Origin of the sequence: Corynebacterium phoceense (genome assembly GCF_900092335.1) — a bacterium.
Taxonomy (GTDB): domain Bacteria; phylum Actinomycetota; class Actinomycetes; order Mycobacteriales; family Mycobacteriaceae; genus Corynebacterium; species Corynebacterium phoceense.
In genome coordinates, this window is the sequence record NZ_LT596208.1 from 950,725 (window position 1) to 991,233 (window position 40,509).

Genomic DNA, 40,509 nt, shown 5'->3' on the forward strand with positions numbered 1-40,509 from the left:
GCTTCGCCGCGAGGCGCGCGAGCTGCTCGCGGTCGGCCGCTGGCCACGCGTGCACGGGGTGCTGGCGGATGGCGTCGCGCAACTCCCCCACCTTTTTGCTGGGCCGGTTGCGCGTTGTCATTTTCATTTTGCGCGGCCGATCGTAGTGGTTGCGGCGGAACTGGTCTTGGAAGAACTTTGTGTGGCGGCGCGGGTTCTTATTCATGCCGCGCGGAATGCGCATGTGGCCCACGACGATGGGCGGATTGCCAATGCCAGAGGCATCGATGCGCCCCGACCAGCCCTGCTCCGTCGTCACCCACGGGCGCGGGTCCTGCGCCTGGTTCGCTGGCGTGTTGACCACGGCGAGGATGGGGTGCTTGCGCCCAGCCATCGCAATGACGTCGCCGAGCTGCAGGCGCGCGAGCACCTTGACTACCTCGACGTTGCGCTGCGCCGTGGAATCCTTGGCGGCCTTGCGCTCCTCGCCTGTAAGTTTATGGCGCAGGTCCGTGTATTCGCCCAGTAATTCCGCGGGGTCCTCGTCGTCGCGGGTGGGCGGGGCGAGGGCGGAGACGGCACTGGCAAGCTCCGTACGGAGTTCGCGCACGCGCTGCTCGGCGCGCTCGATTTCTGCGGCCTCCTCGACGACGGAACCATCTGCCTGGAACTGGGCGAAGGAGCGCTCGATAAGGCGCAGCGAGTCGTCGAAGCCCATGAGCCCCAGCAGATTGATGGCCATGTTGTAGCCGGGCGTGAACGTCGAGTCGAGCGGGTACGTGCGCGTGGAGGCCAGGCCGGCGACGGCNGGCCGCTGCTTGTGCCTCGGCGAGGATGGCGTAGGCGTCGCGGAAGGGGGCATCGGCAAGCTCGGGCCCACCCACGACGTAGGTGCGGGTGCAGTCCGAGTGGTAGCCCGCGCCGAACGTGCCTCCGATGTCGACGACGACCGGCTCGCCCTCGGCCAGCACGCGGTCCGAGAAGCTGTGGTGCGGATTCGCGCCGTTGGGCCCAGAGCCGACGATGATGAAGTCGACGGAGACGTGCTCAGCGAGGATGCGCTCCTCGATATCCGCGGCGACCTCGCGCTCCGTGCGGCCAGCGCGCAGCAACTCCGGAACGGCTTCATGGACGCGGTCGATGGCGGCCGCCGCCCCGCGCAGCTGCTTGAGCTCCGCGTCATCCTTGCGCATGAATAGTTCTGAAAGCGCCGTCGACGCCAGTGAGAGCTTCGCGTCCGGCGCGTGTTCCTGGAGCTTAAAGAGGTGGTCCGCGGTGAGCGACGCCGAGACCGCGAGCCGCGCGTAGCCGGCCTCGCCCAGCGCGAGCCCGTACGGGTCCTCGCCATCGGCCCACCCGGAAAGCTCCACGCCCATCTCAGGCACGGCCGTGGACTGCAGCTCGAGCACATCCGTCTGCGGCGCGACGAGACGCGGCGTCCCCTCGGCCGGGATGACCAGCGCGGTGAGGCGCTCATTGGAGGTCATCCACGAGCCAGTGAGGTACGCGAAATCCGGGCCCGTCGCAGCAAGTAGCGCGTCGAGCCCCTGCGCGCGCAGGACCTCCTGGGCACGTGCCACGCGCGCGGCGTAGACGGACGGGGCAAAAGGTTTAATCTCATGCGACATGCTGGTTAGTTTAATCGCGGTACTGTCGTGGGAATGAACACCTCTCCCCTGCCCGTCGTGCGGCTCACGCGCGCCGGGAGCTACTGCTCGGGCACCCTGGTTGCCCCGGACCTGCAGCCGCACGCGTACGTGGCGCCGCGGCTTGTGCTCACGTGCGCACACTTCTTCCGGGAACCAGGGCCGTACCGCGTCACACGCGCCGGGGTCTCTGCCCGCGTTTCCGCCGTGCGCGTCATCAACGGCACGGATCTGGCGCTCGCCCTCCTTGACCGTCCCGCCGGTCCGCGCGCGGTGCCGGGCCTGCTGCGAGACCGGGTGCAGCTGGGCCAGACCACGTGTACACGCGGCTTTGGCGGGCGCGCACTCGACGTGCACGACTACCGCGGCCTGCTCGTCGCGACGCTGCCTTGGGCCGTGTCCCGGGACGGGCTCACACGCGTGCGCCACGGCGCGCTCGTGGCGCATGGCGCGGTCAAAGGCGATAGCGGCGGCCCCGTCCTCCTCGGCGACACAGTGGCGGGCGTGCAGTCGCTCGTCCTCGATCCGTTCGGCACGAACCTCGGCCTGGCGACCGTGAGTCTTGTCGCACCCCATCTTCCGTCGCTGCGCCGCGCAGCCCGGGCACTCCTCCTTATGAAAGGCGCCCATGCCTGACGCCGATCATTACTCCCACCTTCTGGATGAACCGCACCGTCGACGAGGCCGCCGCAGCGCTCGACTATTACCTGGAGACCTTCCCCGACTCTCGCGTGGTGACCCGTTCCTTTGCACAGCCCGGCCGGGTGCCTCGTTCTTCGCCACGGCTGCCGATGCCGCCCAAGCGGCCGCGTCGTGGCACGAGTGCCTCAGCGCCGACCCAGCGCGCGGCCAGCATGGCTGGATGGTCGACCCCTTCGGCGTGACGTGCCAGATTGGCATCGCCGGCGAGGACGCCTAAGAAATCCGTTCAGACCGTGGTCGAGCGCTGCGAGGGGCTTATCCGTGTGGGAGGGATTTCCGGCGGCTTAGGCGCCGATGGCGACGACGCCGCGCTGGATGGCGTCGATGGCGCGCCGGGCGTTGGCGCGGATTTCGTCCTCGTAGCCAGTCTTGGCGATCTGCTGGAGAAGATCAACGACCTGGCGGCACCAGCGCACGAAGTCGCCCGGCGTGAGTTCGGCGCCGGACTCGTTGGCCGCGGCCATGCAGTAGCCCAGCGGGGCGCCCGCGGTCCACTGGTGGATGGCGAGCGAGAAACCCGCGTCCGGCTGGCGCGTGAGCGGCAGGCGGTGGCGCTCCTCGTCGGCGATGAGCTCGGTGTAGATGCGCACAGTGGCGTTCATGGCGTCGGCCATGGGCTCCGTGGCGGCCTCGGGCTCGCCGGAGGTGGCCTTGCGGTTTTCAAAGATGCACATCGAGGCCACGCCAGCGAGTTCCGCAGGGTCCAGGTCGTTCCAGATGCCGCGCTTGAGACACTGCGCGACGAGGAGGTCGGCGTCGGAGTGGATGTGTGCCAGGCGGTCGCCCTCGTCCGTGACGAGCGGGCGGCGGTCGTCGCCGAAGCCTTCGAACTCGACGTAGTCCATCTCTGCAAGCAGCTCCACGATGCGCGTAAACGTCGTGCCTAGGGTGTCGCGCGCCGTGGAGACAACGCCCTTGAGCTTGGCGAGCTCGGACTCGCGGCGGGTGAGCTTCGCCGCGAGGCGCGCGAGCTGCTCGCGGTCGGCCGCTGGCCACGCGTGCACGGGGTGCTGGCGGATGGCGTCGCGCAACTCCCCCACCTTTTTGCTGGGCCGGTTGCGCGTTGTCATTTTCATTTTGCGCGGCCGATCGTAGTGGTTGCGGCGGAACTGGTCTTGGAAGAACTTTGTGTGGCGGCGCGGGTTCTTATTCATGCCGCGCGGAATGCGCATGTGGCCCACGACGATGGGCGGATTGCCAATGCCAGAGGCATCGATGCGCCCCGACCAGCCCTGCTCCGTCGTCACCCACGGGCGCGGGTCCTGCGCCTGGTTCGCTGGCGTGTTGACCACGGCGAGGATGGGGTGCTTGCGCCCAGCCATCGCAATGACGTCGCCGAGCTGCAGGCGCGCGAGCACCTTGACTACCTCGACGTTGCGCTGCGCCGTGGAATCCTTGGCGGCCTTGCGCTCCTCGCCTGTAAGTTTATGGCGCAGGTCCGTGTATTCGCCCAGTAATTCCGCGGGGTCCTCGTCGTCGCGGGTGGGCGGGGCGAGGGCGGAGACGGCACTGGCAAGCTCCGTACGGAGTTCGCGCACGCGCTGCTCGGCGCGCTCGATTTCTGCGGCCTCCTCGACGACGGAACCATCTGCCTGGAACTGGGCGAAGGAGCGCTCGATAAGGCGCAGCGAGTCGTCGAAGCCCATGAGCCCCAGCAGATTGATGGCCATGTTGTAGCCGGGCGTGAACGTCGAGTCGAGCGGGTACGTGCGCGTGGAGGCCAGGCCGGCGACGGCGTGCGGGTCCATGGCTGGGGTCCACTGGACGACGGCGTTGCCCAGTGTGTCGATGCCGCGGCGGCCCGCGCGTCCTGTGAGCTGCGTGTACTGGCCTGGCGTAAGGTCGACGTGAGCCTCGCCGTTGTACTTAATGAGTTTCTCCAGCACGACCGTGCGCGCCGGCATATTGATGCCCAGTGCAAGCGTTTCCGTAGCGAAGACGGCGCGGACGAGCCCCTTGACGAAGAGCTCTTCCACGATGTGGCGGAACGCCGGGAGCATGCCGGCGTGGTGGGCGGCGAAGCCGCGCGAGAGGGCCTCCCGCCAGCGCTTGAAGTCGAGGACCTGGAGGTCTTCTTCCGGGATGCCTTCGACGCCCGCGTTGACGATGGCCTTGATTTCCTCAGTCTCCTCCGGGCTGGTGAGCACCATGCGCGAGCGTAGGCACTGATATAGCGCACCGTCGCAGCCCGCGCGGGAGAAGATGAACGTAATCGCCGGCAGCATGTTCTGTGCTTGGAGTACCTTGAGGACTTCCGGGCGTCCTAGCGGGCGATAACGGTCCTGCTGGCGGGAGGCTCCGGAGCGCCGCGGCGCATGGTCCTCGCCGTGCTTGGAGCGTGAACGGAAGGACGCGCCGGAGCGATAATCTGCGCGGCCGTCATCCGTGTCGCCCGCCTCAAGGCGCTGGATGCGGTGTGCGAGCTCGCGGTTGACCTGGCCGCCGGACTCGGGCTCGAAGAGCGGGTAGATCTTGCGGCCCACGAGCATCCACTGATCCAACGGAACGGGACGGTGCTCGGAGACGATGACCTTCGTGTCTCCACGGACGGCGGAGAGCCACTCACCGAATTCCTCAGAGTTGGACACGGTAGCGGACAAGCCCACGACGTTGACCGCGGGGTGCAGGTTGAGGATGACCTCCTCCCACACGACGCCGCGTGAAGCGTCTGCGAGGAAGTGGATTTCGTCCATGACCACGTGCGTGAGTCGATCGAGCGCCGGTGACTCCGCGTAAATCATATTGCGCAAAACCTCGGTGGTCATGACGACGATCTCCGCGCTGCCGTTGATGGAGACATCGCCGGTGAGCAGGCCCACGGCGTCCTCGCCGTGCTCCGCGACGAGGTCGTGATACTTCTGATTGCTCAGCGCCTTAATCGGCGTGGTGTAGAAGCACTTCGTGCCCTGCGAGAGCGCCAACGAGACGGCGAACTCGCCGACGATGGTCTTGCCAGCGCCGGTAGGCGCACAGACGAGGACGCCATGGCCCTCCTCGATGGCGCGGCAGCCCTCCACCTGGAACGGATCGAGCGGATGGGAAAGTCCAGCGGCGAAAGCCTCAAGGTGGGTGGTAGTCATATCTGCTCACCCTACACGGCAGCCCCGCGCCGCGCGGGCTTAGAGTACGTCGTCAAAGATGCTCGGGCCTGCCGATGCGCCCCCGTCCGGCGTTTGCCTCCCCTGCGGCGTCTGCTGGTGGGGAGCCTGTTGGTTCGGCGCTTGCTGCTGCGGTGCCGGCGGCATCATGCCGGGCTGCGGGCGTCGCTGGGTGCTGGCTTGGCGCGCGGGTACCGGCGGTTGCTGCATTTGCTGAGGAGACTGGGGCGGCAGGCCCTGCTCGCGGCGGACCTGGGCGCGGGAGTAGCCGGAGCTGGAGGGAGCGACAGGCGCGGGGGCATCGACGGGCTGGGGTGCTTCAAGTCCCGCGGAGCCAATGGGGCCCGATGCGCTGATGGGGCCGGAAGCCTGCTCGTCGTCGAGGTCCATCCACTCGGGGCGCTCGCGGTTGCGGCGCTTGTCGTTGATGCGGCAGAGCTGGAAGGCGATTTCGACGAGGAGGCACACGGCGGTGCCCATGGTGACCATCGCGATGGGTTCGCCGCCCGGGGTGAGTACCGCCGCGAAGATCATGACGATGACGATGATGAGGCGACGCTTGCCCTGGATGGCGGTGTACGCGAGGATGCCCAGGATGTTGAGCATGACGATGACGAGCGGTACTTCGAAGCTGATGCCAAAGATGACCAGCATCGCAAGGAAGTAGTTGTAGTAGTCGCCGCCGGAGAGCGCGGTGGTCTGGAATTCGTCGCCGACGGAGAGGAGGAACTCGAGGCCCTGGCTCATGACGAAATAGGACAAGAAGGCGCCGGCGAGGAAGAGCAGGACGGCGAAGAAGACGAAGATATAGGTCCAGCGGCGTTCGTTCTTGTGCAGGCCGGGCACGACGAAGGCCCAAACCTGGTAGAGCCAGAACGGCGAGGAGATGACGAGGCCCGCGAGCGCGCCGACCTTGAGACGCAGCATGAACATCTCAAAGGGCTTGGTGGCCAGCAGGCGGCACTCGTTGTCGTTGGTAAACGAGGCGCGAAGGTTCGCCGGCAGGTCGCAGTAGGGTCCGCGCAGGAAGTCGCCGAGGCTTGGCCAGCCGAACGGGGCCTGGGCATACCAGTAGAAGCCCACGATGGTGCCGATGCCGATGAAGAGCACGGCGAAGAAGAGGCGGCGCCGCAGTTCCTGGAGATGCTCGACGAGCGTCATGTCCCCCGTCGGGTTCTTCGGCTTACGCGCCGCGCGCAGACGCGCGAGGGCACCCGCGCGTTTCGCGCCACGGGGGCTCTGCGGACGCTGCGGGTCGGAACCGGGGTTCGGGGCTGTGGTCATGGAGGGCAACCTTTATCTTCAACACAGGAGGCGCCCACGGTCACCGGGAGTCGCGGTGACGATGAGCGCCGTTAAGCATGCCTAGGCCTGAAGCTCTAGGCGAGAGAACTGGAGCACGCCTGCCTTAGGCGTTCGGGTTCTGCTGTTGCTGCGGCGCCTGGCCGTAGTCGCCGCCCTGGTAATTGCCAGTAGAGCCGTAGTTGGGCTGCTGCGGCGGCAGTGGTTGCTGGGCCTGGGGCTGCTGCGTGAAGTTCTGCTGCGCGGTCTGCTGGAACTGCTGTTGGCCCTGCGGGAGCTGGTTCTGCTCGAGGTCGCTCGAGGGACGATCATTGTCGTTGTTCATCTCGTTGACCTCAGACTTGATGATGCGCATGGAGCGACCCAGCGAGCGGGCCAAGTCCGGCAGCTTCTTCGCACCGAAGAGCAAAACGATGATGAGGACGATGATGATAATCTCGGGAGCGCCAATCCTGCCCATTGCAAGACCTCTTTCAGTGGTAGTTAATCCGGCGGCGTCATGACGGTGTCGACGACCGGGGTGAAACGTTTATTGAGTATAACGGGCGCGGGCCGCAGACGCGGCGCGAGCAACAGCATCAACCAACTTTTGGGGGCCAATTACCCGCAATCTGTCAGCTTGCCCCAAGCAAAAACGCACCATCCATTCCTCGGAGGCGACGGGCATCGTGGCGCGCACCCAGCCGTCGGAGGCGGTAGCCAGCTGCGGCAGCGGGTCATCGATGGGCGCGTCATCCGGATCGTCCGGGTCGTAACCGTCATCGTCAGCGCCGGAGAGCTCGGCATCGAGGGCAGCCGAATCCACGACGCGTGCGAACTCACCCTCGACAACGCGGTCATCCGAGTCGACGATGTGGAACTCAATGTCATAGTGTTCGGCCAGCCACGTGGCATCCGGGTGGATGTCGAGGACAGCCTCTTCGTAGCGGTCATAGCCGAAAGGATCCTCGGCATCGAACTTGAGCTCGTCCTTGTGCGGCGTGGCGGGCGTGTCGAGCACCTGCAGGTCGCGCATGCGGTCGAGACGGAACGTGCGGTGAGCGCCGCGGTCCTCTTGCCACGCGATGAGGTAGCTCTCCCCCTCCCGGACATAGATTTGGGCGGGCGAGACGGTGCGGTGCGAAGTGGTATCGCTCGAGGCGGCCCAGTACGTGAAGGCAACTTGGACGCCGTCGCGGAGGGCATCGGCAAGCTGGGCTTGCAGGGGCGACTCGACAGGGTCGGGCTCCGCGGCGGAGTCGTAGATGCCCACGCCGCGCTCGTCGAGGACGGCACGCAGCTTGGCCGCGGCGGAGCGCACGGCGTCGGCGTCGACGAGGCCCGGGATGGCCTCGAGGGCCTCGAGGCTAAGGAGGAACGTACCGGCCTCCGTGGGGGTCAAGCGCAGCGGCTTGTCCAGACCCTGATCATTGAGGATATTGACGCCGCGGTAGTCGACGATGAGGTCGAGCATCTCTTCCGTGTACGAGCCAACGCCGGTGGTCGTGAGCGCGTCGAGGGCGCTCTTGACCTCTTTGGCATCCATGTTGAGGTCTTGGGCTGCTTCGAAGATGGACGCCTCCGGCTTATTGCGGAAGTACGGCACGAGGTTGAGCCACCGCACCAGGGTTTGGTTCTTATCGAGATTCGTGGACATGGCGATTAGTCCTCCTCGGTAGTGGTTGGGGCGGCCTGGAGCAGTTCGCGCACGCGCTCGCGCGCGGCGGCGGGCTCGAGGATATCGACTTCGGGCGCAAAACCGACGGCGGTGCGGGTAAGCCAGTCGAGCGAAACGCCCGTGAGCGCGTAGCGGCCGTCGGGGCGGCGGGTGCCGCGCACGGCGAGCTCCTGGGCGGTGCCTTCGGGGATCTCGAGGACGGCATCGATGAGGTCGTGCGGCTGCAAGATGTCCGCAACGATATCGTCGAGCGGCGCTGTGGGCTGGGTAAATTCGGGGCTCTTGCGCTGGAGGGCGACCTCGCGCAGGCGGGTGATGCGGAATGCGCGCGGGGCCTGACGGTCGATGTCGAAGCCGACGAGATAGACGCGGCCGCCCTGGGTCACCATGCCCCACAGATCCATCCGGCGCTTGGTGAGCGGCGTGGTGGGCGTGGCGCGGTAGTGGAAGCTGATGCGGTAGGAACGCTCGACGGCGTTGACGAGCATGTAGAAGTCTTCGGCGCGTAGACGATTGAGGTCGTTGGTGGCGAGGACGTGCTGAAGCGGGTGCTCCTCGGCGCCAGGAGCTGAGGTCACGCCGGCGGCGGCCATCTTGGCCCAGCCGGTATCGGAGTAGCGGGACAACTCGCCAAACTGGTTGAAGCCGCGGATGAGCGAGAGCGCGAGGGCCTCCTCCGCCGTAAAAGAAATTTCCGGCAGGCGGTAGCTGTCCCGGTCGATGCGGTAGAGCGTGTTCTCGTCGCCGCCGCCAGAACGGCGATGGATAGGCACGCCCACGCGGTGCAGGTCCTTAGCATCACGCTTGAGCATGGTGCTGGGTTCTTTGGACTCGCTATAGCCTTCGACGTGTTCGATAATCCACGCGGCGGAGCGCTCCGGGTTGCGGCTATGCTCAGCCGCGCCAAGAAGCACGAAGGTGAGCCGGGTCATGCGTTCTACTGCGTCGTCGTACCGCGACATGGAGTGCCTTCCAAGAAAAGTGGTGGTGGGGAGCGTCGGTTATCCGTTATTCGGCAAGTTAACGGGCGTGTACGTCCATGTACTCTAGCAGCGCGTCGAGGCGCGCGTCCGCCGAGATGAAGGGATCGCTAAATTCCTCCACCCGCGCTTCGGGCCGGTTGACCTTCATGCGCGTCCAGTCCACGGTGTAGTTCGCGCCGGTCTCCTTCGCCTTGGCGAGGAATTGCCCGCGCATCCACGCGCGCGTGGTGGGCGGGGCGGTGTCGGCGGCGCGGGTGATGGCGGCATCGGTGGTCCAGCGGTTAATGAGCCCGCGGGATTCCAGGACGGAGTACAGCCCGCGGCCCGGGCGGATGTCGTGGTACGTGAGGTCGACCTGCGCGAGCTTGGGATGGCCCCAGTCCCCGCCCAGGCGATCGCGGTAGCGCTCGAGGAGCTGGAGTTTGATGATCCAGTCGACGTCCTGTGCAACGTCGGACAGGTCGCCGGATTCCAGCGCGTCGAGGACGCGGCCCCACAGCTTAACCACGCGCTCGAGTTCGGTGCGCGGGGTGCCCTCGTCTGGGCGCTGCGCGAGCCACTCGACGGCGCGGGCGTGAAGCGCCTGCTGGACCTCGAGCGCGGTGATGGTGCCGCCGGACGCGAGCTCCAGGACCGTGCGGCCCGTGGTGTCGCGCGCAATGTCGCGGATCCGGGCGATAGGCTCGACGATTTCCAGGTTAGGCAGCTCGAAGCCGGCCTCGATCATCTCAAGCATGAGCAGCGTCGTGCCGACTTTCAGCGCGAACGTGGGCTCGGCCATGTTCGAGTCACCAACGATGACGTGCATGCGGCGGAAGCGTGCGGAGTCGCCGTGGGGCTCGTCGCGCGTATTGATGATCGGCCGCGAACGTGTCGTCGCGGAGGACACGCCCTCCCAGACCTGGTCCGCGCGCTGCGAGAGCAGGAACTGCGCAGGCTGGTCGCCCTTGGCCGGCTGGATAAGCCCGGCGCCGCAGATGAGCTGGCGGGTAATCATAAACGGCAGGAGCGCACGACCCAGGTCGCGCAGAACGAGGTCGCGGCCCACGAGGTAATTCTCGTGGCAGCCGTAGGAATTGCCCACGGAGTCCACGTTGTTCTTAAACAGGTAGACCTGCGCGCCGGTGGCGGCCTCGGCCTGACGCGCGAGGCGGTCGACCATGACGTCCCCGGCGCGCTCGTAGGCGAGCAGCTGGCTCAGCGAGTCGCACTCGGCCGTGGCGACCTCAGGGTGCGAGCCCACGTCGAGGTAGAGACGCGAGGCGTTGGGCACGAAGACGTTCGACGAAGAATACTCGTCGATGACCGGGCGAAAGAGCTCGCGCGCGATCTCGTCCGGGTGAAGCTGGCGGCTTCCCGCAGGTGTGCGCGCCGTGATGCCGTACTCCGTCTCCACGCCCATAATCCGGCGGTAATGCACGCTCATGAGGCTTACTGGCCACCCTTTTGCACGTAGGAGCGCACGAATTCCTCGGCGTTGGACTCGAGCAGGCCGTCAATCTCGTCGAGCAAGTCGTCCGTGCCTGCCGTATTAATCTGCGCCTGGCTTGCCGATGCCCCCTCCAGGGCGTCGTCCTCGCCGGCACCGCCGCCAGAGATCTGGGATTGCTTGTCAGCCATGATTTCTCCTTGAGGTTGGGTTATAGATGACGATACTCGGGGTTGAGGCCAGCCTTGGCGAGCGCCCCCAGAAGGGCGTGGACGTCGCCGGCGGGTGTGTTCTCGAGGGCCGCGATGATGTCAGGTCCCGTCGCGGCGTCGACCTCGTCGAGGTGGAACAGGGCGTAGCTGTCCTTCGCGCGCAGCGCGACGTTTTGCCAGCTGGCCGCGACGACGGCGTCACCGAACTTCTCGGTGACGCGACCCCGGAAGTAGGCGCGAGTCTCGCGCGGAGGGGTCACCGAGGCGCGCTCGAGTTCGGCGTCGGTGACGAGCGTGCGCATCTGGCCTTTGCGCACGAGCGCGTGGTAGAGCGACTTCGCCGGGTCGATATCCGCGTACTGGATGTCGATGGCCGCGAGCTTCGGGTTGTCCGGGTCTATGCCGCGGTCGAGGAAGGCCTTGATGAGTCGCCACTTGGCGACCCAGTCGAGCAAGTGCGCAGCTTTAAGCGGGTCCTCGGCGAGTAGGCCCGCTGCCTCGTCCCAGGCGGCGATGACCTTCTCGTCCGCCGCGGTACGCGGGGTGACGCGCGTGCGGTACTCCCCCAGCAGCTCCAGCGCCGTGAGTTCGCGGCCATCCCCCAGCACGAGACGGTGCGTCAAGGAGACGTCGTGGGAGACTGCGGCGACCTCGGAGACGGCATCGGCAAGCTGAAGGTCGGAAAAGTCCACGCCGTCCTCGATGGCGTCGAGGACGAGCGAGGTCGTGCCGAGCTTGAGCAGCGCCGAGGTCTGCGAGCAGTTCGCGTCGCCAATGATGACGTGGAGGCGGCCGAAGCGGCCGGCCTCGGCGTGGGGCTCGTCGCGGGTGTTGATGATGCCGCGGTTGAGCGTCGTCTCCAGCGAAATCTCTTGCTCGATGTAGTCCGCGCGCTGGGAAATCTGGAAACCCGGCCTGTCGCCATCGTGGCCTAGGCCCACGCGGCCGGCGCCGGTGAGCACCTGGCGCGCGACGAAAAATGGGATGAGTGCGTGCGCGAGCCGGTCAAAGTCGGTGTCCCGGTTATAGAGGTAGTTCTCGTGCGCGCCGTACGAGGCGCCCTTGCCGTCGACGTTGTTCTTGTAGAAGCGCAGCGGCGGGCAGGGCTCGTGGCCCTGGAGGATGGAGTTGTTTTCCTCGTAGAGCTCGGCCACTCCGGCCAACGCGCGCCGCGCAAGCACGTCTCCAGCCGCGTCGTAGACCATCGCGTCCCACGCGCCGAGGCATTCCGGCGAGGAATACTCCGGGTGAGCGTGATCGACGTAAAAACGTGCGCCATTGCTGGGCACGACGTTGGCGACGCCGATGGCGTTGGGATCGACCACGGGCACGGTCTGGTAGCGCTTGAGATCAAAGCCGCGCTGATCGCGCAGCGGGTGTTCCTCGGCAAAATCCCAGCGCGAGCGCGCGGTGGTGTGCAGCGCGCCGTAGGCGACGACGGCGTGCGTTGAGGTGACGATGGGTGACAGCGCCGGGTTCGTGGGGCACGAGATGCCGTATTCGGTCTCCGTGCCCATAAAACGCGGGACGCGCGTGCTCTCTAGTTGCTGTGCCATGTCGGGCTCCTGAATCCGAGTAGTTCGACGCGTTCAATGGACCGGCCGCTGCGCGAGCCGTTGCCCGCGATGCGCGCCCACTCGTCCGGGTTCGTGGAGGTGGGCAGGTGCTCGCTTTCGGCCTGCTCGGCGGCGATGGCCTGGTGCAAGTGCGCGCTGGACATGGCGGCGGGCGTGCCAGCGCCGAGGGCCTCCTTGATGGCGAGCTTCTTCGCGCGCGAAATGATATTGGCGATCATCGCGCCAGAGACGAAGTCGCGGTAGTGCAGCACGCCCGGCTCGTCGACGCCCACGAAGTGCAGGGCGACGAAGGGACGGTCGGCGTAGAGCTCTCCCACCGCGGCGTCGATGAGATCGTCCACGGGCTGGGCATGCGGCACGGTGTCCGGGAAGTGGCGCGCGAAGATCTCGCGGGCGCCCTGCCGCGTCGGGCGGCTGACGCGAATCTTGATGTCGAGACGGCCCGGGCGCATGATCGCCGGATCAATGAGCTCTTCGCGGTTGGTCGCGCCGATGACGATGACGTTGCGCAGGTCTTCCACGCCGTCGAGCTCCGTGAGCAGCTGCGGGACGACGGTGGTCTCCATGTCCGAGGACACGCCCGTGCCGCGGGTGCGGAAGATGGACTCCATCTCGTCGAAGAAGACGATGACCGGGCGGTCGCCCCCGCTGGCGAGCTCGCGGGCGCGCTCGAAGATGAGGCGAATGCGGCGCTCGGTCTCGCCCACATACTTGTTGAGCAGCTCGGGGCCCTTGACGTTAATGAAATAACTCGGAGCGGACGCGCCGAGCGACGCCGAGAGCGAATTCGCGACAGCCTTTGCGATGAGCGTTTTACCGCAGCCCGGCGGGCCGTAAAGCAGCACGCCCTTGGGCGGGTGGAGGTCGAACTCGCGGTAGAGGTCCGGGTGGAGGAAAGGCAGCTCGACGGCGTCACGGATCTGGGAAATCTGGGCGTCAAGGCCGCCGATGTCCTCGAAGTGGACGTCCGGGACTTCCTCCAGCGAGAGCTGGGAGACCTCGGTTTTCTCAATGGCCTGGAACGCGACGGCAGCCTTGAGATCCACGAGGACGTTGTCCCCGGCGCGGGCGGCGCCGCGCAGTGGCTGGGCAAGCAGCACGACGTGCTCGTCGCCCGAGGGGGTGGCGATGACAGCGTGCTCGGTGTCGAGGACCTCGACGAGGCTCACGAGCGTGCCCGTCGGCTCGATGCCGCAAGCTTCCACGACGATGAAGCCGTCGCCCAGGCGTACGGACTCCCCCGGCTGGAGGCTGCCCGGCTCGACCTGGGGCGCGACCTTGAGACGCATCCGCCGGCCGTTGGTGTAGACCTCGGCGTCCTGGCGGCCGTCCTCGCCACGCGGTGCGCTGGAATAACGCAGGAACGTGCCGTACGTGGAAGCGGGCTCGGCCAGCGCGTTCAAGTCCGCGGCGAGCTCGCCCAGTTTCGTGCGGGCCTCGTGGAGCAGGCCCGCGAGTTTGGTGTTGCGGGTGGATAACTGCTCGATGTGGCGCTTAAGCTCGGCGGACTCGCGCAGGTTGGTCGCCGTGCGTGCCTCTCTGACGTGTCTACTCTGATGCGAGGAAGTGGCGTCATTCATATCTCCACCCTAGCGCGCGGCTGCGTCACCCTNGGTCCACACGAGGAACGCAGTGTGTGCGTTCATGCGGTGCTCCGGGCGGGTGGCCAGGCCCTCGACCTTCCACTCGCGCACGAGGGACTCCCACGCCTTCGGCTCGGTGAAGCACTTGAGCTCGCGGATGCCCTCCATGACGTTCATGAGCTGCGGCACCGTCGCCACGTAGGTCATGAACACGCCGCCCGGGATGAGGATGTCGCGCACGGTGTCCAGGTAGTGCCACGGCTCGACCATGTCGAGGATGACGCGGTCGACGGGGCCGCCCAAGTCTTCGACCTTCACGTCGCCGAGGTCGCCCAAGCGCGGGGTCCACCATTCGGGCTGCTCGCCGAAGTATTCCTGCACGTTGTTCACGGCGAACTCGAGGTGGTCTTCGCGAATCTCGTAGGAGTAGACGTGGCCCTCAGGACCTACGGCACGCAGCAGCGACATCGACAGCGCGCCGGAGCCAGCGCCAGCCTCGAAGACGCGGGCGCCCATAAAGATGTCGCCCTCGACGAGGATCTGCGCCGCGTCCTTCGGGTAGATGACGGCCGCACCGCGGGGCATGGACAGCACGTGGTCGACGAGGAGGTGGCGGAAGAGCAGGAAGTCCGAGCCCAGCGTGGAACGGACCACGGAACCTTCGTCCAATCCGACGATGTCGGAGTGCTTGATAAGGCCCTTGTGCGAGTGGAACTCCCCGCCCTCTTCCAGGACCTGGGTGTAGTGGCGGCGCTTGGCGTCCGTGAGCTGGACGCGGTCGCCGTAGTGGAACGGGCCGGAATAAGGCATGGGCGGTTCTCTCCTCGAGATGGGTGAAACTAACCCACCCAGTATGCCTCAAGGCCCTGGGAGAGCCACACTTGGTCGTCGACGCCGACCATCTCGCGCGCCGAGTGCATGGACAGCATGGGCACGCCCACGTCCACGGTGTCGATGCCCAGGCGCGTCGCCGTGATCGGGCCAATGGTCGAGCCGCACGGCACATCGTTATTGCCCACAAACCGCTGGACCGGAACCCCGGCCCGGGCGCAGGCGGACTCCCACAAGGCGACTGTGGTGGCATCGGAAGCATAGCGCTGGTTGCCGTTGACCTTGGTCACGGGGCCGCCGCCGATGATGGGATGGTGGCCCGGGTCATGCTTGCCCGCGTAGTTGGGGTGGACGGAGTGGGCGGCATCGGCAGACACGCACGAGGAACGCGCGTACATCTGGTGGAGCGCCTCCTCATCTGCCCCTAAAGCGCGGCCCGTGCGGTCGAGGACGTCGGCGAGGATGGGGCCCGCCGCACCGAAGCGCGACGACGAGCCAACCTCCTCGTGGTCGAAGGCGGCCATGACGAGCACGTCGGTGCCGTCATAGGACGTCGCGGCGTTCAGCAGCGCGACGAGCGAGGCGTAAACCGAGCTCAAGTTATCCATGCGGCCTGCAGCGATGAACTCGTTGCGGGGACCGAAGACGGCGCCGCGGGCGGCATCGGCAGTAATGAGGTTGAACGCGGCGATATCCTCGCGCTGGATGCCCGCCTGGGCAGCGACGACGTCGAGTATGGACCCCTCAGCCGTTGTGAGCACCGGCTGCATGTGGGCCTGGCGGTCCGGCTTGAACTCGTCGGAGCGGTAGAGGTGGATGGCCAGCGAGGGCAGGCGCAGGACCGGGCCGGTGGTGACGAGGTGCTGCGTCCCGTCCTTGGTGACGACCTGGCCCGCGGCGGTGAGCTCGCGGTCGAACCAGGTGTGCAGTAGCGCGCCGCCGTAGACCTCCACGGCGACCTGGGACCAACCGGCGTTCTGGAAGTCCGGGGTGGGCTTGAGCGCCAGGCCCGGCGAGTCGGTGTGGGATCCGACGATTTTGAAGGCGCTGTCTTGGGAGGCATGGGACGGGACGAACCACGCCATCACGGCGCCGCCCCGGATGAGGAAGTGCCCGCCGGGTGCGGCGGACCACTCGGCGGCCTCGTCCTGTTGGGTAAAGCCTGCCTCGACGAGCTGGCGCGCGACCTCGTGGGCGGCGTGGTAGCTCGACGGCGAGGCGGCAATGAAATCAATAAAATCCTCTGCGTAACTCATGCCCTCTAGCTTGCCACGTTTGGCAGCGCATTAGAGTAGAGATCCACCATGACTTCTTCAACACCCCGCCCCCTGGCCCTGTCCCCCTCGCGCGCGAGCGACTACAAGCAGTGCCCGCTGCTCTACCGCTTCCGCGCCATCGACCGCCTGCCGGAGCCCAAGACCGAGGCACAGGTCAAAGGCACGCTCGTCCACGCGGTGCTCGAGCACACTCACCAGGCCCCGCGTGAGGAGCGCACGTTTGAAGCGGCCGTCGCGCGGATAAAGCCGGAGTGGGAGAAAATGTGCGAAGACCCTGCGGTGGCCGAGGTCGTACCCGAGGGTGAGACCTCCCGCTTCCTCAACGAGGCGTGGACGCTCCTGCGCGGCTACTTCCAGATGGAAAACCCACAGGGCTTCGACGCCCACGAATGCGAGATGTATGTCGACACAGTCCTGCCTAACGGCGTGCCCGTGCGCGGATTCATCGACCGCGTGGACGTCGCGCCCACGGGCGAGGTCCGCGTCGTCGACTACAAGACGGGCAAAAAGCCCAAGCCTCAGTGGTCACAAGACGCGCAGTTCCAGATGCGCTTTTACGCGCTCGTCTACTGGCGTCTTTTTGACACCATTCCCTCTCAGCTGCGCCTGATGTATCTCAAGGTGCTCGACTCGATGTTCCTCGCTCCCCATCGCGAGGAGCTCGAGTACTTCGAGCGTGATCTGGGCGAGTTGTGGGCCAAGATCGAAGGCGACGGCAAGTCCGGCGACTTCCGGCCCAAGACCTCCAAGCTGTGCGGCTGGTGCTCCTTTCAGGCGCTTTGCCCCGCCTTCGACGGCGTGCCGCCCGAGTACCCGGGATGGCCCGGGTCCACCGCCGACTAGGTGATAACCTCCTTCACCATGAGTGAGGAGTTAGAGCGTTTCCAGCCCCGCGAGGTTGACTATTACCGCAGCCGTAATCTGCCTTCTTTTGCGACATGGCTCGTGCCCACCATTCCCGCTGGCGTGGCCTTCGGCGCCCTCTCGCTGCACTCCATTCCCCTGCTCGTCCTTGGGCTTGTCCTCGCCGTCGCTGGTGCCGTGTGGATTATCCGCCGCTACCCCATGGTCGCGCCGCAGTTCGCGGAATTTCGCGATGAAGACTACTCGTTCTGGTACAAGTACTCCTGGATTGCGCCACTTATCCCCATCGGCCCGCTCTACGGGCTCGTCGAGCCCACCCTGCCCCACCTCGAACTCGAACCGCCCCTCCTCCTCGTCTCCGTCGGCGCCGGCCTCTACGCCGCACTCGGCCTCGCGTGGGGCGCGCACCTCCAAGTCCGCTGGCTCCAGCGCATTGGGGCGCGCCGGGTTCGGCGGCTGTCGCACAGCTTGGAGGGCGTGACTCCCGAGCTCCTCGAGCTCGTCGACCGCCACCATGTGCTCCTCGCCGGGCTGCACGGCATCGGCGCGGTGGACGGCGGGGAGATTTCCGCCAAGGCCTTGAGTCGCGTCACCGGCACCCCGCTTTCCGATGCCGCCCCTTCCCTCCGCGAGCTTGATTCCGCCGGGCTCGTGCATGTTAATCGGATTGGGCTCTACGCCGACGAGCCCAAGTGGCGCGTGACGCTCACGCCGTTGGGCGTGCGCTGCGTGGCCGCGAGCGCACGCCGCTGACCGGCGTGAACGCGCCGGTAAAACTGAGATGCTCGTGAGAAGCGTTAGTTTCTGTGGATAACTCCCCGAATTTCGCCCACTCTATTGGGCAACCGGCGCAGGTTGTCCACAGGAAAATATGTTCCCCTAGCATTGTGTGCCGCGTGCCTTTAGCTTCTGGGGCATGACAGTTTCTCTCTTCGCAGCTCTTACCCTCGGCGTTGCCTCGCTTCCCGACGCCGCCGGCATGTCGCTCAAAGACATCCTCGCCCTCGGTGTCGCCCGCCCCGACGCGCTTCTCGTGCGCCGCCTGCACAAGGTCTACTACGGCAACACGAAGGCCACGACCCTCCAAGCCGAAGCCCGAGCGGCGGCGATCCGCCGCAAGCACCCGCTACGCGTACTGGAAAAGATCGAGAACCTCATCGCCTCCGCCCCCAACAAGGACACACTGCGCGCACTGCTCGCGGACACCGCCGCCGAAGACATTCCCGCTGTTGCTGCCAAACACATTGAGAAGAAGCCCAAAGAGGAATACGCCCGGCTGACCCAATCCCCAGACGGGTGGGCACGCTTGACCATCTTCACCAAGGACCAACGACTCCTCGACTTCGCCAACGGCCTGCCCGGCGTGACCCCGAAATCCCGAGAGAAGCTTTTGGACGGCTTCAAAGAATTCGTCGAAGGCGAAACCACGCTCGCGCCGCCGCGACGCATGGTCCACGTCGTGCTCAAACTCGACGAGATGGACAAGATTAGCCGCGGCGAAGGCGAAGACGTCACCATCCGCGCCTCGGATGGCTCAGTGCGCACCGGCGCGGAACTGTTGCAGGAAAAGGTGGCGCCGTACTTCCAAGCGACCATCATCAACTGGCGCGGCGAGCCGATCGACAACTACTACGGCCGAGAGTTCACGAAGAAGGCCATCGATATGAATACCGCGGTCTACCTCGAGTGCTTGAACCCGAACTGCCACGTGCCGCGAGACCGCTGCGAGAACGACCACATCGTAGCCGTCAACAAAGGCGGGCTCTCCGTCCTGGATAATTTGATGCCACTGTGTAGGTATCACAACGGGAAGAAGGCCGACGGCGATAGCTACTGGAAAGACGACCAAGGCCGCATCTGGTTCCAGCCAGCCTACGGCGACCCCATCATCTGCTAACGAAACACACGCGAAACCCCCATCGACATCGCCGATGGGGCTAGACGTCGTGGTTTTAGAACAGGCCGGAGATCGTGCCGTCCTGTGCCACGTCGATGCGGTTGGCGGCCGGCTGCTTGGGCAGGCCCGGCATGGTCATGACGTCACCGGTGAGCGCCACGATGAAGCCGGCGCCGGTGCGCGGAAGCAGCTCGCGGACGTGAAGGGTGTGGCCCATGGGTGCGCCGAGAGCGGTCGGGTCATCGGAGAATGAGTACTGCGTCTTGGAGATGACGACGGGGAATTCCTCCCAGCCGTTGTCCTTGATGTACTGGAGGTCCTTCTTCGCCTTGGGGCCGTACTCAACCGACGATGCGCGGTAGAGCTCGTGCGCGATGGTCTCAATGGAGGCTTCGATGCCAGCTGCGGGATCGTAGAGCTGCTTCGACTCCCCCTTCACAAAGTTGTCGCGGACCGTCTGCGCGAGATCGAGCGCTCCGGCGCCGCCGTCCGACCAGACGCTGCACTCGGCGAGCGCGACGTCGAAGCCCTTAGCCCACTCGCGCATGAAGTCGCGCTCGGCCTGGGTGTCGGACCAGAACAGGTTGAGCGCCACGACCGGCTTGACGCCGAACTTGCGGATGTTTTCCACGTGGCGCTCAAGGTTGATGACGCCGGCCTTGAGAGCCTCGAGATTTTCGGTGGTGAGATCCTCGCGAGCCTGCCCGCCGTTGTACTTCTGGGAGCGGATAGTCGCGACGACCACGGCGCCCGCGACGTCGAGATGGCCGAAGCGCGACTTGATGTCCATGAACTTCTCGCCGCCGAGGTCCGCGCCGAAGCCAGCCTCGGTGAGCACGACGTCGCCGAACTTCTGGGCGGTCTGGGTGGCCAGCAGCGTGTTGCAGCCGTGCGCGATATTGGCGAACGGGCCGCCGTGGACGAAGGCCGGGGTGCCACCGAGGGTTTGGACGAGGTTCGGGTTGAGCGCGTCGCGCATGAGCGCGGTGAGCGCGCCCTCTGCCTGCAGCTGGCGGGCGGTGACGGGCTCGCCGTCGTAGGTGAAGCCGACCGTGATGTCGCCCAGGCGCTTCTTCAGATCCTTCAGCGAGGTGGCCAAGCACAGGATGGCCATGATTTCCGATGCCGCCGTAATGGTGAATCCGGTCTCCGCCGGGACGCCATGCGTCGGGCCGCCCAGACCCGTGACGACATGACGCAGCGCGCGGTCGTTGACGTCGATGCAGCGCTGCCACGTCACCTTACGCGGATCGATGTTCAGCTCGTTGCCCTGGTGGATGTGGTTGTCGATGATGGCCGCCAGCGTGTTCGTCGCCGCCGAGATGGCGTGGAAATCGCCGGTGAAGTGCAGGTTGATGTCCTCCATCGGGACGATCTGCGAATAGCCGCCCCCGGCCGCGCCGCCCTTGATGCCCATGACCGGGCCCTGGGAGGGCTCGCGCAGGGCGACGACGGTGCGCTCGCCGAGCTGCGAGAAGGCATCGGCAAGCCCGATGAGCACGGTGGATTTGCCTTCGCCCGCCGGCGTGGGCGAGACGCCGGTGACGAGAACGATCTTGCCCTCGGCGGGCTCGACGCACTCGAGTGCGGTGATGTCGACCTTGGCTTTGGTGGTGCCATAAGGAATGAGTGCGGCGTCGGGGATGCCAGCGGTGGCGGCGATCTCCGTAATCGGCTTGAGTGGGTGTGCTTGTGCGATTTCAACGTCGGATGGCTGTGTTGTCATGTCTTAAATAGTAACCAGCACACATGGGCCGCGGTGGGGTCCAGGTACGCAAAAGCGGGCATGAGACGAGATTCTCATGCCCGCGCGGCCCCGAACGGGGGCGACTAGAGCAGCACGGCGCCGAAGGCGTAACCGAGCAGAACCGAGACCACGATGGACACTGTGCCCGGAATGAGGAACGGGTGGTTGAACACGGCCTTGCCGATGCGCGTCGAGCCCGTGTCGTCCATCTCGACGGCCGCGAGCAGCGTCGGGTAGGTCGGCAGGATAAACAGCGCAGAGACGGCCGGGAACGCGGCGACGGCGGTCAGCGGAGAGACGCCGAGCGCGAGAGCAGCCGGAACGATGGCCTTCGCGGTCGCAGCCTGCGAGTACAGCAGGGCCGCGGCGAAGAAGAGGACGACAGCGAGCAGCCACGGCGAGGTCTCCAGCGTGGAACCCGCGATGGAGTTGATGTCCTCCATGTAGTAGTTAATGAGCGTCGTGCCGAGCCACGCCACACCGAGCACGCAGATGGACGCGGACATGCCGGACTTGAACACCGGAGTGTTGAGGACGTCCACGGCCGGGACCTTCGTGATGAGCAAGATGACCGTCGCAGCGGTGAGCATGATGGTCATAATCGCTTCGTTACGCGGCAGTGTCGGGTCCGAGATAAGCCCCAGCTGGTCCGAGGTAAGCGTGGCCCATGCCATGACGACGAGGATGGCAACGAGGAAGATCCACACCGAGGTCTTGGCTTCCTTGGTCGGGACGTAGGTCGATGCCTCCGACTTTTTGACGAGGCCGGCGGCCATGCGCTCCTGGTAGACGGGGTCATCGGCAAGCTCGGCGCCCATGCGGTTGGCAAGCCACGCCGCTGGGAAGATGGACAGGAAGGTCGCGGGGATGACGACGGCGAGGAGCTGGAGGTAGCCCACGCCGAGCGGCTCGACGGCGCTGGCCATAAAGACCACGGCCGCCGAAATCGGCGAGGCCACGATGGCCATCTGGGAGGCGACCACGGCGATGGACAGCGGACGCGACGGGCGGACGTTGCCTTCCTTGGCGACCTCGACGATGACGGGGAGCGTGGAGAACGCCGTGTGGCCGGTGCCGGCGAGCACCGTCATGAGCCAGGTGACGATAGGCGCGTAGTAGGTCACGCGCTTCGGGGATTTACGTAGGAAACGTTCGGCGATGTGGACGAGGTAGTCCATGCCGCCCGCGCGCTGCATAGCGGCGATGGCGGCGATGACGGTCATGATGATGCCGATGACGTCGAACGGGATATCCTCGCGCGTAACTGGGATGCCGGTGGCGCCGAGGAGCAGGACGCCCAGGCCGCCGGCCATGCCGATGCCGATGGAGCCGAGGCGGGCGCCCAGGACGATCGCCGCGAGGACGATGAGGATGTGAACAATAACCACGAGAAGTCCTCTCAAAGAAAGAAGTGAGTGGTGGATGGCGGCTTCCGTGGGCCGCGCTTATCCCCTATTCTTCCACCGCGGCGACTGAATAGAATACTTTCGGACACGATTTGGGCCCGTTTGTGTTGTTTCCCACACGCGCAACGCCCCGCCGGCGCCAGGGTGCGGCGCGGACGGGGCGTGTGCGGAGTACGGGCGGTTTAGTCGTCGATGTAGAACTGACCGCGGAACTCCGGGTGCATGAGGTTCTCGACGGACAGGACCTTGTCGAGCGTGGCCTCGTCGAGCAAGCCCTTCTCCAGGATGAGGTCGCGCACACCCTTGCCGGTCTTTAGCGACTCCTTGGCGATCATGTCGCCATTATGGTGGCCGATGAACGGGTTGAGGTACGTGACGATACCGATGGAGTTTTCCACGTAGGCGCGGCAGACATCGGCGTTGGCGGTGATGCCGGTGACGCACTTCTCGCGGAGCGTGTCGACGGCGTTGCCCATGATGCGGATGGACTGGAAGAGCGCCTCGCCGATGACCGGCTCCATGACGTTGAGCTGGAGCTGGCCGGCCTCGGCGGCCATGGTGACGACGTGGTCGTTGCCGAAAATCTTGAAGCAGACCTGGTTGACGACCTCCGGGATCACCGGGTTGACCTTACCCGGCATGATGGAGGAACCGGCCTGACGCGGCGGCAGGTTGATCTCGGCGAGGCCAGCGCGCGGGCCGGAGGCAAGCAGACGCAGGTCGTTGCAGATCTTGGACAGCTTCATGGCCGCGCGCTTGATGACGGAGTGGACGAGCACGTAGGCGCCGCAGTCCGAGGTAGCCTCGATGAGATCGCGGGCGGTCTTGATCTCGAGGCCAGTGACCTCGGCGAGCGCCGCGGTGACCTGGCTGCGGTAGCCGGCCGGGGTGTTGACGCCGGTACCGATGGCAGTGGCGCCCAGGTTGATCTCCAGCAGGCGTGCCTGCGCATCGCGGAGCACGCTTTGCTCCTCGGCCAGGTTGTGCGCGAAGGCCTTGAATTCGTCGCCGAGCGTCATGGGCACGGCGTCCTGCAGCTGGGTGCGGCCCATCTTGAGGATGTCCTGGAACTCGTTGCCCTTGTCGTTGAAGGCCTGCTGCAGGGCGTCGATGCGCTCGATGAGGTTATCCAGCGAGGAGTAGACGCCGAGGCGGAAACCGGTCGGGTATGCGTCGTTCGTGGACTGGGACATGTTGACGTCATCGTTGGGGTTGATGATGTCGTAGCGGCCCTTCTCCTCGCCGAGGTGCTCGAGCGCGAGGTTTGCCACCACCTCGTTCGTGTTCATGTTGAGCGAGGTGCCCGCGCCGCCCTGGAAGACGTCGAGCGGGAACTGGTCCATGCAGCGACCTTCTTCGAGGATCTGGTCGCAGGCCCAGATGATGGCCTCGGCCTTCTTCTTGGGGAGGACGTGGAGGCGGCGATTGGCCATTGCGGTGGCCTTCTTCACCTGCACCATGCCGCGGATGAAGTCCGGGATGGTGTTGATGGTGACGTAGGAAATCTGGAAGTTCTCCATGGCGCGCAGCGTGTGGACGCCGTAGTACGCGTCAGCCGGAACTTCCATGTCGCCGAGCAGGTCGGTCTCGGTGCGGGTTTTCTTCGAGGCAGACTTCTTCGCCGACTTCTCTTCCTTGGCGGCCTCAGGAGCCGGGGTCGTCACATCAGCTTTCTTGGCCGTGTCAGCAGCCGTTGCTTCGACTTTCGCGGTGGTCTCTTCGGCCTTCTTGGAGGTTTTAGCCATTTTGGTCTACAACTCCTAGTACTCGAGGGTGGGTAAGTGTTTTACAACCCCCACCATCGTAGTGCTATTCGCGCAGACCTAGGCCGCGATGGCCGGATTACCCCCCGGATATGGGGTTTAAATTCGCGCAATCCGCAAGTCGGACGCGAGGATGGCCTCGGCGCCGAGGGCGGCCAACTTATCCATAATCTGGTTGGCTTCGCGCTTGGGCACCATGGCGCGCACCGCTACCCAGTTCTCGCGATTGAGCGGCGAGACCGTGGGGCCGGTAAGGCCCGGCGTGACGGCCGCCGCGGCGGCGAGGTTGTCCTGCGCCACGTTGTAGTCGAGCATGAGGTAGTTGCGGGCGTGGAGAATACCCTGGATACGGCCCAACACGACCTGCTCCTCGGCAGTGACCTCAACGCCCGAGCGCTTTATGACGATGGCCTCGGAGGTGACGATGGGATCGCCGAAAGGGGCCAAGCCTTGTTGGCGCAGCGTCGTGCCGGTGGAGACGACATCGGCGATGGCGTCCGCGACGCCCAAGCGGATGGAAATCTCCACCGCGCCGTCCAGACGGATGACCTCGGCGTTGAGCCCGCGATCTTTCAGGTCCTGACGGACGATATTCGGATACGACGTGGCGATACGCTTGCCCTCAAGCTTGTCAATGCTCCAGTCCTCACCAGCGACACTGGCATAGCGGAAGGTGGACGAGCCGAATCCGAGGTCGAGGATTTCCTGGACGTCGGCGCGCGAGTCGGCGGCGAGGTCGCGTCCGGTGATACCCAAATCGAGCATGCCGGAGGCGACGTAGATGGCGATGTCCTTGGGACGCAGGAAGAAGAACTCCACATCGTTGACGTCATCGACGATGTTGAGGACCTTGTTCATGCCGCGGCCCTTGTAGCCAGCTTCGGCGAGGATAGATGTGGCGGCTTCAGACAGTGATCCCTTGTTGGGGACGGCGACTTTAATCATGGTTGGATGAACTCCCCTGTGGTTCTAGAAATGCTTGTACTAGAGATACTTGTAGATGTCGTCGGGGGTGAGACCGCGCTTGACCATCATGACCTGGGTCCAGTACATGAGTTGCGACATTTCTTCCGCGAGCTCGGCGTCGGACTGGTACTCGGAGGCGATCCAGACTTCGCCAGCCTCCTCGATGATCTTCTTGCCAATGAAATGGGCGCCCTTGTCGAGGGCGTCCACGGTGCCTGAGCCAGCCTCATGCGCGGCGGCCTTGGCGGAAATTTCGGCAAAAAGCTCATCAAAATTCTTCATAGTGCCTCATTATTGCACCCCCACACTGGGCCCGCAGTGATTGCCCCCGTATTTCTTTTGGTCTACCAAAAACTATGGCGTGGGCAGCTGCGCAAACCAGCGGTAGAGATCCGCCGCCGCCACTCCGTCGAGGTGACGAGCGCGCGGGTCGTCCCCGCGGAGCGTTGCGATAGGCACGGCCGCCGCTGGCACAGTGACCGTGTCATCGAGCGGCAGGCCGATCGTGCGGCACCCCGCGTCGACGGCAGCACGCATGCCCGTCGCGGAATCCTCGAGCACGAGACAGTCCGCGGGAGGGGCGCCAGCGCGGCGTGCTGCCTCGAGGTACATCGCCGGGTCTGGCTTGCCCACGGGCACGTCGTCTCCGCAGATGACGTCGACGAAGTAGGACCGCCCGATGNCCCAAAACCTAGGGCGTGGGCAGCTGCGCAACCCGGCGGTAGAGACCCGCCGCCGCCACTCCGTCGAGGTGACGAGCGCGCGGGTCGTCCCCGCGGAGCGTTGCGATAGGCACGGCCGCCGCTGGCACAGTGACCGTGTCATCGAGCGGCAGGCCGATCGTGCGGCACCCCGCGTCGACGGCAGCACGCATGCCCGTCGCGGAATCCTCGAGCACGAGACAGTCCGCGGGAGGGGCGCCAGCGCGGCGTGCTGCCTCGAGGTACATCGCCGGGTCTGGCTTGCCCACGGGCACGTCGTCTCCGCAGATGACGTCGACGAAGTAGGACCGCCCGATGGACTCGACGACGTCGATAGCCACGGCGCGTTCCGTATTCGTGGTCACGAACATGGGCACGCCGTCCGCCTGCAGTTCAGACAGTAGCGCGCGAACGCCGGGAAACACGGTGTCCTGGGACTGATACAGCGAGGCGACATACTCGAAAGAGTCGTCGCGGTAACGCTCATAGTCGCCGTGCGCGGGCGTAAAACCGGCCCATTCGCAGCAGATGCGGAAAGTGTTGGGGAAACTTGCGCCCACGGTGCGTTCGCGCACCTCGGGCGTGAGTTCTCGGCCGAGCAACGCGGCCATGCGGTACGTGGCTTTCTCCCACAGCGGCTCAGAGTCCGTGAGGGTGCCATCCATGTCCCAGAAGATTGCCTGCGGCCGCCCCATTAGTCGAGCTCGGGCAGCGCGCGCAGCGCCTCGTCGTCCGCGCCAGTGGCCGCGGCTGCGTCATGCATAAAGGCCGCGAGGTCTTCCTTCTCCTCCGGCTCGATGACCGCGCCCGCGTGGGCCGCGTTGAAGGACTCCAGCGACTCAACGAAGGGCACCGCGACGGCGGCGATGGTCTCCCCATCCGGGTCATCCGGCACCTTGTCGAGGTTGTCCAGGAAGCCTTCGAGGAGGCTGCGCAGCTGCGGCAGTACCGCCGGGTCAAAGGGCTGGTCCCAGAATTCCTTCTCGTCCTCCTTGAGGTACGAGCCAGTAGCGAAGGACGTGAGGTCGGCGATGAATTCGTCGACGGTGGATTGGAAGTCGGCGCGAATGCTCATGAGCGCCATTGTCCCCTATTTTTCTTACACCCGCACGCCGAGGAGCGAATTAAGTGCCGCGCATACCAGCTCGCCCGCGGTCTCCTCATCGGAGCCCCGGCTTGCCGATGCCCACTCGTCCACCGCGGCCAGAGCGCCCGGCGTGTCCAGATCGGCGGCGAGATGCTCACGCAACGTCGCGACGAGGGCATCGGCAAGCTCGCGTGAGCCTGGGTGGTTGAGGGCCTCGCGCCAGTTGGTCAAGCGGTCCGCGGCGTCCGTGAGGACGCCGTCTGACCAGTCGCGCTCCGTGCGGTAGTGGCCCGCGAAGACGCCGAGGCGGATGGCCGAGGGGTCGTGGCCGGCCTCCACCAGCTTGTGGACGAAGACGAGGTTGCCCAGGGACTTGGACATCTTTGTGCCGTCGAGGCCGATCATGCCGGTGTGCACGTAGAAGTCGGCCATGCGCTCGGAGTGCAGGGCGGCCTCCGCATGCGCGGCGGAGAACTCGTGGTGCGGGAAGATGAGGTCGCTGCCGCCGCCCTGGACGGTGAAGTTCTTGCCCAGGCGATTGGTGGCGATGGCGGAGCACTCGATGTGCNCCACACCAGCGCGTCGAGGGGGTCGTGCTTGCCTGCGCGGTCCGGGTCGCCGCCGCGCTCGCGGAAGAACTCCATCATCTGCTCGCGCGAGTAGTTCGACTCGTAGCCGAAGTTCGCGGTGGCGTCGATGGATGCGTAGACGTCTGGGAACTCCGCGTCGTCCACGACATAGGCCGCGCCGTTGTCGAGGAGCTTTTGAACCATGTCGATGACCTCGTCGATGGCCTCCATCGCACCGATGTAGTCCTGCGGCGGGAAGACCGAGAGCAGCTCCATGTCGTTACGGAAGAGGTTGATCTGGGAGGTGCCCAGCTCACGCCAGTCCACGCCGTCACGCTCGGCGCGCTCGAAGAGAGGGTCATCGACGTCCGTGATGTTCTGGACATAGTGGACCTTGTGACCGTTGTCGAGCAGCTGTCGGTAGATGAGGTCGAACGTGAGGTACGTGGCCGCGTGCCCCAGGTGCGTCGAGTCATAGGGCGTGATGCCGCAGACATACATGCCGGCGGTATCACCCTCGACCTCCACCGGTGCAATGGTGCGGTTCGCGGTGTCATAGAGGTGGAGCTGCTGCGGAGTGCCCGGCAGCGTGGTGAATTCGGGTACGGGCCAAGAATGCATGGTGACTATCCTATCGCTTTAAGCTTTAAACGTTTCTAGAAGGGCTGCAGCACGCCCAGGGCCAGCAGGATCATCACGAGGATGCCCACCGGGATGCGATAAGCCGCGAACCACTCGAAGGAGTGGTTGCCCACGAACTTGAGCAGCCAGGCAATCGACGCGTAGCCGATGACGAACGCGATGAGCGTGCCCACGAGCAGCTGGGCTCCCGATGCCGCCTGTCCCGCCGCCGGGTCAAACGCGTCCGGCAGCGAGAAGAGTCCCGAGGCCAGCACGGCCGGGATGGCGAGCAGGAAGGAAAAGCGCGTGGCGACCTCGCGGTCGAGGCCGAGGAAGAGGCCGCCGGAGATGGTGCCGCCGGAGCGCGAGACGCCCGGGATGAGCGCGAGGCACTGGCACAGACCCATGATGAGGGCGTCTTTCATCGTGAGGTCCTCGAAGCCGCGCGTTTTCTTGGAGGTGCGTTCCGCGATGATGAAGACGAAGGAGAACGCGATGAGCATCGCGGCAGTGATCCACAGGTTGCGGAGGTTCTCGCGGATGATGTCCTTGGCGAGCACGCCAATGATGCCGATTGGGATGGAACCCGCGATGACCATCCAGCCCATCCGGTAATCCTGGCCGCGCTGCTCCTTATTGAACAGTCCACGGAACCAGCCGGTGAGGATTTGCCAGATCATCTTCGCGAAGAAGACGAGCACGGCGGCCTCTGTGCCGAGCTGGATGACGGCGGTAAAAGACGCGCCAGCGTCTTCGCCCCAGAAAAGTGTGGAGACGATGCGCAGGTGGCCCGAGGAGCTCACCGGCAAAAACTCGGTGAGGCCCTGCACGACGGAGAGAACAATGACTTGGAGCCAGGACATGTCGCTGGCGGCGGTTGCTTCAATCACGACAGGACACCCTACCCGGCTTTTCTGTATGTGAGGTGCTCTGCCACGCGGGGTTGCGCTGCTAGACTAACCCGACGTGACTGTAGTGATGAAGAAGTCCGCTCCTGCCGCCCGCCGGTTCGCCGCCACCGCCCTCGCTGTGGGCCTGGCTGGCGCTGCGGTGGCCGGGTGCTCGGACATGCCGAATACGACCGCAGACGACAACGTAGAGGAGATGGGCGACGCCTCGCCTGCCCCCTCCCCGAAGGATGCTCACCCCGCAGGCGACGTCATCGACTTTGGTGATATCACGGACATTGAGGCCGCCGGTGAGTATATCGCCGTGCGCACCCCGGACACGCTCACCATCGGCACCCCCGCCGATTTCACGGCGAAGAAAGCCACGGCCATCGACGTCGACACACAGTGCGGCGACCTCACGCCGACCGACACCGAATTCGTTCTCGCGTGCGGCAACCGCGTGCGCATTTTCGACGCCGCGGACCCCACCCAGAAACGCATGGTCAATACCGAGGAAGCCTACCCCGTGACCGCCGCAGCGCTCACCTCCTCCGGCGAGCTCTTCGTTTCTTCTCACGAGGCGAGCGAGGTCGCCGTCTACAAGGACGATAAGCGCATTGACGACTTCTCGGTCCAGGCCCCCACCGACCAGCTCGTGGCCGTGCGCAACCAGGACGGCACTGACAACGTCGTGCGCGTCTGGCGCGCTGACACCACCATCCAGAACCTCGACTGGGAGAACTCCCGCGAGGGCGGCCGCCTGCGCGTCGGCCAAGGCGTGGGCCTTATCTCTTCCGGCAACCATGGCGTCCTCGTCGCCGCGGACACCGAGGGCAAGCGCGTGGCCATCTACACCTCCGAGGACGTCATTCGTCTCCACCAGTTTGGCAACACCGACGGCATGCCGTGGGCCACCGCTTGGGACGACAGCCGTCAGCTCGCGTGGGTCACGACGACGGACAACAATAAGGCGCAGGCCTTCCGCATCGCTTCTGGTGTCCCCGAGCCCCAGGGACAGGTCGACACTGTTGCCGACGCCCAACACATGGCCGTCACCGAGGACGGCATCGCGGTCTTTGGCTCCGCCACCGGCGCTGGCCTTCAAATCGTCTCCGACCCCAAGCTCGACGCCTAAACCCTTAAGGATTCTCCGATGACCTCCTCCCGCTTCCACGACCTTCGCATCAAGGCCTACCACGTCGCGCTCAAGGGCATGTTCCAGTTCTCGCCCGAGCGCATTCACACCATCATTTCCCAAGGCCTCGCCGGGCTGCAGAAGCTAGGCCCCGTCAACCGCGCCCTGGGCAAGGCACTCGCTGTCGACGACCCGGTCCTCGCTCAGGACGTCTTCGGCGTCCACTTCCCGCGTCCCCTGGGCCTGGCCGCCGGCTTCGACAAGAACGGCTCCGCGCCGGATGCCTGGACCTCCGTGGGCTTCGGCTACGCCGAGCTCGGCACCGTCACCGCCATGCCGCAGCCGGGCAACCCAGCCCCGCGCCTGTTCCGTCTGCCCGCAGACAAGGCCATCCTCAACCGCATGGGGTTTAACAATGACGGCGCCTCCAAGGTCGCGCAGAACCTCCGCGCGCGCCGCTACAGCGACGTCATCGGCATCAACATCGGCAAGAACAAGGTGGTGCCTGCCGAGGAGGCCGTCGCCAACTACCGCCAGTCCGCCTCCGTCTTAGGCGACCTCGCGGACTACCTCGTGGTGAACGTCTCCTCCCCCAACACCCCGGGCCTACGCGACCTCCAGGCCGTCGAATCCCTGCGCCCCATCCTCGTCGCTGTCCAGGAATCCACGAAGGTCCCGGTCCTCGTCAAGATCGCCCCGGATCTCTCCGATGAAGATGTCGACGCCGTGGCCGACCTCGCCGTCGACCTCGGTCTGGCTGGCATTGTCGCCACCAACACCACCATCTCGCGCGAGGGCCTGCAGACTCCGCGCGAAGAGGTCGAGGCCATGGGCGCCGGCGGCATCTCCGGCGCGCCCGTCGCCGCCCGCGCACTGGAGGTCCTGCGCCGTCTCCACGCCCGCGTGGGTGACAAGCTGGCCCTTATCGCCGTGGGCGGTATCTCCACCCCGGAGCAGGCGTGGGAGCGCATTACCTCCGGCGCCTCGCTCCTGCAGGGCTACACGCCGCTCATCTATGGCGGCCCGGATTGGATCCGCGACATCCACCTTGGCCTCGCCGCCCAGGTCCGCGCGCATGGCCTTGCCTCGCTTTCCGATGCCGTCGGCTCTGGCCTCCCCTGGAAGGCCTAAGGCCCCACGCGCACGCAACGCCCCCGCGTCTTCGTTGGAAGACGCGGGGGCGTGTGGCTTTTTCTCCTAGTCCTTAGGAATAAGCGAGCGTCGGATGACGAGCGCGCACAGGAGAGCGGCTACGGCATAGAGGAACAGCCAGTATTGCGCCATGTGGCCGATGGCCTGGGCGCTCACGAAGCGGCTGGCGATGACGAGCGCCAGCGCGGCGACCAAACCGATAACTTGGGCCGGCGAGCCGCGGTGTTCCGTGCTCGTAGTCACGAAGGCGCCTGCAAGCGCCGCTGCGGCGACGATGAGCAAGAAACGGGGCGAAACACCGTAGGGCACCATCCAACCGTCTGAGACGAGCGAGAGCACGCCAAAGAGCAGCAGGACGAGTGCAAGCGCCATGAACGCGCCACCGACGCGCAGCGCCACGGGCACCGGCGCCGTGCCGGGCATGGTCTTGGCCATATCAGGCCTCCTCAACGGTCTCGTACCAGCCCCAGAGAATGGCGCGGCCGAGCGCGTGGAAATGCAGATTAAAGCCAAGCACGGTGGCCGTGGAATCCGGGTCGATGTCGAGCTTTTCCACGTCGACGGCGTGGACGACGTAGAGGTAACGGTGCGGCGTATGGCCGGCTGGCGGGTTGGGACCGTAGTAGGTGCGCGCGCCCGAGTCGTTGCGCAGGCTCACCACGTCACCGCCCAGGCCGAGGTCTTCTGCGGCGCCTGCGCCTGTGGGCAGCTCCGTGACGTTGGCAGGAATGTTGAAGGCTGCCCAATGCCAGAAGCCCGACGCGGTGGGCGCATCCGGGTCGTAGCACGTGACGGCGAGGGACTTAGTGCCCTCTGGCAGACCAGACCAGGCCAGCTGGGGCGAGACGGACTCCGGAGCGCGGAAGCGCTCTGCAATCTCCGCGCCGTCTTCGATGTCCGCTGAGGTCAACTCGAACGACGGCACATCGCGCAATGGGGCGTACGGGTCGGGTCCGGGGAAACGGGGATCATCAGCGTAAGAAATCATGCTTCCTTTGTACCTCATGTCACACCATATGTGCTGGAGATTGGCCCGCCACATTCTGCGCCGTTTTCGAGCACAATCCGGCCCACAGGCCGCCGCAGGAATGCCGATTTCCCCACGCGCAGTGGGCAAAGTTGCAGCGTTGTAAGTTCTAAGCCGCAAGAATCACTCCTAAAGTACGTAGAAATAGTCAATGACCTGCCGATTTGTGCTCATGCTCTGAATCGGGCTATATTTTACGAGTGCCCAACCGAGAGGTTGAAAGCACAAGCCAGGTCGAAAGGCCGAAGCACCCAGCCCGGGTGGCGGAATGGCAGACGCGCTAGCTTGAGGTGCTAGTGTCCTATTAACGGACGTGGGGGTTCAAGTCCCCCCTCGGGCACAGAGCAAAGGCTCCGGATTACTCCGGAGCCTTTCGTGGTTTTCCCGTACCCTCCTTACTCCCCTGTCGTCTTCGATTGTCGCGGCGCGCTTGCCGTTGACGTATATGCTCTCCACAAAAGTGATACTGCGCGGGCTTGGCCCCGTCTACGACCTGGTGTCCTAGTCTTTGTTGCTCACCGGGGCCGCCCCGTTTTCCCTACGCCTCGATAAGGAGGGACTGCTCTCGTGGACTCGCGCACCCTAGGATTCTGGATAATGATTGGATTCACTTTCCTGTGGGTCCATTGGCCGCTAGGACTCTATCCAGTAGGCACCGCCTTAGCAGTGCTAGAACTCATTGCCGCTGCTGTATTAATCGTCCTGCGCCTACATCGCCGGCGCCAACGGGTAACCCTGGCCACAAACCCTGTAGGTGCCGCAGACCACGCTGAACGGCGTGCGACCAACCGGATAGTGTCCGTGGCGTTCTGCGTTGAATTTCTCGTGATATGGGGCGCGGCCTATCTCCTCCGTAGCATGAACGTCGATCTGATACAGCCTGCCATCGCCGTTATCGTCGGCCTTCACTTTCTACTATTTTGTTTGTCGCCGGCGACTCGTTCCGTCGTGCATATCATCACCGCCGCATTCGGCTCGGTCGCCGGTGCGGCGGGTATGTGGCAGATAAGCACGGGCGCCGATCCTGCCACGACGCATGCCGCAGTGGGCTTGTGCATAGGTGCAATAACCTTGGCCTACGCCTGGATATTTCTGCAGGTTGTGCCCGCTATATCGCGCGAAGAAACCCCAGGTCTCCGTTAAGAACGGCTCCGATGCTTAGGCGCGATGATCACCAAACCCGCCGGCGCACAGCGTGCGCACGGCGGGCTTGGGAGAAGGGCGACGGCTGTTACATCAGCATGCCCGTCAAAAATGCGACGAGGACGAGGACCACGGAGAAGCCCCACGCGAGCGGGAAGCCAATCTTGAGGTACTTGCCCATGTTTGCCCCCGCGAGGCCAAGGGCGAGCCACAGAGCCGGCGAGAACGGCGAGACGAACGTGCCAATGACGTTGCCGATGATGAGCGCCGACGCGGCACCCATGCCCGTGATGCCGTACGTTTCCACGGTGCCCTGAATGATGGGCAGCACGGAGAAGTAGTACGCATCCGTCGACGTGAGGAGATCGAGCGGCACGCCGAAGACGCCGATGATGACGTGGAGGTACGGACCGACTTCCTCCGGGAGGATGTTGACGAGCGTGAGCGCGATTTCCTCGAGCATGCCGGTTTCGTTGAGGACGCCGAGGAACATGGCGGCAGCGAGGATGACCCCGGCCATGGCGAGCGCATTCGGGGCGTGGCGACGGAGCGCATCGCTTTGCTCGGAGGCGCCCTCGAAATTGACGATGAGTGCGATGGTCGTGCCGATGAGGAACGCCGGGGCTGGCGGCATGAGGCCGGAGAGCAGCGCCACGAGGATGAGCAGTGCGACCACGATATTGACGATGGTGACCCATCGGCCGGTGCGGTGACGGAATCCGAGCGCCTCCTTATCGGCGGCCTGCTGCGCAGCGAAGGCCTGCGCAATCTGCTCGACATCGACGTTAGTGTCGCCTTCGAACTCACCCGAGGCACGCAGACGCGCGAGACGACGCCGCTCGCGCAGGCCCAGGGCCGCGGCGACGAGGAGGACCATGACGACGGCGACACCCTGGATGGGAAGGAGGTGGACCCAGATGTCATTGGGTTCCTGGGCCACGACGGCGCCTGCACGGCCGAGCGGGCCGCCCCAAGGCAGCATATTCATCACGGACGCCGACAGGGCGACGATTGTAATGAGGATGTAGCGCGACATACGAAGCGCCTTGTAGAGCGGCAGCAGCGCGGGAATGGTGAGCAGGAACGTCGTCGAGCCGGAGCCGTCGAGGTGCGCCACGATGGCAATGGCGGCCGTACCCATGGTGACCGCAATGACGTTGCCTCGCGTCGCCCTGATGAGCGCCCGGATGACCGGCACAAACAGACCCACGTCTTGGAGGATGCCAAAGAAGATGATGGCGAAGATGAACATCACCACGACGTTCATCACGGATTCGAGACCTGAGCTAAAGAAGTCAGAGATCTCCCCCAGCCCGTAGCCGCACAGGAGCGCGCCAGCCACCGGCACAAGCGTCATGGGAACAATAGGGTTCGTCTTACCGCGGATTAGGATTCCCACCGTAAGGAAGATAATCACGAGGCCCATGAGGGTGAGGCCGAGTGAAGTTTGCATGCTCAACGTCCTTCTCGGTCGCTGGGCGACCTTGATCGATTCAGAACTTTTCTTTGGCCACAGTTGCGGCCAGCGCCGTAACGCCCCTTATGCCACACCTCACCGGCGCAGAACAGGTGTGAATGAGATTACTAAGGATATTCCGTAAATACACATTGGTACCCCGATCAAGGCTGCTTCTCCTCTGCCATCGTGCTCATTCTTCGGCGAAAACGAACACAACCGGACACCACGGCGGCGTCCGGTTGTGGGTATGAGCTGATGCTTAGCGCGCAGTATTATCGCTGAGTACGGCTGGCGTTTCCTCCACGATGGTGGCGCGCTTTTTCAACTTGTGGCGCTCATACAACGCCTTGATGATGATCGGCGCGACTGAGATGAAAACTATGAGGAGCATGATCTTTTCGATCGAGTCTGCAATGCCCGGAATATTGCCCAGGAATACTCCCACCAAGTTCATGGACAGCACCCACAAAGCTGCGCCCGCGACGTTCCAGCCGATGAAGTGGCGGTACGGCATCTGCGCCGTGCCTGCTGCGACGGGGACGTACGTGCGCACGATGGGCACAAAGCGCCCCAGCACGAGCGCTGCCGGTCCATGCTTGGCAAAGAACTCTTCGGCAGCGTGGAGATACTGCAGCTTGAGCAGGCGGGCGTCAGCCTTGAAGAGTTTGCGCCCAAACTTGTGGCCCAGCCAGAAGCCCACCTGGTCGCCCAGGAAGGCGGCGACGAAGCCTACCATCAGCAGGGCCCAGATAGAGACGTTGAGTTGACCCCGCAGCACGGCTGCCGTGACGAGCAGCGAGTCGCCGGGCAGGAACGGGAACAGGACACCGGATTCAATGAAGACGACGAGCGCGATGCCGACGATGACCCAAGGGCCAAAAGCCTCGAGCAACGTCGCGGCGTCGAGGTAGGAAGTGAGGTTTGACATGGCTGGTGCATCCACCTTTAGGAATTGAAAAAGGCCCAGGACGCGTGACCCCGGATGCACAAGCCCGGAGCGCGGCTGCGTCCTCACGGGCGCCAAATGGACTCGCCACTGCAGCGACGAGTAATGAGTTTCCTCTAGTATCCTCTTCCCCGCCGTGCGAACCTAACCCACACCCGCATACCCCCGATATTGCCAGGAAGTTCACGGCAGCCTAAAAGAATTGCCGCCGTGACCGGCGGCAGTGTTCTGCGTTAAAGGAATGCGTCGTTAGCGCGAGACGATTTCGTAGTTGCCCGCGGACGCCAAGGCCTTATTCATCTCCGCGACATTGGGGATGACGTCGTCCTTGTGCTTGATGATAAGCTTGACGTCGTCCTGCGAACGGATTTCGAAAGTCGCCTGGCCCAGGCCGTGCTCAGCGAAAATATCGTAGAGGGACTGCAGTGCCTTGCGCACGTCATCGTCGTCGTGGACGCCGGTGACCTTGTAATGAGTGGAAACAATAATCGACATGACGGAAATTCTACACGTCTAGCCGTAGAAAACGACGGCGACGCCGCCCCCCGCTATGAGCGGGAACGGCGTCAATTCGCAGGCCGAATATTAGATGCGGCCGTTGAAAGCCTGCAGCGCGGAGTCCTCACGGGTGCCACCGCGACCGTCGCCGATGTCCTTGTAGTCGGCAATCCATGCAATCTTGGAGACCCACTTCACGGCCTTGTAGCCATGGTTCGACTCGACTCGGGCACGCACTGGCGCGCCCAGGTGAATGTCGACCGGGTGACCATTGCGGGCAATCGCGAGGATGGAGTGGTCTTCCATGGCCGTGTCGATGTCGAAGCACGCGTAGAACGGCTCGCGCGGACGGTTATCGTACATCTTCTGTGCCAAGCCGTAGGACTCGACCATGACGTAGTGCGCGCCAGCCGGGCGCTCGCCGAGCAGGGCGAGGACGTCCTTCATGAGAGGACCTTCCCAGCGCGAGGTCGCAGACCACCCCTGCATACAGGTGTGCGTCGCAATAAAGGAGTGCTGCGGCAGCGCACGCAGCTCATCGAGCGTGACCGTCTTCGACGTGCCGTTGACGTCGTCGGCGACCTCGATGACGTAGTCCTTGAAGTCGTTGTTGCGGAATGCGGTCCACTCCGGGGACTCCTCTTTCGTAGGCGGCAGGCCGTTGGTCCAGTGGAACTCGGAAATATCGCGCTCGGTGTAGACCTTCTGTGTCGCTGCGGACGGGCGCAACCAGTTCAAGAAGATCTTGCGGCCGATCTCGGTGAAGGCCACGACGAAGCGGTGTGCGCGGGCGCGGTCCGCGAGCGTCCAGTAGGACAGGCCGATCCAGAAGATAATGACCACGCCGATGGTGATGACCATCGTCGTAAACGCCTGGGCGTAGCGCTCCGGCGTGACGTCGCCGAAGACCATGTGCACCATGTTGTGCTCGCGGTGGACAAAGAAGACGAGGAAGACGTGGATGATGATGAACATGCACATCATCACCATGCCGATGAAGTGCAGGGAGCGAGCCTTCTGGTGGCCGCCCAAGAACTTGAAGAAGCGAGGGAACTTCTCACGCAGCGCCGGCGACATGCCCGCACCCGTAATCATCATGAACGGAGCGATAAGGAAGATGACTGCAAAATAAGCGAGCTGTTGCAACGCGTCGTAGGGATCGAAAAGCGCCAGGTCGGGGGTCTTAAAGCTCAGGTACGTAAGCAGCGAGTGCCACGCCTCCGGGATAATGTCCCAGGAGGTGGGGACGATGCGACGCCACAGGCCGGTTGCGAACAGCAGGATGACGTACACCAGCCCGTTGAGCACCCAGAGCATCACGGACAGGCCGTGCCAGTGACGACCGAGACCAATATTTTCGCGTCCTGGCAGGGAGAGCAGCGGCGACATGGACTTCTCATCCATGAGCGAGGTGTACACGCCCTCTTCCTTCGGCAGCTCACGCTTGGTGAACTTGAGCCACTCGGTTCCAGGGGCGCAGTCGTTGCGCCACCAAAGGCGCGGCAGAGAGGATAGCATTTCCCAACCTGAGCGCAACAGCATGCCCATCAAAATAAAGTTGATGAGGTGCGTCGCGCGCAGCCACAAGGGATAGTCGGGGTTGTCTCCCAAGGCAAGAATGTAATCCATGGGGGTCCTTAAGATAGGTGAACGAGAAAGCTATAAGTTTTATATTGCCAGACGCGAGCGAAAAAATACGAAAAAATCCGTAGAAAAAATATGCCACCCAGAGTTGCCGGCAAGCACAGCGCTCTGAGCAGCACGTTTCCTTCTAACTTAGCGGAACCTGAGTGATCAAGTAGACATTCGTATATGCCACCGCGCGCCACCCTGTCTGCAGCCTGACGTGTGGGTTAAGCTCACTGACCGTGAAGAAAGAACGGCAGCCCTATCTCCGGCAGCTTGCAGACTTTGTGCGCACCGTGCTTGCCGATGCCGCCCGCACCATTCAAGGCTGGAGCCTGAAACATTGGCTTCAGGCTGTGTTCATCCTGGGTATTGTCGTTGCATTTATCGTCTTCGTGGACGTTCCCGATCTCTCGACCTTGCGTTCCTGGGCGACACATTGCGATCCCTGGTTCCCCATTGTCTTCTGGCTGGCTTACGTCACGCTTACGTTATTCCCTTTGCCCCGCACTATCTGGACGGTCGCCGCGGGAATCCTTTTCGGCCCAGTCGAAGGCCTGCTTCTCGCACTCACGGCCCTCTCCGTCTCCGCGGCAATTTCTTTCCTCGTGGTGCGGCGCCTGCTCGGAGACTGGATGCACCCGCGGCTCGTGCACCCCGCGGTCTTCAAGCTCAACGCGCACTTGGAGCGCCGCGGGTGGTTCGCCATCGCGAGCCTGCGCATGGTCGCGGGCGTGCCCTTCTCTATCTTGAACTATGCTGCGGCACTCACACCCGTGCCCTTCCTGCAGTTCCTCCTGGCGACCGCGCTGGGGTCCATCCCTACCACGGCTATGGGCGTGTTCTTTGGTGAGACGCTCACCACGGGCCTCAACCCGTGGGCCATCACAGCCACCGTTGTCCTCGCCGCCGTCGGCATCGCAGGTCTCGTGCTCGACGCTAAGCTCGTCCGCGAACTTCCCTAAATCAAGCCAAAAGACTAGACTTAAGCGCAGTTTCTCGTCCTGCCCGAAAGAATGTCAAGGAATCATGCTTGCCGTCCATGCCCGTTATCGCGGCCGTTCTGTGCGCCGCGCCCAGCTCGTTCAGCGCTCCGCGGAGGCGCTCGCGACGCTCGACGGTGTCGGCGAGTTTGAGATGCTCGGAGTCGAAGACATCTGCGCCATCGTTGACTCGGCACACAGCGTGTGCGACGTCGTCATGGCCCTGCTCGCCGACGGTGATTGGGCCATTGGTATCGGCGTAACCCCCTCGCTTGCCCCGAGTGCTGACGCTGGTGCTGCCGAAGATGAAGCCACGACCCGCGCGACGGCCACCGCATCCTTGCCCAAGAACGCACGCCCGGCGCAGGTCTACGCGAAGATCGGTGCGCGCGGCCGCGCATCGGAGGCCTCGGACATCGCAGCAGTCTTTGCCTTGCTCGGCTACGTGCTGCACAAGCGCACCATCGAAGGTCGCGAGGCCACGGCCCTCGTGCGCGGCGGCCTCAACCAGAACGAGGCGGCCGCCGAGCTCGGCATCTCCAAGCAGGCCATGTCCCAGCGCCTCCAAGCCGCGGGCTGGGCAGCAGAAATGGCAGGCTGGCAGCTTGCCATCAACGTCATGGAGCGCGCGAATAAGCCAGCCTAGAGCAGGTCTTCCTTCCGCAGCTCCGGCGTTGTCACGAAGTCGACGAGCCGCTCCACCGCCCCGATGAGCGAAGAATCCAAATCGCGGAAGCTGTGCACCGCGTTATACACGTGGCGCCAGCCATCCTTGGGATCAGACCAGCCGACGCGCTGGCAGATGCCGGTCTTCCAGTCCTCGCCGTAGGGCACGTCAGGCCATGCCTTGAGCCCCACGCGTTCCGGTTTCACCGCCGCCCAAATATCGATGAACGGGTGTCCTGTAACGAGAACGTCCGGCCCCAACGCCTGCGTCATGCGCGTTTCTTTCGACCCCTCCACCAAGTGGTCAGCGAGCACGCCCACGCGTCGTCCCGGGCCCGGCTGGAACTCGGCGAGGCGTTCCTCCAGGTTGTCGAGGCCCTCGAGGTATTCCACGGCGACGCCTTCGACGCGCAGGTCGTGGCCCCAGACCTTCTCCACGATGGCGGCGTCATGCACACCCTCGACCCAGATTCGCGACGGCGCGATGACCTTAGCCTCGACATTCTCCACGCGACGCGAGCCAGAGTTCGACTTACGCAGCGCCTGCTTCGGCACGTAGCGCGTAAGTGTCACCTGCTGGCCTTCGAGCAGGAATCCGCCCGGCACGAGGTTGAAGACGCGCTCCACGCCATGTCGGTCCTCCAGGCGGATGACCTGGCCGTAAACGGTCTTGTCCACGCCCATCACGGCACCGACGAAGTCGTCGCCGACAACTTCGACAACCATGCCCGGTTGTGCGGGCACAACCGGGTACTCCTTGGGGCGTGTGCGTTTGTGGCCTGCCAGAATGTCTCCACCATAGGGATCGCGGGAATCAAAGCTCATAGCGGGACAGTCTATCTACTACACTGCCCGTGTTATGGATATGCGCGCCGAGGTCTGGTCCCCACTGCAAAATTCTGCCGTCTGGCTGGGAGCCTGGCTCCACGGCCACGAACCCGCGGACGAGCTCATTGACGCTCTCACGGAGCTCGGCGGTTACCCCGAGGCCTACGGCTCCGCCGCGTTCAGCGACATCTTAGCGCGCCTGCGCGCCGCTACCGATGCCCTCCTCGGCCAGGGGCCCGGCGAACCCGTCCTCCGCCTC

General features: G+C 64.6%; 38 protein-coding genes, 1 tRNA gene and 3 pseudogenes. 12 read left to right on the top strand and 30 right to left on the bottom strand.

From position 1 onward, the window contains the following. Positions 1-589 (bottom strand): annotated as a pseudogene (locus BN9444_RS14795) (DEAD/DEAH box helicase); the annotation flags it as partial. Beyond that, the gene (locus BN9444_RS13615) at positions 477-1,607 is read right to left on the bottom strand and encodes a M24 family metallopeptidase (protein ID WP_077210066.1); all 1,131 of its coding nucleotides are present in this window, start codon (positions 1,605-1,607) and stop codon (positions 477-479) included. The gene BN9444_RS13615 and the pseudogene BN9444_RS14795, both read right to left, overlap by 113 nt. Positions 1,608-1,640: 33 nt before the next feature. Between BN9444_RS13615 and BN9444_RS08580 the strand changes: the two genes are divergently transcribed. Both BN9444_RS08580 and BN9444_RS08585 read left to right on the top strand, forming a co-directional pair. Next, positions 1,641-2,261 (top strand): trypsin-like peptidase domain-containing protein, encoded by a 621-nt coding sequence (locus tag BN9444_RS08580; RefSeq protein WP_068801769.1) that lies wholly within the window; start codon positions 1,641-1,643, stop codon positions 2,259-2,261. Then, positions 2,254-2,544, top strand: coding sequence for a VOC family protein (locus BN9444_RS08585; RefSeq protein WP_066488152.1), 291 nt, complete (start codon positions 2,254-2,256; stop codon positions 2,542-2,544). Before BN9444_RS08580 ends, BN9444_RS08585 begins: the two co-directional genes overlap by 8 nt. A gap of 67 nt (positions 2,545-2,611) precedes the next feature. Here BN9444_RS08585 and BN9444_RS08590 read toward each other — a convergent pair whose 3' ends face one another. The 11 genes from BN9444_RS08590 to BN9444_RS08640 form a co-directional block, all read right to left on the bottom strand. After that, positions 2,612-5,407 carry a DEAD/DEAH box helicase gene (locus BN9444_RS08590; RefSeq protein WP_068801770.1) on the bottom strand — a complete coding sequence of 932 codons (2,796 nt, stop codon included), beginning with the start codon at positions 5,405-5,407 and terminating at the stop codon, positions 2,612-2,614. Between the two features lie 39 nt (positions 5,408-5,446). After that, positions 5,447-6,709, bottom strand: coding sequence for a twin-arginine translocase subunit TatC (gene tatC / locus BN9444_RS08595; RefSeq protein ID WP_068801771.1), 1,263 nt, complete (start codon positions 6,707-6,709; stop codon positions 5,447-5,449). Positions 6,710-6,833: 124 nt separating this feature from the next. Then, on the bottom strand, positions 6,834-7,187 hold the full coding sequence (gene tatA, locus BN9444_RS08600) for a Sec-independent protein translocase subunit TatA (RefSeq protein WP_066488161.1): 354 nt from the start codon (positions 7,185-7,187) through the stop codon (positions 6,834-6,836). Positions 7,188-7,256: 69 nt separating this feature from the next. Next, positions 7,257-8,363, bottom strand: a complete 1,107-nt coding sequence (locus BN9444_RS08605; RefSeq protein ID WP_066488168.1) for a helix-turn-helix transcriptional regulator — start codon at positions 8,361-8,363, stop codon at positions 7,257-7,259. A 5-nt stretch (positions 8,364-8,368) separates the two neighbouring features. Next, positions 8,369-9,346 carry a helix-turn-helix transcriptional regulator gene (locus tag BN9444_RS08610; RefSeq protein ID WP_066488171.1) on the bottom strand — a complete coding sequence of 326 codons (978 nt, stop codon included), beginning with the start codon at positions 9,344-9,346 and terminating at the stop codon, positions 8,369-8,371. Positions 9,347-9,404: 58 nt separating this feature from the next. Beyond that, entirely contained in the window at positions 9,405-10,793 is a 1,389-nt protein-coding gene (gene pafA / locus BN9444_RS08615) for a Pup--protein ligase (protein ID WP_068801772.1), read from the bottom strand. 5 nt (positions 10,794-10,798) lie between these two features. After that, positions 10,799-10,987: a ubiquitin-like protein Pup gene (locus tag BN9444_RS08620; RefSeq protein ID WP_066488174.1), complete on the bottom strand. Its 189-nt coding sequence runs from the start codon at positions 10,985-10,987 to the stop codon at positions 10,799-10,801. 20 nt (positions 10,988-11,007) lie between these two features. Beyond that, complete coding sequence (gene dop, locus BN9444_RS08625) at positions 11,008-12,564, bottom strand: depupylase/deamidase Dop (protein WP_068801773.1); 1,557 nt, start codon at positions 12,562-12,564, stop codon at positions 11,008-11,010. Further along, a complete protein-coding gene (gene arc, locus BN9444_RS08630) occupies positions 12,549-14,165 on the bottom strand; it encodes a proteasome ATPase (protein WP_084759290.1) in 1,617 nt (538 codons plus the stop codon). The genes dop and arc overlap by 16 nt, the downstream gene beginning before the upstream one ends. Before the next feature lie 9 nt (positions 14,166-14,174). Further along, a complete protein-coding gene (locus BN9444_RS08635; protein ID WP_068801774.1) occupies positions 14,175-14,978 on the bottom strand; it encodes a tRNA (adenine-N1)-methyltransferase in 804 nt (267 codons plus the stop codon). A gap of 29 nt (positions 14,979-15,007) precedes the next feature. Then, complete coding sequence (locus tag BN9444_RS08640) at positions 15,008-16,255, bottom strand: M18 family aminopeptidase (RefSeq protein WP_066488186.1); 1,248 nt, start codon at positions 16,253-16,255, stop codon at positions 15,008-15,010. A gap of 48 nt (positions 16,256-16,303) precedes the next feature. Here BN9444_RS08640 and BN9444_RS08645 point away from each other — a divergent pair, with 48 nt between their 5' ends. The 3 genes from BN9444_RS08645 to BN9444_RS08655 all read left to right on the top strand — a co-directional run bounded on the left by BN9444_RS08645 (position 16,304) and on the right by BN9444_RS08655 (position 19,037). Next, positions 16,304-17,119, top strand: coding sequence for a RecB family exonuclease (locus BN9444_RS08645; RefSeq protein ID WP_066512283.1), 816 nt, complete (start codon positions 16,304-16,306; stop codon positions 17,117-17,119). Between the two features lie 18 nt (positions 17,120-17,137). Continuing rightward, on the top strand, positions 17,138-17,893 hold the full coding sequence (locus tag BN9444_RS08650) for a hypothetical protein (RefSeq protein ID WP_068801775.1): 756 nt from the start codon (positions 17,138-17,140) through the stop codon (positions 17,891-17,893). Between the two features lie 163 nt (positions 17,894-18,056). Next, positions 18,057-19,037, top strand: coding sequence for an HNH endonuclease signature motif containing protein (locus tag BN9444_RS08655; protein WP_141681529.1), 981 nt, complete (start codon positions 18,057-18,059; stop codon positions 19,035-19,037). Between the two features lie 55 nt (positions 19,038-19,092). On the opposite strand, the gene BN9444_RS08660 is transcribed toward BN9444_RS08655, so the two are convergent. The 10 genes and pseudogenes from BN9444_RS08660 to BN9444_RS08705 all read right to left on the bottom strand — a co-directional run bounded on the left by BN9444_RS08660 (position 19,093) and on the right by BN9444_RS08705 (position 28,760). Further along, positions 19,093-20,763: a formate--tetrahydrofolate ligase gene (locus tag BN9444_RS08660; protein ID WP_068801777.1), complete on the bottom strand. Its 1,671-nt coding sequence runs from the start codon at positions 20,761-20,763 to the stop codon at positions 19,093-19,095. 104 nt (positions 20,764-20,867) lie between these two features. Beyond that, on the bottom strand, positions 20,868-22,172 hold the full coding sequence (locus BN9444_RS08665; RefSeq protein ID WP_066510565.1) for an anaerobic C4-dicarboxylate transporter: 1,305 nt from the start codon (positions 22,170-22,172) through the stop codon (positions 20,868-20,870). A gap of 200 nt (positions 22,173-22,372) precedes the next feature. Next, positions 22,373-23,935: an aspartate ammonia-lyase gene (gene aspA, locus BN9444_RS08670; protein WP_066488295.1), complete on the bottom strand. Its 1,563-nt coding sequence runs from the start codon at positions 23,933-23,935 to the stop codon at positions 22,373-22,375. Between the two features lie 117 nt (positions 23,936-24,052). Then, positions 24,053-24,898: an ATP phosphoribosyltransferase gene (gene hisG, locus BN9444_RS08675; RefSeq protein ID WP_068801778.1), complete on the bottom strand. Its 846-nt coding sequence runs from the start codon at positions 24,896-24,898 to the stop codon at positions 24,053-24,055. 39 nt (positions 24,899-24,937) lie between these two features. After that, positions 24,938-25,201, bottom strand: a complete 264-nt coding sequence (locus BN9444_RS08680; protein WP_066488287.1) for a phosphoribosyl-ATP diphosphatase — start codon at positions 25,199-25,201, stop codon at positions 24,938-24,940. Positions 25,202-25,273: 72 nt separating this feature from the next. After that, positions 25,274-25,633: an HAD-IA family hydrolase gene (locus tag BN9444_RS14800; protein ID WP_077210067.1), complete on the bottom strand. Its 360-nt coding sequence runs from the start codon at positions 25,631-25,633 to the stop codon at positions 25,274-25,276. Next, positions 25,611-26,315 (bottom strand): HAD family hydrolase, encoded by a 705-nt coding sequence (locus tag BN9444_RS08690; RefSeq protein ID WP_068801780.1) that lies wholly within the window; start codon positions 26,313-26,315, stop codon positions 25,611-25,613. Before BN9444_RS08690 ends, BN9444_RS14800 begins: the two co-directional genes overlap by 23 nt. Further along, entirely contained in the window at positions 26,315-26,695 is a 381-nt protein-coding gene (locus tag BN9444_RS08695) for a hypothetical protein (protein WP_066488319.1), read from the bottom strand. Before BN9444_RS08695 ends, BN9444_RS08690 begins: the two co-directional genes overlap by 1 nt. Positions 26,696-26,719: 24 nt before the next feature. Next, positions 26,720-27,897 (bottom strand): annotated as a pseudogene (locus tag BN9444_RS08700) (cysteine--1-D-myo-inosityl 2-amino-2-deoxy-alpha-D-glucopyranoside ligase). Between the two features lie 35 nt (positions 27,898-27,932). After that, positions 27,933-28,760 carry an undecaprenyl-diphosphate phosphatase gene (locus BN9444_RS08705; RefSeq protein WP_141681583.1) on the bottom strand — a complete coding sequence of 276 codons (828 nt, stop codon included), beginning with the start codon at positions 28,758-28,760 and terminating at the stop codon, positions 27,933-27,935. Between the two features lie 103 nt (positions 28,761-28,863). Between BN9444_RS08705 and BN9444_RS08710 the strand changes: the two genes are divergently transcribed. Both BN9444_RS08710 and BN9444_RS08715 read left to right on the top strand, forming a co-directional pair. Next, positions 28,864-29,922, top strand: coding sequence for a WD40 repeat domain-containing protein (locus tag BN9444_RS08710; protein WP_231732318.1), 1,059 nt, complete (start codon positions 28,864-28,866; stop codon positions 29,920-29,922). Positions 29,923-29,940: 18 nt separating this feature from the next. After that, positions 29,941-31,053 carry a quinone-dependent dihydroorotate dehydrogenase gene (locus tag BN9444_RS08715; protein WP_066488268.1) on the top strand — a complete coding sequence of 371 codons (1,113 nt, stop codon included), beginning with the start codon at positions 29,941-29,943 and terminating at the stop codon, positions 31,051-31,053. A 66-nt stretch (positions 31,054-31,119) separates the two neighbouring features. On the opposite strand, the gene BN9444_RS08720 is transcribed toward BN9444_RS08715, so the two are convergent. Together BN9444_RS08720 and BN9444_RS08725 are read right to left on the bottom strand one after the other, a co-directional pair. Beyond that, positions 31,120-31,509 carry a hypothetical protein gene (locus BN9444_RS08720; RefSeq protein WP_083297826.1) on the bottom strand — a complete coding sequence of 130 codons (390 nt, stop codon included), beginning with the start codon at positions 31,507-31,509 and terminating at the stop codon, positions 31,120-31,122. Between the two features lies 1 nt (position 31,510). Then, a complete protein-coding gene (locus tag BN9444_RS08725; protein WP_066488261.1) occupies positions 31,511-32,062 on the bottom strand; it encodes a YbhB/YbcL family Raf kinase inhibitor-like protein in 552 nt (183 codons plus the stop codon). A 293-nt stretch (positions 32,063-32,355) separates the two neighbouring features. Here BN9444_RS08725 and BN9444_RS08730 point away from each other — a divergent pair. Then, positions 32,356-32,441, top strand: a tRNA-Leu gene (locus tag BN9444_RS08730). A gap of 518 nt (positions 32,442-32,959) precedes the next feature. Then, positions 32,960-33,244, top strand: coding sequence for a hypothetical protein (locus tag BN9444_RS14295; RefSeq protein ID WP_141681530.1), 285 nt, complete (start codon positions 32,960-32,962; stop codon positions 33,242-33,244). 88 nt (positions 33,245-33,332) lie between these two features. On the opposite strand, the gene BN9444_RS08740 is transcribed toward BN9444_RS14295, so the two are convergent. The 4 genes from BN9444_RS08740 to BN9444_RS08755 all read right to left on the bottom strand — a co-directional run bounded on the left by BN9444_RS08740 (position 33,333) and on the right by BN9444_RS08755 (position 37,776). Beyond that, positions 33,333-34,697 (bottom strand): citrate:proton symporter, encoded by a 1,365-nt coding sequence (locus BN9444_RS08740; protein ID WP_066488255.1) that lies wholly within the window; start codon positions 34,695-34,697, stop codon positions 33,333-33,335. 265 nt (positions 34,698-34,962) lie between these two features. Further along, positions 34,963-35,631 (bottom strand): DedA family protein, encoded by a 669-nt coding sequence (locus tag BN9444_RS08745; protein WP_068801784.1) that lies wholly within the window; start codon positions 35,629-35,631, stop codon positions 34,963-34,965. Positions 35,632-35,898: 267 nt separating this feature from the next. After that, on the bottom strand, positions 35,899-36,144 hold the full coding sequence (locus BN9444_RS08750; protein WP_066488240.1) for a hypothetical protein: 246 nt from the start codon (positions 36,142-36,144) through the stop codon (positions 35,899-35,901). A 90-nt stretch (positions 36,145-36,234) separates the two neighbouring features. Further along, complete coding sequence (locus tag BN9444_RS08755) at positions 36,235-37,776, bottom strand: molybdopterin-dependent oxidoreductase (RefSeq protein ID WP_066488238.1); 1,542 nt, start codon at positions 37,774-37,776, stop codon at positions 36,235-36,237. A gap of 239 nt (positions 37,777-38,015) precedes the next feature. On the opposite strand from BN9444_RS08755, the gene BN9444_RS08760 reads away from it, so the two are divergent. After that, positions 38,016-38,738, top strand: a complete 723-nt coding sequence (locus BN9444_RS08760; RefSeq protein ID WP_066488236.1) for a TVP38/TMEM64 family protein — start codon at positions 38,016-38,018, stop codon at positions 38,736-38,738. A 64-nt stretch (positions 38,739-38,802) separates the two neighbouring features. Beyond that, the gene (locus tag BN9444_RS08765) at positions 38,803-39,402 is read left to right on the top strand and encodes a DNA-binding protein (RefSeq protein ID WP_066488225.1); all 600 of its coding nucleotides are present in this window, start codon (positions 38,803-38,805) and stop codon (positions 39,400-39,402) included. Here the strand turns inward: BN9444_RS08765 and BN9444_RS08770 are convergent. Continuing rightward, a complete protein-coding gene (locus BN9444_RS08770; protein WP_066488223.1) occupies positions 39,399-40,247 on the bottom strand; it encodes a DUF3097 domain-containing protein in 849 nt (282 codons plus the stop codon). The genes BN9444_RS08765 and BN9444_RS08770 overlap by 4 nt on opposite strands. Before the next feature lie 34 nt (positions 40,248-40,281). Here BN9444_RS08770 and BN9444_RS14805 point away from each other — a divergent pair. Beyond that, positions 40,282-40,509, top strand: a pseudogene (locus BN9444_RS14805) (hypothetical protein); the annotation flags it as partial.

What these genes read in the sequence shown, in the direction of transcription:
- BN9444_RS08580 (WP_068801769.1), top strand. Translation starts at nt 1,641, where the DNA reads ATGAACACCTCTCCCCTGCCCGTCGTGCGGCTCACGCGCGCCGGGAGC.
- BN9444_RS08585 (WP_066488152.1), top strand. Translation starts at nt 2,254, where the DNA reads ATGCCTGACGCCGATCATTACTCCCACCTTCTGGATGAACCGCACCGT.
- BN9444_RS08590 (WP_068801770.1), bottom strand. Translation starts at nt 5,407, where the DNA reads ATGACTACCACCCACCTTGAGGCTTTCGCCGCTGGACTTTCCCATCCG.
- tatC (WP_068801771.1), bottom strand. Translation starts at nt 6,709, where the DNA reads ATGACCACAGCCCCGAACCCCGGTTCCGACCCGCAGCGTCCGCAGAGC.
- tatA (WP_066488161.1), bottom strand. Translation starts at nt 7,187, where the DNA reads ATGGGCAGGATTGGCGCTCCCGAGATTATCATCATCGTCCTCATCATC.
- BN9444_RS08605 (WP_066488168.1), bottom strand. Translation starts at nt 8,363, where the DNA reads ATGTCCACGAATCTCGATAAGAACCAAACCCTGGTGCGGTGGCTCAAC.
- BN9444_RS08610 (WP_066488171.1), bottom strand. Translation starts at nt 9,346, where the DNA reads ATGTCGCGGTACGACGACGCAGTAGAACGCATGACCCGGCTCACCTTC.
- pafA (WP_068801772.1), bottom strand. Translation starts at nt 10,793, where the DNA reads ATGAGCGTGCATTACCGCCGGATTATGGGCGTGGAGACGGAGTACGGC.
- BN9444_RS08620 (WP_066488174.1), bottom strand. Translation starts at nt 10,987, where the DNA reads ATGGCTGACAAGCAATCCCAGATCTCTGGCGGCGGTGCCGGCGAGGAC.
- dop (WP_068801773.1), bottom strand. Translation starts at nt 12,564, where the DNA reads ATGGCACAGCAACTAGAGAGCACGCGCGTCCCGCGTTTTATGGGCACG.
- arc (WP_084759290.1), bottom strand. Translation starts at nt 14,165, where the DNA reads ATGAATGACGCCACTTCCTCGCATCAGAGTAGACACGTCAGAGAGGCA.
- BN9444_RS08640 (WP_066488186.1), bottom strand. Translation starts at nt 16,255, where the DNA reads ATGAGTTACGCAGAGGATTTTATTGATTTCATTGCCGCCTCGCCGTCG.
- BN9444_RS08645 (WP_066512283.1), top strand. Translation starts at nt 16,304, where the DNA reads ATGACTTCTTCAACACCCCGCCCCCTGGCCCTGTCCCCCTCGCGCGCG.
- BN9444_RS08650 (WP_068801775.1), top strand. Translation starts at nt 17,138, where the DNA reads ATGAGTGAGGAGTTAGAGCGTTTCCAGCCCCGCGAGGTTGACTATTAC.
- BN9444_RS08655 (WP_141681529.1), top strand. Translation starts at nt 18,057, where the DNA reads ATGACAGTTTCTCTCTTCGCAGCTCTTACCCTCGGCGTTGCCTCGCTT.
- BN9444_RS08660 (WP_068801777.1), bottom strand. Translation starts at nt 20,763, where the DNA reads ATGACAACACAGCCATCCGACGTTGAAATCGCACAAGCACACCCACTC.
- aspA (WP_066488295.1), bottom strand. Translation starts at nt 23,935, where the DNA reads ATGGCTAAAACCTCCAAGAAGGCCGAAGAGACCACCGCGAAAGTCGAA.
- hisG (WP_068801778.1), bottom strand. Translation starts at nt 24,898, where the DNA reads ATGATTAAAGTCGCCGTCCCCAACAAGGGATCACTGTCTGAAGCCGCC.
- BN9444_RS08680 (WP_066488287.1), bottom strand. Translation starts at nt 25,201, where the DNA reads ATGAAGAATTTTGATGAGCTTTTTGCCGAAATTTCCGCCAAGGCCGCC.
- BN9444_RS08690 (WP_068801780.1), bottom strand. Translation starts at nt 26,315, where the DNA reads ATGGGGCGGCCGCAGGCAATCTTCTGGGACATGGATGGCACCCTCACG.
- BN9444_RS08695 (WP_066488319.1), bottom strand. Translation starts at nt 26,695, where the DNA reads ATGAGCATTCGCGCCGACTTCCAATCCACCGTCGACGAATTCATCGCC.
- BN9444_RS08705 (WP_141681583.1), bottom strand. Translation starts at nt 28,760, where the DNA reads ATGTCCTGGCTCCAAGTCATTGTTCTCTCCGTCGTGCAGGGCCTCACC.
- BN9444_RS08715 (WP_066488268.1), top strand. Translation starts at nt 29,941, where the DNA reads ATGACCTCCTCCCGCTTCCACGACCTTCGCATCAAGGCCTACCACGTC.
- BN9444_RS08720 (WP_083297826.1), bottom strand. Translation starts at nt 31,509, where the DNA reads ATGGCCAAGACCATGCCCGGCACGGCGCCGGTGCCCGTGGCGCTGCGC.
- BN9444_RS08725 (WP_066488261.1), bottom strand. Translation starts at nt 32,062, where the DNA reads ATGATTTCTTACGCTGATGATCCCCGTTTCCCCGGACCCGACCCGTAC.
- BN9444_RS14295 (WP_141681530.1), top strand. Translation starts at nt 32,960, where the DNA reads ATGAACGTCGATCTGATACAGCCTGCCATCGCCGTTATCGTCGGCCTT.
- BN9444_RS08740 (WP_066488255.1), bottom strand. Translation starts at nt 34,697, where the DNA reads ATGCAAACTTCACTCGGCCTCACCCTCATGGGCCTCGTGATTATCTTC.
- BN9444_RS08745 (WP_068801784.1), bottom strand. Translation starts at nt 35,631, where the DNA reads ATGTCAAACCTCACTTCCTACCTCGACGCCGCGACGTTGCTCGAGGCT.
- BN9444_RS08750 (WP_066488240.1), bottom strand. Translation starts at nt 36,144, where the DNA reads ATGTCGATTATTGTTTCCACTCATTACAAGGTCACCGGCGTCCACGAC.
- BN9444_RS08755 (WP_066488238.1), bottom strand. Translation starts at nt 37,776, where the DNA reads ATGGATTACATTCTTGCCTTGGGAGACAACCCCGACTATCCCTTGTGG.
- BN9444_RS08765 (WP_066488225.1), top strand. Translation starts at nt 38,803, where the DNA reads ATGCTTGCCGTCCATGCCCGTTATCGCGGCCGTTCTGTGCGCCGCGCC.
- BN9444_RS08770 (WP_066488223.1), bottom strand. Translation starts at nt 40,247, where the DNA reads ATGAGCTTTGATTCCCGCGATCCCTATGGTGGAGACATTCTGGCAGGC.